Source organism: Brucella tritici, assembly GCF_902825325.1.
Classification (GTDB): Bacteria; Pseudomonadota; Alphaproteobacteria; order Rhizobiales; family Rhizobiaceae; genus Brucella.
In genome coordinates this window covers 1-57,671 of record NZ_CADEAR010000010.1, presented here as the reverse complement: position 1 = coordinate 57,671, position 57,671 = coordinate 1, and the positions used below count along the sequence as shown (strand labels likewise).

Sequence of the window (57,671 nt, the reverse complement as noted above, 5' to 3'; positions counted from 1 at the left end):
GGAGCGCCACCGGATGACAGATCGCATGCCGACCGCCGAAGCGATGCAACGCATGCGGAAGCTGCTCGTGGAAAAGAATTTCGGCCCGCAGGATAAGATCCCGCCCGAGCGTGTTTTGTCGGCGGCGCTCGGCTGCAGCCGCGAAACGACGCGCAAGGTGCTACGGCAGCTTGAGATCGAAGGCGTGGTGTGGCGTCATCAGGGCAAGGGCACCTTCATGGGCCCGCCCGCCTCGACCATCGAACGGCCCCTGGACCGGATCATCGAATCCACATCCGCTCAGGACCTTATGGATGCAAGGCTGGTCTATGAGCCCGCCCTTGCCGCAGCCGCGGCCCAATATGCCACGCAAGATAATCTCGCCTCCTTGCGCAAGCTTGCGCTGGCGACGGGTACGGCTCGTGACTGGCGGGAATATGAACGTTTGGATGATGCCTTTCACAAGGCAGTCGCGCGCTCGAGCGGTAATGCGCTGCTTGCCGCGATCTTCAGTTCGCTCGCCTCTGTCCGGGGACGCTCGACATGGCAGCGCAGACATGATGCGATCTTTCGGGAGGCCCGTAAACGCGAATACGCGACAGAGCAAAGCGCGATGCATCTGGCAATCGTCGATGCAATCGAGGCACGGCAAAGCGACCGTGCCCACCAGGCCATGCGCGCGCATCTGGAAGCAATCCGCACGCTGGCCCTTACATCCAGCTGATAAGAGCTACCCGCCGCCGGTGATCGATGGCGACGGGTTTGAAAAACGGCATACGCCTGATTAGAGACTGATCACCAGACGGTGCGAAACGTTTTTCACGACCGTATAATGATGCAACCCTTCGGCTCCGCCTTCGCGGCCAAGTCCGCTATCCTTGACGCCGCCGAACGGGGTTTCGGCTACAGAAGCTTCGAGCGTATTGATCGAGACGTTTCCAGCTTCCAGCCCCGTCATCAGACGATCCACATTTTCCGCCGAACTGGCAAAGCCATATGCCGCCAGACCGAACGGAAGCGAATTTGCCTTTTCAATGGCCGCATCGAGAGACGCAACCGGATTGATGAGTGCCAGCGGACCAAAGGGCTCCTCCGACATAACACGGGCATCGTCCGGCAATTCCGCCAGAGCCGTCGGTGGGAAGAAATAGCCATTATTCTTCAGGCGACGACCACCGAAAAGCAGTTTCGCGCCTTTCGCCTCGGCATCGCTGACCAGTTCTTCCAGCGCCGTGACGCGACGATCATTGGCAACGGGACCCATCTGGACCCCTTCATCCATGCCATTACCGACGCGGATCGACTGGGCCGTTTCGATGAAAGCCGCAGTGAAACGTTCATAATGGCTTTCATGAACGAAGAAGCGTGTCGGCGAAGTGCATACCTGGCCGGAATTGCGGTATTTGCGGCGCGCCGAGGTGATACCCGCGACGACCGGATCGGCATCCTCGCAAACGATGACGGGAGCGTGCCCGCCAAGTTCCATCAGAGCCGGTTTCATATGGCGCGCAGCAATCTCTGTCAGATGTTTGCCGACGGCAGTTGATCCGGTGAATGCAATCGCCCGAATTTCGGGGCGCGGAATCAGGAACTGCGAAATATCGGCAGGAACGCCGAAAACCAGATTGAGTACACCGGTAGGCAGGCCCGCATCTTCAAACGCGCGCGCAATATGCGTCACCGCCGTCGGCGTTTCCTCGGAAGCTTTCAGGATAATGGAGCAACCGGCGGCCAGAGCGCCTGCAATCTTGCGTGCTGGCTGGCTCATCGGGAAATTCCACGGTGCAAATGCTGCGACCGGACCGATAGGCTCATGCACGACGATATAGCGAATGCCGGGCGCGCTCGGAATGACGCGGCCATAGAAACGAATGCACTCGCCAGCATCCCATTCGAAGAATTCGCAACCGCGAATAACCTCAAGCCGGGCTTCAGTGATCGGCTTACCGTTTTCCAGCGTAATCGCCCGTGCGATCTCTTCCTGGCGCTCGCGCATGAGCGCCGACGCTTTCATGATGATCGCGGCACGGTTCGCCGGCGAAGTATTGCGCCAGATCTGATAACCGTCCCACGCCGCCTGAAGTGCCGCCTCGAGATCTCCACGTTCCGCGACCGCAACCTGCCCGATTTCAGTCTCGTCCGCAGGGTTGATAATTGGAAGCGTATTGGCGGTTTTACGCCATTCACCGCCTATGAAAAGCTGCACATCGGATTTTTGCATCAGAAAGCCTCTGCAATCTAGAAATTCGGGTCACGCCCAGATCATCGTTACAGTCAGAATGAGATGTTTTAATTCATGCGACAATTCATCTTAAAACTATATATCCATGAGGATAATCGCATGAATTAATGTGTATGGAGGCAATTTTGCCCATGTCAGATCGTCAGCCGCGTATCGAAACGCGGCTGCGGAATTTCTTTTGGAAGCCGATTAGAACGCGTTTCGAAGTGATTGGATCAGATCGGCGCTCTAATCATTTGTTTTGAACCGCGCATCTTTTCCGAAAACCGTTTCACACTTTTCGGGATGCGCTTGAACCGATGTTGCGAATACCGGCGAGAAGAGCCTGCGACATCTCGGTTTCGGGCGAGCACCAGTCCATCAGAATATTGTAATGGTTCCGGTTGGCGACCTCGATGATCTTCGCCTCTCCGCCTGCCGCAGCCCAGCCTTCGGCATAGGCTCGCGACTGACGCTTGAAGCCGTCTGCCTCGTGCTCTGCCCATGCCACAGTAATCGGACAGCCCCGCACGGGAATGTGACGGATCGGGCTAAGTTCATCGACATCGGCAGGACCGAGGCTCAACCACTCCTGTGGGAAAGTTGCCGCCAGGGGCGCAAGCTCAAAAAGCCCGCTGACCGGCATGGCGAACTTCACAATATCCCGAGGCACTCCGAAATCATCATGCCAGCCTTCCGCGACAAGCGCTCCGGCAAGATGACCACCCGCCGAACTCCCCCCAACCGATATCCGGTCCGGGTCAAGACCATATTCCCGTCCATGACGCCAGACGAAGGCAAGTGCCGCGCGCACCTCCCGCGTAATTTCCGCAAGGGAGACTTCCGGCGCCAGACGATAATCGACTGTGACGGTCGCAATGCCTTCGGCTGCGAGCATTTCCGCCATCATGGCAGAATCATCCTTTGACAAAGCGCGCCAGTAACCGCCGTGAATAAACACGAAAACCGGACATGGTTCATTCGTGGACGACGGACCGAAAATATCGATCCGTTGTCCGCTTTCTTCGTCATAGACCACGTCGAAGTGCCGACCCCAATCGGCCCGCGGCGCAACACTTGCCGCGCGATAGCGTGCCATTTCGGCAGCAAAGGCTTCCGGCGAAACGGTGGCCTTGGCATTATAGTCTCGATCCAGGCGAGCCGGATCGAAACCTGCTTCTTCAACCAAATGCATCATGCGTTGAACACGCTAATAACGTTTGCCACATTCACAGGCTGTTCAAGCGTTGGGAAATGGGTCGTACCGGGCAGTTTCTTGGGCTGGAACCATGGATTGCGTGCTGCGAAATCCACCTGCGCCTGCGTATATTCCGGTTCGAATGGCTGCGAATAGATATGGGTGATCGGACGGTTTTCGGCCATGGCCGCCATGCGTTGCATTGGGCTGCCCCATTTGCGATAGGCTTTGCCGATCTCCCGCCCCGAACGCGCCCACATTTCATAGGAATAACCCGCCATCTCGTTGTTCACGTGATTGACGATATCGGCGTTCTTCGTATCGCCGATCCAGTAGTCGAAGAAGCCCTCACGGCCATTTTCCCAGACCTGCCGGTCTTGAATACCGTCGATCAGCTCAAAGAAGGTTTCGTTCGGCTGGTTCATGATCCAGTCGATTACGACTGATTTGGGCACGCGGCTGGAACCCAGCCGATCGGTGACCTCGATATTGGCCCAGCCGCCATGGGACGTCGAAACGGGAAGAAAGGTCTCGAGCTCCAGAGCGTTGACGAAAGCGACGAGATCATCGGCTTGCTGGTTGATGTCGAAATCACCGTCATGTTCGCGATGGTCGCCATGCCCGCGCCAGTCGAAGCGGATAACGCGATGATCTTTCGCCAGTTCCGGCACCAATGTCTTGAACAGGCGGTGATCCTGGCACCATCCAGAAAGCAGCACGATCGCAGGACCGCTTCCGGTTTCATCCCAGGAAAAAACATTATTGCCAATTTTCATCGTTTTCATAAAAATCTCCATCATCCGGTGTTTCAGGCTGCGCCTGTTGGAATATGCAAAGCGGTCTTCATGCGTTCCGCACCAAGCTGAGCGCATTTCCCGGTAATTTTCAGCACTTGCGAGCGCACGTCGTCGGGCCAGTAATTCATGTCGCCAAGCCGCTCCGCAGTGTCCTGCGTATGTTCGGTCATCGGACGCTCACGCGCTTCCCAAGCGGCCAGCGCTTTGCTCACATCCGTATGTTCGTCCAGCGCAACAGCCAGCCCCAGCGCGTTCATTAAGGCGCAACCGCCACCCTGTCCGAGATAAGGTGGCATCGCATGGGCACCATCGCCGAGGATTGCCACCCGGCCCTTGCTCCATGATTTCAGCTTCAGGACTTCGAATGCATCCCACCGCCCGGCATCGCCGAAACGAGCGATCAAAGATGCAAGATGCGGGAAACTTTCGGTCCAGAGCGCGGTATCGACCGGTATGCGATAAGCCATCTCGTCTTCGACCGCTGCGCAGAGCGCAATATAGAGATCGGTCTCGCTGGCCGGCGTATAAAGGATGCGGCGCGAGCCTGAGAAATGCTCGATATAGCGCGGCAAATCTTCAACGGGAGCGTCTGCGCTCTCACGCTTTATCATCATGCGCACCGCGCCGTAGCCGAGCGGCTTGCGGTACAACATGAGATCAAGCGAATCCCTGACCTTCGAATTGATGCCATCCGCCCCGATGACCAGATCGGCGGCAAGTCGTTTACCATCGGCCAGCAGCAATTCGCCTTCGGGCGTTGCACCGACAGCTTCCGCACCAGTGACGACTTCAACTCCGGCACGACGCGCAGCATTGAGCAATGCCGTCAGCAATGTCTCGCGCAGGATCGTGATAAGGCGCGCTGGTCCGTTGCCATTGATTGGAATCTCTTCCATCGTTTCATTGCGGTGATCGCGCGTATGGAATTCCGGTCCCTCATGAGCGCCGATCACGGCCTCGTCATAGGCGCCCAAGGCCTTGAGTACATGCAGGCCATTGCTCCAGATATAAATCCCGGCGCCGAAAGTGCGCAGATTGGGCGAGCGCTCATGTACCCTGACACTCCACCCGCGCTGCGCGAGCGCTGTAGCAGAAGCCAGTCCCGCAATGCCCGCGCCAGCGATCTCCGCGTGACGTTTCGTCATTCCAATTCTCCTCAACCCATTTCGAGGAGAGATTTCCAAGTCCTGCCGACAAAGGAAAGTGAATTCTGACCGCGACAGATATGAGGAAATAGAATATCTGTGGGCTGGCATATCCGTGAGGAGGCGATATGGCATTGCTCACCAATCATCTGACGATCCGGTATATCCGCATCATCGATGCGATCGAGGAGGAGCGCAGCATCGCGCGCGCTGCCGACCGGTTGAACGTTACCCAATCCGCAGTCACCAAGGCGTTGCAGGAAATCGAAGCCCTGACCGGATTGCGGCTTTTCACACGCACCAACAGGGGAGTCGTCCCGACCCACGCGGGCATGCAACTGACCACTGACGCCAGGCGTCTCCTTGCCCATCTTTTGGTGGCAGAACAAAATCTTGCCGATCTGCGCGATGGCACTGGCGGGCGACTGGCCATCGGAACCTTGCTTTCTGCATCAGCCGATCTGCTTCCAAGAGCCATTGCCAAAGTCCGGCGCGACAATCGCCGCATCGTAGTCAAGGTCGTAACGGGAACGGATGACGTCCTGATGCCAGCATTGCGGGCGGGGGAGCTCGACATGGTGATAGGCCGTCTTTCCGAGCGGCACGAGCCGGTCAATCTCGTGCAGGAAGTCCTGATTCCGGATAACGCCGTTGTCGTGGTGCGCCGCGACCATCCATTGACGCTGCGCCCCGCGCTTTGTCTCCATGATCTAATCGAATGGGACTGGATTTTGCCGCCAAAGGAAACCAATCTCCGCCTTCAGATCGACCGCGCCTTTCGCGAAGAGGGCGTTCCACCACCTGCGCAATCCGTTGAATCCGTCTCGCCGCTCATCAACAAGGGACTGCTTTTGCAGGCAGACTATATCTGCGTCATGCCCGCGCAAGTGGCCCGGATTGAAGAAGCCTCCGGCCAGCTTGCCATTCTGCCTGTGCAGCTCGGCGCGACGTCGGGCTTTCTGGGGATCACCACGCTTCCCGAAAGCAACCGTTCGGCCACGGCAGACCTCTTCATTCAAGTGCTTCGGGAAATTGCCCGGGAGAACTGAAAGCAGACTCCCTCTCCCCCTCAACACACCGTTCTGATATTCCTAAGCCTCATAGCAGTGCGAAGAGTGTTCAGTTTACGGGCTTCAAGTTTCAGCATGAAATGACCGTCAAGACCTCCTGTCAGAAACTGCGCGTTCAAGTGCGGGGCAGAGAAAAGGTCGTGAAGGGCAATCAAGAGAGGAACTTTCATGCTCAAGCTTTCACTGCTTGGTGCTTCGGCACTTTGTCTATCCTTGGCCGGAACAATCTCGGCCTTTGCCAAGGAACCCGTCACCATCGGCATGATCACGACCCTTTCGGGCCCGGCCGGCTATCTCGGGCAGGATATTCGTGACGGATTCCAGCTCGCAATCGATCAGAACGGCGGCGAACTGGGAGGAAAACCGGTAGCGCTCAAGGTCGAGGATGACGGTCTCAAGCCGGGCAATGCCAAGCAGATTGCCGAAGGCATGCTATCCGAACAGGGCGTAAAGCTCTTTACCGGCATGGTCTTCGCCAATGTCGCCGGTGCGGCTCTGCCTGATATTCTCGATGAAGGCGGCATCTATATCAGCCCCAACACCGCCTCTGCCGAATTTGCAGGCAAGGAATGCCATCCGAACTATTTCGTCAGCTCCTGGCAGGATGACGGCCAGGGTGAAAGTGCTGGCGCACTGGCACAGTCGATGAATTATAACTCGGCCTTCCTGATCGCACCGAATTATCAGGCCGGGCGCGAGACGATGGATGCGTTCAAGCGCTTCTACAAGGGCAAGATCGTCGGCGAAGTTTATACCCAGATGGATCAGACCGATTTTGCTGCGGAAATCGCGCAGATCCGCGCTGCGAAGCCTTCCATGGTGTATGAATTTGAGCCCGGCGGCATGGGCATTGCGTTTCTGCAGCAATATCAGCAGTCAGGCCTGCTGAAAGAAATCCCGATGGTCGTTCATCCGGCATCGCTCGATCAGGTCATCGTCAATGTGGTCGGAAAGGCAGCCGACGGCGTACGGGTAACCAGTCACTGGAACGACGATTTCGACAATCCGGAAAACAAGAAATTCGTTGCCGCCTGGAAAGCGAAATTCGGGGATCGCCCGATCACCTATTATGCCGCACAAGGCTATGATGCCGCACTGATGATGGGTGCAGGTCTTGCTGGCGTCTCGGGTGACGACATCGATACCAAGGCTTTCCGCAAGGCATTGCTTTCCGCGCAAATTCCTTCCGTGCGCGGGGAATTCAAACTCGGAACGAACCAGCATCCCGTCCAGGATTGGTATGCGCTCGGCGTGGCTGAAGATTCCAACGGCAAGCCCTACCTGAAGACGGAGAAGAAAGTCCTGACCGCGCATAGCGATATCTATGCCGCACAATGCAAGATGGATGCGGAATAGGATGTCCGCATAATAGAAAAGCCCGCCAGATGGCGGGCTTTTCTTGTTAAAACCTGGAGCATTTCCGGTTTTTCATGAACCATTGGAAATGCTCTATTTTTTGTTTTTACGTATCAGATAATCGTTGTGGCGACACGGTTCTCGATCGCGCGCACGAGGTTGAGCGCGGTCATTTCGGACGATTTCGGGTTAGTCGCCAGCGGCCCATTCTCAAAACGCAGGTGCATCCTGCCGAAATCGCCTTCAGCGATGATCTCATGCATGTTGAGGCGCGCCGCCGGATCTGCAACCAGTGTAACACGCGTGCGATCGAGACCAATTCCTGCGAGCGAAGTAATGACCGCGACATTGGCATTTTGCGGAAAGGCATCCGCTGCCTTGCGGGCCGTATCCGTAAAGAAGACCGTGGCCTCGCTGATTTCGTCAAGCGGCACCATTTGGGCGGCCCGCGTGCCCGCCCATGCTTTTGCAGGCTTGATGATACGATGCTCGACGCTTGCAATCGAAAGCCGGCTTGCAGCCGACAGCGCGTCGATGCCACCCAGCGCGCCGGGTGGAATAATCAGTCTCGCACCGCTGGCCGCAGCAGCATCCTTCAGCCTTTGAAAGATCGCGTCTTCTACGAAAGCCGATGTCGATGAAACCGCGAAATCCATTCCGGCGGAAAGCGCCGCCTCGCCCCAAGGCAAGACGCTGGGACGACCTGCCGCCTCCACCACAAGGCTCGCGCCGGTGGCTGCAAGCTCGGCAGGATCTTCGATGAGCATAGCACCAGCAGGCAGTCCGTCACGGGATGCCGACCTGTCGCGTACCGCCACAGCGCCGATCCTTACGGCACTTTTTCGCTCAGCAAGAAGTTCTGCGACCCGCTTGCCGATAGCACCCCATCCAACGAGGATGATTGTCTCAGATGCCGACATAGGCATGCACCTGGTCACGGTCACGTTCCAGATCAGCACTCGTCCCGCGCCAGACCGTTCGGCCTTTCTCGACAATATAATGACGATCCGCCAACTTCTTCAAAACCGCAATATTCTTGTCGATCAGGAGGATCGACTGGCCCATTTCACGCAATTGCATGATGCAATGCCAGATTTCCGTGCGGATGACAGGTGCAAGACCTTCCGTCGCTTCATCGAGGATCAGAAGATGCGGGTTCGTCATCAATGCACGCCCGATGGCCAGCATCTGTTGTTCGCCGCCTGAAAGCGTGCCCGCCGTCTGATCCGCACGCTCCTGCATACGCGGGAAAAGCGCATATATCTTGCCGAGATCCCACGGCGACTGCCGCTTGCAGCGGTTCGACGCGGTTGCGACCAGATTTTCCCGCACGGTCAATGTCGGGAAAATCTGCCGTCCTTCCGGCACGAGGCCGACACCCAGACGCGCGACTTTTTCCGGGCTGTAGCTGGTCGTGTCGCGACCTGCGATCTGGACCTGCCCCCCTTTGGGAGCGAGGAGACCCATCAATGTGCGTATGGTCGTGGTCTTGCCCATGCCGTTGCGGCCCATGAGCGTGACCAGTTCCCCCTCATTCACTTCCAGCGAGACGTCGAACAATACCTGTGAATGGCCATAAGCAGCCTGAAGTCCGTCGATTTTCAGCACAGTTCCTCCTCCCCGCCGAGATAGGCTTCCCGCACAGCTTCGCTCGCCCGTATGTCTTCCACCGTACCCGTCAGAATGACACGGCCATAGACCAGCACCGATATGCGGTCAGCGAGCGCAAACACCGCCTCCATGTCGTGCTCGACAAGCAGCATTGAAACCTTGCCGCGCAGCCCCTGCAAAAGCTCGATCATTTCCTGGCTTTCGACATGGCCGAGACCAGCCATCGGCTCATCGAGGAGCAGAAGCTTCGGCTTTCCGGCCAGCGCCATCAGCAGTTCCAGCTGCTTGCGCCCACCGCTCGACAGATCGCCTGCAAGCTTCTCCGGGTGATTGGCCAGACGGCTCCCGGCAAGGATTGCATCAACCTCATGCCAGATGGCGCTGCGGCCTTTCAGGCTGTCGAGAATCCGGAAATTGTGCCCCTCGCGCGCCTGCACCGCCATGGCGATATTCTGGCGTACACTCATATCGTTCAGGAGCGTCGATATCTGGAATGTGCGTCCCAATCCACGCCCGACACGCGTGGCCGCTGGCAGTTTGGTGATATCTTCGCCCATCAGGCTGATCGTTCCCGATGTGGGCGTCAATTCACCGCAAAGCTGGTTGATGAGTGTGGACTTGCCCGCTCCGTTCGGTCCGATCAGGGCATGGATATGCCCTTCCGTGACGTCGAGTGTCACATGATCCGTCGCGACCAGACCGGCAAAGCGCTTCACCAGATCGCGGACCTGCAATATCGCAGTCATGCGGGCACCTCCACCTTGCGGTCTTTGCGAAACGGACGGCAAAGCGCACGCCAGCCGCCGACAATGCCGCCCTTGGTTCCCAAAACCACGACGAGCAGAATGATGCCCATGGCGAGCTGCCAATGCTCGGTCCAGGAGGCGAGATAGGTCTGGAGGATCAGGAATGCAGCCGCGCCCCAGATAGGCCCAAAGAAAGTGCCGACACCACCCAGAATGACCATCACCATCAACTCTCCCGACTTGGTCCAGTGCAGCGTATCCGGGCTCGCAAACCGCATGAAAATAGTGAGAAGCGCGCCCGCCAGACCAGCGCCCATTCCGGCGAGGACGAAGCCATAGAGCTTGTAGCGATAGGTTTCGATTCCCATGGCCGTCATGCGCCGCTCGCTCTGGCGAATGCCGGAAAGCACCGCGCCATAGGACGAATGCACGACCCGCCAGAGGAAAGCGAAATACAGGATCATCGAGACGAGAATGACATAATACATCGTCGTCTTGTCACGCAGGCTGAGGCCGAAAAGATCATTGGCTCGACGCACGATGATACCGTCTTCGCCACCATAAGTTTTGAGCGAAACGAAGAGGAAGAAGAGCATCTGCGCGAAGGCGAGCGTAATCATGATGAACTGCACACCGGAAGTGCGCAATGCCAATGCTCCGATCACCAAAGCGGCAAGACCTGCCACCAGCATTGCCGCCGGAACGGTGATCAGAAACTGGTCAGAACCCGGAATGAAGCCGAAAAGCATAGTCTCTTCGGCATGGTGAAAATAAAGGATGCCCACGACATAGGAGCCGATGCCGAAGAAGGCAGCATGACCGAAGGAAACCATCCCGCCATAGCCGAGGATCAGATTGAGGCTGGCCGCGGCGATAGCATAGATCATGATCCGGGCGACAAGGCTCGACGCAGCCGTTTGCCCCAGCGCTTCGGCACCAAAGGGGAAAAGTGCGAGCACAACACAACCAAGAAGAACGAACAAAAAGCGATATGACATGAATCAGGCTCCTACCGGAAAGAGGCCTCTCGGGCGGAACAGAAGAACGATAGCCATCAGCAGATAGATACCCATGGAGGCGATACCCACGCCTAGTGCGTCAGCCTCGGCTCCCGCCATGAAATGGCGCAGTATGGTAGGCAGAAAGGCACGCAAGCAGGTATCGATGATGCCAAGTGAAATTCCAGCGATGAAGGCCCCCTTGATCGAACCGACGCCGCCGATAACCACGACCACGAAGGTGGCAAGCAAAATCTGCTCGCCCATTCCGACCTGCACGGCAAGGATCGGCCCGGTCATGAAACCCGCAAGACCCGCAAAGGCTGCACCAAGTGCAAACACCAGCGTATAAAGCAAACGGATATCGATACCGAGTGCGCGCACCATATCGCGATTGGTCGACCCGGCCCGGACCAGCATGCCGATACGGGTGCGGTTGATGAGCAGATAGAGACCACCGGCAACCAGCAGACCGGCCACAATGATGAGCAGCCGGAACGGCGGATAGCTCAGGCCTGAAAACAGCTCGATCGGCTGCGCGAGCGATGCGGGCAACTGCGTGAAAATCGGCTGGCGGCCAAAGATCAGCACGGTCAGTTCGTTGAAAATCAGAATGAGCGAGAAAGTCGCAAGCACCTGATCCAGATGATCCCGCTGATAGAGCTTTCGCATGATGCCAAGCTCGATCACGATACCGGCAATCGTCGCGGCCAGAATTGCTGCGGGCAGACCGAGCCAGAAATTTCCCGTCTGCACGGCCACCCATGTGCCGATGAAAGCGCCTATCATGTAGAGCGAGCCGTGAGCGAGGTTGATGACGCCCATGATCCCGAAGATCAGCGTCAGCCCTGCTGCCAGAAGGAACAACATGACGCCGTAGAGAAGGCCATTCAAAAGTTGCTCGAAGATGAGTGTCATTGGAGGAAACGACCTTCATAAGAAATGAAAAGAAGCGTGGCGCGCACTTTCGCGCGCGCCGGACGGTTTTGCTGTCAGAGCTTGCACTCTGCAGCGTAGGAATCACCGTAATTCTCGATCAGCTTCTTCTTGATCTTGGTGGTCGGATTGCCATCCTCGCCCTTGACGATGTCGAGGAGATACCAGTCCTGCAACGGATGCTGGTTCGGCCCGAAGGCAAAATTACCGCGTACCGACTGGAAATCAGCTTTCCGCAGCGCTTCGCGCACCGCATCTATATCATCGACGCCACCGGTCTGCTTCAAGGCAGAAGCAATCAGGCGGGCCACATCGTAGCCCTGCGTACCGTAATAGGTCAGAGGGCGGTCAGGATAGGCGGCTTTCCACTTTGCCACGAGTTCCTTGCTTGCGGCATTGTCCATATCCGGGCTCCAGTGGCTGGTGGCCATAAGCCCGACCGAAGCGTCACCCAGCGATTTCAGGATCACTGCATCGCTGGAGGGTTCGGAAAGAACCATCGGAATCTTGCCGAGAAGACCAGCCTGCTGATACTGGCGCAGGAACGCAATGCCCATGCCGCCGGGATGCGACTGGAAAACTACATCGGGATTGGCAGCGCGTATCTGCGCCATCTCTGCGGAGTAGTCGGTCTGATCGAGCTGCGTGTAGATTTCGCCGACAATTTCGCCCTTGAATCGGCGTTTGAAGCCAGCCAGCGCATCCTTGCCCGCCTGATAGTTCGGCGCAAGAATGAAAGCACGCTTGTAGCCTTCCTGTTCCGCAGCAATGCCCGATGCCTCATGGAGCGAGTCATTTTGCCAGGAAACCACGAAATAATTGGCATCGCAGCCTTTGCCCGCCATGTTCGACGGTCCTGCATTGGCGCTGATATAGAGGCTGTCATTGTCGATGATATCCGGCACTGCTGCACCGGCGACATTCGAGAAGATGATGCCGGTAAACAGCTTGACGCCGTCTTCCGACATGAACCGCTCGGCGATCTGTCGTCCGTTTCCGGGCTTGGCCGCATCATCCTCGACCTTCAGTTCGACCGGCACACCACCGAGTTTGCCGCCTTCTGCATCAATGGCAAGCTTCATGCCATCGCGCACGTCCTGGCCTAGATAGCCTCCCGGGCCCGACAAGGTCGTTATCACACCGATCTTGACCGGTTCGGCAGCAGCACCTGTCGTCAACCCCGCCAACAGGCCGATCATTAGGAGTTTCGTTCTCATTTCATTTCCCCTTGTCTTTTCATGCGTGGACGCCCGGCAGTTACGCCGGGCGTGCCTCATCAGAGCGCAACCCAGCCCTCAGGCGGGTTCTTGCCGGGATGAATAGTCTTGCAATGCGGGCAGGTCCGCAGCTTCTCGTCGTTGTAGAAAGCGGCGTAAAGCGGCGGCAGATCCTCGACGATGGACTCCAGATCTACTTCGGCGCGATGAACGAGGCTGCTGCATTCGAAGCAGTACCATTCGACGGCGTCGAGCAAACCTTCGGGCCGCGCCGGTTCGATCACCAGCCCGATGGAGCCTTCCTGCGGGCGCTGCGGTGAATGACGGATATGCGCCGGCAGAAGGAAGATATCGCCTTCGCGGATCGGCACATCGTAAAACTCGCCCGTCGACGTATCATGCAGCTTCAGCAGCATGTCGCCCTTGAGCTGGTAGAAGAACTCCTCCACCGGATCGTCGTGATAATCGGTGCGCTTGTTCGGACCACCGACGACCGTAACCATCAGGTTGGCATCCTTGAACACGAGCTGATTGCCGACAGGCGGCTTCAGCAGGTGCTTGTGTTCATCGATCCATTTTTGAAAATTGAAAGCGCTTAGTTTTGTCATTCTTGTTCCCCTTTTCGGTTCGATCAGGATAGTTTGAGGCCGCAGCTATCAAAGGCCTCGCGGATTGCCCGTTTTTCGGCATCGGTCAGTTCAAGCATCGGCGCACGAACAGGTCCACCAACCTGACCGAGCAGCTCCTGCCAGTATTTTTGATGCGAAGTGGGTTTTTCAGCCGGTCGCGTCGACTTGAAGGCATGGCGGACAGGCTCGAGGCTTTGCCAGACGGCGCGTGCTTCAGCTTCTTTGCCCGCAAAGGCCAGATCGGTATAATCGCGCATGCGGCGATCAACCTTGGTCTGCAATGTGTAGGGCGGCGAAGAGCAGAGATAAAGCTGCCAGCCGAGCTCGAGAATATTGTCCAGCCACTCGTCTTCCGATGCGGTCGAGACCAGAATGCGGTCGCCCGCCAGTTCGGTGAGCTTGCGATACATGTCGCGCGGGACCGAATACTTGATCGCGACGACCGTTTCGATATCGGCCAGACGATTGCAGAGCTCCGGGCTCATCAGATAGCCGCTATCGGGATGGGACCACAGCGCAAGGCCGATATCCACTTTCGAGGCAATCGTTTCATAGTAGCGCAGCAGCGTTTCGTCCTGTGCACGCAGGAAATGCAGAACAGGCGCATGGACGACGATATAGTCAGCACCACTGGCCTGCGCGTGCTTGGCCAGATCGATAACCACATCCATGTTCTGGTCCGAGCAGGACATGATCGTCTGCGCCTTGTCACCTACTGCCGAGACAGCCAGATCGAACATGCGCTTGCGCTCGTCAACCGACATGGAGAAGAATTCGCCCTGCTTTCCCGCGACGAAAAGTCCGTCAATGCCCAGGTCGTTGATCCAGTGGTCGACATTCTTGCGAAAGCCGCCTTCATCGATCGATCCGTCCTCGTTGAAAGGTGTGTTTGCCGCGGCCCAGATACCGCGCATTGTAGCGCGTGAGTGGGCCTTGGCGTTCTGGCGGTCATACTTCATCGGAATCCTCGCTTCGGGGGCGGGTCACTCCAAACCCGCGTCTTCCTGATCGAGCCTGACTTTCTTTCATTCGAGAAGTCTTGTAAGTAGAATATATTCATAAACAAAAACTCATAAGTGATCCGATGCGCCCCACCCTCCGCCAGATCGAATGCTTTCAGGCCGTGGTCGAACTGGGAAATTTTTCCCGCGCCGCCGAACGTGTCAGGACAACCCAGGCCAATCTTTCCCATACGATCCGCGACCTGGAGACGGTGCTGGATGCACGGCTTTTCGACCGGACGACACGACGCGTCAGCCTGACCGATGCAGGACGCGCCTTTGCCGAGGGTGCGCTTGCCGGTCTTGCAGAGATTGATCGTGCCGCCGAAGTTGTGCGCGATCTGGGGAAGTTGCGGCGCGGCCAAGTCAGTATCGCCGCCCCGCCATTGCTGTGCACGACAGTGCTTCCACATCTGGTTCGCCGCGTAGCGGACGAGCATCCCAACCTTGTCATCAAGATCGAGGATGTCGGGCCTGAAGTCGTCATCGAACAGGTTCGCAACGGGCGTTGCGACCTCGGTGTCGGCACTTTTTCCGGGGAAGATTCGGACGTCGAAAGCCAGACGGCACTGCGCGATCAGTTGATGATTTTCGTATCACCCCATCACGATTTTGCGGGATATAAACAGGTCGCCTGGTCCGAACTCGATAATCAGCCCATCATCACGCTCACACAGAAAAGCAACATCCGGCTTTTGACCGAAATTGGCTTCGAACAGGCGAAATTGTCGCTTCGCCCTCATATGGAGGTCAATCAAGTCCATACGGTGCTATCGTTGATTGAAGCCGACGCAGGTATCGCTGTCCTGCCCGCCTATGCTTTCACCGCATTGCGCGGTCGTGGCATCGTGGCCCGCCCCCTGACAGACCCGGCCATCGTGCGTGAGGTTCGCCTCATCACGCCCCGCGACCGTGAACAATCTGCGGCCACGGTCGCCGTGCGTTCGATCTTGCGAAACCTGCTGCGCCAGATGATCCCTGAAATTCCCGGGACCGGCAGCGCCGGTTAATCCCTTTCCAGGCATGCCGCCCGAACCTTTTGAGCTTGCTTCGCGAGCCTTTGCGCGCTCATATAAAATTGCACCGCTGTTTAGAATCATCTCGAAAAGTCGATACTGAACAACACACCGCCGAAGGTCGGTCGCGTCGCCAGCAAGGGAATGCAGCCTCATGAATACTTACGGAAAACTATTTTCAGCCGCGCTGGTCGCGGCTGCGCTCAACAGCACGGCAGTTGGACAGGTCTTTGCGAAGACATTGATCTATTGCTCCGAGGCATCTCCTGAAATGTTCGATGCAGCGCAGACGACATCTGGCGCCGTATATGACGCGTCGGCGCGCAATGTTTCCAATGGACTTATCAAGATCAAGCGCGGCTCGACGGAGCTGGAACCCGGCCTTGCGGAAAGCTGGGACGTTTCTGCCGACGGCAAGGAATACACGTTTCATCTGCGAAAGGGCGTGAAGTTTCACACCACAAGTTTTTTCACTCCGACGCGTGAATTCAATGCGGACGATGTGATCTTCACGTTCGACCGTCAGGGGAACAAGGACAATCCCTACTACAATCAGGGCGCATGGCCGCAATTCGGGGCCTATTCCTTCCCTTCGCTGATCGAGAAAATCGAAAAGATTGACGATCACACGGTCAAGTTTGTGCTGGCGCATCCCGAAGCGACCTTTATCTCGACACTGTCGCTGACATTCGCCGTCATTCAGTCCAAGGAATATGCCGACAAGCTTGTCGCGGAAGGCCGTATTACGGAGTTCAGCCAGCAGCCAGTCGGAACCGGCCCTTATCAGTTTGTCGCCTATCAGAAGGATAGCGCCATCCGCTATCAGGCCAATCCCGACTACTGGGCAGGCAAGCAGAAGATCGACAATCTCATCTTTGCGATCACACCGGATGCGGCAGTGCGCTACCAGAAGCTGAAGTCGGGCGAGTGCCATGTCATCGCCGCTCCCAACCCTGCCGATATTGCGGAGATGAAGAAGGACCCGGCTGTTGAAATGCTGCACAAGGAAGGTTTGAATCTGTCCTTCCTTGCCTATAACACCCAACAGAAGCCGTTTGACGACGTACGTGTCCGCAAGGCGCTGAACATGGCGGTCAACAAGGCCGCGATCATCGATGCGGTCTATCTCGGCTCGGCAGTCGTTTCGGTCAATCCGCTGCCGCCGAGTGTCTGGGGCTACAACAAGAACGTCAAGGATGATCCTTATGACCCCGAACAGTCGCGCAAGCTGCTTGATGAAGCGGGCGTCAAAGACCTGAAGATGAAAATCTGGGCGATGCCCGTGCAGCGGCCCTATATGCCGAACGCGCGCCGCGCAGCCGAACTTATGCAGTCCGACTTCGCCAAGGTGGGCGTAACGGCGGAAATCGTCACCTATGACTGGGGTGAATATCTCAAGCGTTCGCTGGAAAAGGATCGCGACGGCGCCGTCATGCTTGGCTGGACCGGTGGCATCGCCGATCCCGACAATTTCCTTGCAGCCCTTCTGAGCTGTCAGGCCATCGGCAGCGCAAACCGCGCAAACTGGTGCAATCAGGATTTCGAGAAGCTCATTCAGGCAGCCAAGCTGACGACCGATCAGGCAGAACGCACCAAGCTCTATGAGCAGGCGCAGGTCGTCTTCAAGGAACAGGCCCCCTGGCTGACAATCGCCCATCAGATCGTCGAACAGCCGATCAGCAAGAAAGTCAAAGACTTCCGCATCGATCCCTTTGGCGGCTATCTTTTCGAAGACGTCGACATCGAGGAATAAGTCTTTTCCTGCGCCAGTTTGATAACTGGCGATAAATTCCGGGTGGCGGGCCTAAACGCCCGCTATTCTTCTTTCGTGCTCAGATGAAATCCGAGCCAAGTTGACCAATAGAGCATTTTCAATTTAAGCGAATTGCTGAAAATGCTCTATCTATTTGTTTTTACGCATTATCCGACGCAAAACCGCTTCGCACTTTTGCTGGAAATGCTCTAGCCGAGAAAACAAGATGGATATCGTAGACCGCTTTCTAGCCTATACCCGCATCAACACAACCGCTGTGCCGAATGCAGGCAAACTCCCGTCGAGCGAAGGGCAAACCGATCTCGCAAAGTTGCTCGCCAGCGAAATGCGCGCCATGGGCATGGAAGTCGAAGAGCGTGACCACTCGATCGTTGTTGGCACATTGCCTGCCAATGTTTCGAATGCCGATCAGCAGTTCCCGACGATTGCATGGGTCGCCCATCTCGATACGTCCAGCGAATATACAACCGACACCCGCGCCCATGTGGTCGATTATCAGGGTGGGGATATCCTGCTCAATGAAGCGACTGGCGCCGTCATGCGACTAGCCGAATTTCCCGAGCTGGAACGTTATGTCGGAGACAGGATCATCGTGACGGACGGCACCAGCCTGCTCGGCGCCGATAACAAGTCCGCCATCGCCGAGATCATGCATGCCATGCAGGTCCTGACTACTCACCCCGAAATCGAGCACGGCACAGTCAAGGTGGTCTTTGTTCCCGATGAGGAAATCGGGTTGCTTGGAGCCAAGGCGCTCGACGTCGCGTCACTGAAAGCCGATTTCGCCTATACGCTCGATTGCTGTGCGGTTGGCGAGATCGTGTATGAGAACTGGAACGCCGGTGAATTCCGCCTCACCTTCAAGGGCCAGCCAGCCCATCCGATGTCGGCCAAGGGCAAATTGCGCAATGCCATTCTCTATGCTCAGCAATTCATTGCAATGATGCCGGGCGGCGAACGCCCGGAATATACGGAAGGCACTGAAGGCTATTATTGGGCCAAGGGCATTCAGGGGACCGTTGCCGAGACAAGCCTCATTATCGATATCCGGGATTTCACGAAGGACGGTTACGAAACACGTCGTGCGTTCATCGAGAACCTCGCCGCAAGTTTCAACCAGCTCCATGGCGACGGCACAGTTCATGTAGACTACAAGGCTGTCTATAGGAACGCCGCCGAAAGCCTGCAGGGCGAAAATCGCTACCCGGTCGTGCTTGCCCTTCAGGCCATGAAGGCAATAGGCGTGACACCGACACCGCTGCCGATGCGTGGCGGTTATGACGGTGCGGTGCTGTCCGAAAAAGGTCTGCCGTGCCCCAACCTGTTCTGCGGCGCGCATAACTTCCACTCGATTTACGAGTTTCTGCCGGTCGGTTCGCTCAACAAGGCATCGGAAATGGTGATCGAAATATTGAAGACTGCACGGATAACCGACAGAAGCGCTGGTTGATCAGCCTCAATAGCGAGGAGACGTGACGTCATCTCGTCTCCTCGCTTCTATGCCCTCAGCTACCGCCGAAGTGGTTCAGTTTTAGTACCCTATTGCAGCACCAGCGACGGCACGGCTGTCTATGGCGCCATAATAGCGGTTGTCGCCGCCCTTTTCGATGGCTGCCATATCCTTGCCGCCGACAAGAATGCCTGCCGCCTCACCCCAGACCGGCCAGTCAGCGTCTTCTCCAACCGTATAGCCCATGCCGGTGAGCAACCGGATCGTATCCGGCGAAAGCGCGTTCGCTTCCGTATAGACCCGGTCGGGCAGCCACTGGTGATGGATGCGCGGGGCGTCAATCGCTTCCTGAATGTCCATACCGTGATCGATCACATTCATGATTGCCTCAAGCGTGATCGTGATGATGCGCGAACCGCCGGGACTGCCGATGACCATGAATGGCTTGCCATCCTTCGACACAATGGTCGGACTCATCGAGGACAGCGGTGACTTGCGCGGTTCGATGGCATTTGCTTCGCCTTGTATGAGACCGTAGAGATTGGCCACGCCCGGCTTGATGGTGAAGTCGTCCATCTCGTTGTTGAGGAGAATGCCGGTGCCTTCGGCCACTTTGGCCGTGCCGAACGATCCATTCAGCGTATAGGTCACGGCGACCGCATTGCCGTCCTTGTCCACGATGGAATAATGCGTGGTTTCGTTGGACTCCTTGAATTCGGCCGGTTTCAGCGCCTCGCTGACACCGGCGCGATAAGGATCGATACGACTGCGGATTTCTGCGGCATAGGCCTTGCTGGTGAGCTTCTCGATTGGATTGTCGACGAAATCAGGGTCGCCCAACGCCGTGTTGCGATCCACATAGGCGTGGCGCATCGCTTCCACCATCAAACGCGTGGTTTCTGCCGAGCCGTAGCCCAGATAGGAAATCGGATAGCCCTCAAGCACGTTCAGGATTTCGCAGATGATCAGTCCACCGGAAGAAGGCGGCGGCGATGAGACGATGTCATAGCCGCGATAGCTGCACTTGACCGGTTCCAGCTCACGGACCTTGTATTGCTCGAAATCGGCCTTGGCAAGAATGCCGCCATTTTCCTTGCTCGATTTGACGATCAGATCGGCAATATCGCCCTGGTAGAAAGCCGACGTGCCCTTTTCCGAAATGGCCGAAAGCGATTTCGCCAGATCCGGCTGAACAAGCTTCTCGCCCAAGCCAAGCGGCTTGCCGTCTTTCAGGAAGATTTTCGCCGCTGCCGGGTCTTTCGCCAGTCTTTCATTGCCATCAGCAAAGGAGAGAATATCGCCCAGCTCCAGCGTGAAGCCGTCCTTGGCAAGTTTCAGTGCCGGGTCGATCAACTCCTCGCGCTTGCGGGTGCCATATTTTTCGCGTGCTTCCTCAAGGCCAGCCACCGTGCCTGGCACGCCAATGGCGAGATAGGTTTCAGTACTGGCGCCTTCGACGGGTTTTCCATCCTTGTCCAGATACATGGTCTTGGTGGCGGCGAGCGGCGCGCGCTCGCGAAAATCAAGAAAAGTGCTCTTTCCGTCCTTGAAGCGGATCGTCATGAAGCCGCCCCCGCCGAGATTACCGGCCGTCGGATAGACAACCGCCAGCGCGTAGCCGACGGCGACAGCCGCATCGACGGCATTGCCGCCGTTCTTCAGCACATCGATACCGACCTGCGAGGCAAGATGCTGGGCCGTAACCACCATGCCATTCTGGCCTTCTGCTGGCGCTGGTGATGCCGCGTAGGCCGAAGGCAGATGGCCCGCAACGGCAATGACAGCGGCAAGGGAAAGCGATTTCAGTCTGTAATGCTGCCTGTAATGCTGCATATCTTTCCTCCCATGTGTTCTCCCGAATGGGAGTCCGACAACAACGTCCGCAATATCTTGCGCAAAAGCAAGCGGGAGAAATTCTATCCAGCCGAGCTTGCGGATAGAGTGCAGAGAGATGATAATGCGCAGTATTCGGTTCAGATGCTGCCAGAATTGCAGCCGAACCCGAAGCCCTCGCCAGCTCCTTCCGGCCCACTCTGGCCATTTGGGCAATATCACAATTCCATTTCAGACGATGCGATCTCACCTTGCAGGAGAAATCCATGACCTATGCTCAATGCGCATGCGGAAAACTGACGGTAACGCCTCATGAGCCACCACAATTGACGGCCCTGTGCCATTGCTTCGCCTGCCAGCGAAGGACGGGCTCGCCTTTCAGTGCGAATGCTTTTTATTCGATAGACTGTGTTGAAATTTCAGGCACATCGGCAGAATTCGTGCGGACAGCCGAGAGCGGTCGCAAGGTCCGGATGCATTTCTGTCCAAGTTGCGGCTCAACCGTTTATTGGCTGCCCGAAGCTGCTCCATCCGTGATCGGCGTAGCGGTCGGTTCCTTTGCCGATCCGGCTTTTGCCCCGCCCACCCTGTCTGTGTTCGAGCAATCGAAGCACGAATGGGTCTCCCTCGACGGCGTGATGGCACACTTTCCACGCCTGCCGGATGCACTCTAACGTAGAATATCCGAGAGGCGTTTCTGTTCTTTTTCGACGCGCTCAAGATTGAGCCCCGCCAGAAGATCGAGAATATGGGTCTTCATCAAGGCTGCGGCATCGTCGGCTCTGTGCTCTTCGATGGCATCGACCAGCGCATGATGCGCGTCGCTCTGGCAGGTCGTCTCGCGCCGTTCCCAATAGAGCGAAATGATGAGCGAGGAACGCGGCAGCAGATCGCCGACGAAACCCGCCAGGATCGAGTGCCCCGAAATCTCGGCCAGATGCGTGTGAAAAAGCGCCGACAGCATGATCGCCTCGCTGTCACGCCCGGCATGAAGCGCCGCATGCTCGTCGTGGAGATGCTGGCGCAGTTGCTTGACCTGCTCGAGCTTGATGACCTTCGCTGCAAGAGCCGCCACCTGCGGCTCGATCAGCAACCGCGCCTCGAACACTTCGCGCGCTTCCTCGCGTGACGGCTCGGCCACAAAGGCACCGCGATTGGGCTCCAACCGCACAAGCCTGTCATGGGCCAGCGCCTGCAGGGCAGAGCGCACGAAGGCGCGGCTGACGGAATAGATCGTCGCCAGCTCGTCCTCCGGCAGCTTGGTGCCCGGAAGCAGACGATGGCTTACAACCGCTTCGCGCAAGCCATTATAGACCGGAAGCCAGCGCGCATTTCCGCCGTTTTGGTCTGTCGTGTTGGTCGCAGCCAGGTTCATCGTCATCCAATATAAGTTGTTCAAAGGGTGAATGCGATCAGGCGATACAGCATCCGCAAATCCGCTATTTATTCTCTTACATATCGAACACAGGTCCCGCGAGTGTCAACAATGTCGCGAATTCTGATGTACAAACCCGATTGAAATCACCCGAACATCAGTTTTTCTGCCCAATACTCGCGTGAATAGTCAGTTTCGGGGCGAAAAGGGTTCAAAAATACCTTGAAAGCCCTTCATTCGCGGTGGCTGATAACCTCCCAGTTTGGACGTCCGCAAGCCGAGCCCTACAAGGCTTTCGCACAGCTTCACCGCACAGGTGACGCCGTCGATGACCGGCAATCCGTGCTCCCTTGAAAGGGAAGCGGCAAGGTCGGCCATGCCCGCACAACCAAGCACGATGGCTTCGGCATGGTCTTCCCGGATCGCCTTCGCGATCTCGTTCGACACCTTGTTACGTGCGTCCGATCCCGGAATTTCGAGGTCCAACACGGCCACATCGCTGGCCCTAACACGGGCGCAGCGTGATATGAGGCCATAGCGGGAGAGGTTATGCTCGATGGCCGGCACCGAACGCGACAATGTGGTGACAACGCTGAACTTTCCGGCAATCAGGCTTGCCATGTGAAAGGCCGCCTCTCCGATACCGATCACCGGCATGGTTCCGGCACAGCGTGCAGCGTCAAGGCCGGTATCGTCGAAACAGGCAATGACGCAGGCGTCGGCGGTCGGGCGCTTCTGCATTTCCCCGATCATACCGGGAATGGCAAAAACCTCATCGAAATATCCTTCGATACTCGGCGGACCGTCGGCGGGATTGCTTGCGATGATTGTCGTGCCGGCACCTGCCACGCTGCGCGCGGCCTCGCCGATCTTGTGCGTCATCGATGCAGTTGTATTGGGGTTGATGACAAGTATTTCCATTTTCCTCGAACCATCGAAATATTTGTTTTCGTTCTGGATGGTCCAGAGCGTCTTTCGGACACTCTGCCTAATCATTCACCGGACACTGGCGTCAAATCTCGCCGCCCAGATAGAGTTTCTTGACCCGATCGTCTGTCGCCAGTTCTGCCGAATTGCCGGACAGGACGATCTTGCCGGTCGTCAGTGCATAGGCGCGCTGCGAGATGCGAAGCGCCATGCGCGAATTCTGCTCGACCAGAAGAACGCTGACCTTTTCGTCGCGATTGATGGCAACGATAGAGCGGGCGATGTCCTGCACCAGCTTGGGCGCGACCCCGAGAGACGGCTCGTCCAGCAGCAGGAGCTTCGGCTTGGCCATGAGCGCGCGCCCGATGACCAGCATCTGCTGCTCGCCGCCGCTCATCGTGCCCGCGGCCTGCGAATAGCGCTCCTTCAGGCGCGGAAACCGCCCCAGAACCATCTCCAGCGTGTTGGCAATGTCCGCCTTGCTTGAGCGGGTGAACGCTCCCATCATGAGATTGTCGCGCACGCTCATATAGGGAAAGACGCGACGGCCTTCCGGCACCATGGCAATCCCCATCCTGACGATCTCATCTGACCGGGTGCCATCGATCCTGCGACCCTCATAGTGGATCTCACCCTTGCGGATCTTTTTCAGTCCTGTGATTGCCCGCAGGATCGAAGATTTTCCTGCACCATTGGCGCCGATCAGCGCAACCGTCTCCCCTTCCTGAACGCTCAGGGAAACACCTTTCAGCGCATAGACGTGATCGTAATAGAGTTCGGCATCGGAAACTTTGAGAAGCTCTGCCATGGTCAGTATCCAATCGTTTCGTCTTCTGCGCCGAGATAGGCTTCGATCACCTTCTCGTTCTCCTGGATTTGCTTCGGCGTTCCTTCCGCGATCTTCTGCCCGAAATTGATGACGACGATCCGGTCGGAAATATTCATCACTGCCGGCATGTCGTGTTCCACCAACAGCACCGTGACACCCCGGTCACGGACCGCGCGCACCATTTCCACCGCCTTGACGGTTTCGTCGTGGTTCATCCCGGCAAAGGGTTCGTCCAGAAGCAGGATCTTCGGTTCCGTCGCCAGACCAATGGCAATGCCAAGCGCCCGGAGATGGCCGTGTGGCAGATTCTGCGCAACTTCATCCCGCTGCTTCCACAGGCCCAGAAACTGCAGGATTTCATCGGCGGAACGCCCGAATTCTTCCTGATCCCGACGGGCAAGGCTTGAACCCACATAACAACCGAGAAAACTCGCCTTGGCGCGCAGATGGTGACCGACGATCACGTTGTCGCGCACCGTCATGCCCTTGAAGATCGTGGTTTCCTGAAAGGTGCGCACCACGCCCTTTCGTGCCACGATATGCGGCGCCAGACCCGATATGCGCTCGCCCTTGAAGCGGACCTCGCCAGTCGTGGGATTGAGGAATGAGGCGATCAGCTTGAACAGCGTGGACTTGCCCGCGCCGTTCGGCCCGATGACCGACAGGATTTCCTTTTCACGCACCGAGAAGGAGACATCGTTGACCGCCACCAGACCGCCGAAACGTTTGGTCAGGTTCTTGACTTCCAGAAGATTGCTCATGATCCCGCTCCCTTCTTTCCGGTCAGTCTGAGGCTGAGAATGCCATTGGGCAGGAACAGCATCAGGATGATGAGAACACTCGAGAAGATGAGCAGCTGGAACTTGCCGGTCTGGAACAGGAAGTCCCAGCCGAAATAGAGAACGAAGGTTCCGATGATCGGGCCGAACACATAGCCAAGTCCGCCCAGGAAGCAGTTGAGCATGAAATTGACCGAGTCCGTGACGGTGAAGCTCGACGGGTAGATCGACTGCGAGATCGCAACGAACATCGCGCCGCCAAGTCCGCCGAGAAACGACGAGATCGCATAGGCCAGCACACGCAGATTGGTGATGTTGACGCCAATCGACGAAGCAAGCTCCTCATTCTGTTGCAACGACTGGCAAAGACCGCCGATGCGCGAATTGATGAGGCGATAAAGTCCGGCAAAGCACAGCACCATCAGCACGATGGAGACGAAATAGAAGGCTGCGCGTGGGTTCTGCAAGGTTGCGAAATCCGGCAGGATGGTCAGGCCGAACAGCGATATGCCGCCCGGCATCGGGATGCTGACCATGCCCTTGGCACCATTGGTAATAGGCAGCGCCATTGCCAGAAGGCGGGCAACTTCCGTCAGAACCAGCGTGACCATGGCGAAATAGACGCCACGAAGCCGCAGGATGGGCAGGCCTATCAGGATGCTGGCGAAAGCGCAGAACAGCCCGGCAAGCGGCAGCGTCAGCCAGAAGGAGACGCCATATTTCACCATCAGAATTGCTGAGACATACCCACCCATGAGGGCATAGGCGCCCTGACCGATATTGATGCGACCGATATAGAAGGTGAGCCATACCCCGCCGCTGACGATGGAGAGAAGCGCCACAGAAGTCAGCGTGTAGTAGAGGTCGTGTCGTCCGGTTGCCTCGATCAGGACCGGAATACCGATGAAGATCAGGGCCAGAAATGCAGCAACGCCGATAAGCTTTGTTGTCTTTGTCATGATTGCCCCCTCAACCCCACGGTTTGCCCATGAGTCCGTTCGGACGGATGCTCAGGAACACCATCAACGCGGCGAAGATGACGAGATAGGTGATATCGCCATAGGAGCGCAGTACCGTCAGGCCGACGGATTCCATCATGCCGAGGATGAAGCCACCGGCAATCGCGCCGCTGACGACGCCTGCACCGCCAATCATCACCATCATGAAAGCCTTGATGGAAATCGCGCCGCCAATGCCGGAATTGACGCCGGTAATGGCGACCAGCAATCCACCGACCAGACCCGCAAGCATTGCTCCCAGCGCGAAGCCTATCATGGAATAACGGTCGACATTCACGCCCATCAACTGCGCGGCCACGCGGTCCTGGGCGAGCGCGCGCATGGCACGACCTGGTTTTGTGTATTGCATGAAAAGAACGAAAGCTGCGATGAAAACCACGGCAAGCACACCGATCAGAATGCGGTCATAGGGCATAATCAGCCAGTCGGACACGAAGACGCCGTTGACGATCTTCGGCACGCCGCGCTGCTTTTCACCGAACAGAAGCAGGATTACCGCGTCGAGGAAAAAGGCGACGGCGGCGGCAAGCAGCATCGTGCTTTCATCACGCAGACTGCGCTTGATGACCGGCCGGAAAAGAAATTTTTCGATCAGCGCGCCGACGATCATCAATGTGATGGCGGAGGCCAGAAGAGCGACAACAAACGGCAGGCCGAGTTGCCCGTAAACCGTATAGGTGACGAAACCGCCCAGCACATACATCTGGCCGTGGGCGAAATTGAGGACGTTCATGAGTGCGAAGATCAGCGTCAGACCCAACGCGATCAATGCATATTGCGCACCCAGATATAGCCCATTGGCTATTACTTGTTCCATGGAGGCAGACTCCCTCGTGCGAAGCATCGGACCCGCTTTCAACAGGCCCAAAACTCCGTGACAGTTCATGACGATTGGGAGGCCCGAAGCAGAAGTACCCCCTCTTCTGCTTCGGGTTGTTCAGGTCGATTTGTTAATCGACCTGACCGACGAAAAGCGTTTCGAACTTGCCGTCCTTGTATTCCGTCACGACCATCGGAATGCCGATCTGCCGCTTCTGCGTGAAAGACGAGGTGCCAACGTAAGTCAGCTTGGAACCGTCGCCATCACCCTTGACGAAAGGATTGGGCGCGGAGAACGTGTCCATGGTCTTCTTGAATTCCTCGACATTATCGACCGCCGCCGGATTGGCCTTCAGCGTTTCCACGATATATTCAAGCGCATAGACCTTGGTGTTGGACTCGTCATTATACTCGCCGTAAGCCTTGGTATAGCGGTCGACGAATTCCTTCATCGCGTCGGATGCGATTTCCGGCGTGGAAGCGCCGCCAACCGAGATGAAGCCATTGGCGAGTTCGCCCGCGCCTTCTTCCAGAACCTTGGCATCCTGTGCGGTTTCGGTGGAAATGAAACCCTGATAGCCAAGCTCACGCGCAGCGCGGATGAGCAGCGGCGCATTACCAGGCGCAACGCCCGAGAGAACCAGCAGGTCCGGCTTCTGCATGACGATCGGCGTCAGGACCGGCGTGAAGTCACGCGTATCGTTCTGATAGGCATCATTGGTCGAGACGACTTCGAGACCGAGCGCCTTGGCGGCTTCAATACCGCTATCGCGCTGGCTCAGGGGATCGGATTCATTGGCAGCCACGAAGGCAACCGTCTTGATGCCCTTGTTTTCCTTCAGATACTTATAAATCGCCGGGCCGGACTGGTAATTGGCGATCATGCCAAGAACAGCGTTGGATGCTGGCGGCGTATAGAGTTCCTTCGGGAAGGAATAAGGAAAATAGATGATGCCCTTGGCTTCCGCGACAGGGCGAACAGCGGCGGCACCGTCATCGACATTCGGGCCAACCACATAATGGACGCCTTCCTGCGCCATCTTTTCCATACCGGCGATGGCGCGCTTCGGGTCTTTCTGGTCATCGAAGGTGACGATTTTGATCTTGTAGATATCATCGCCGATCTTCACGCCGCCCTGCTCGTTGAGCCAATCAGCACGAACCTGCATCGAACGGACATTGGATGTGCCCCAGGCCGCCGCAGGACCGCTGGTGACACCGACGAAACCGATCTTCAGCTCCTTGTCCGCAGCCTGGGAGGCCGATGCGGACATGAGCGCAAATATAGAAACGGCGCCTAGCGCCGCAGTCTTAACAACTGCGCGTCTATTGATCATTTTAGTTCCCCTTACTTAGCTTTATCTTTCCCTCATTTGGCGGGGAAAGAATATATTGAGCTAAACACGCAACCGAAATATTGTCAACAATCCGAATATTTTTAATAAACGATCTGAAAGCGACGCGTCATCAATTCCCGAAGCTTCGGAATAGAAAAAGGTGCGCCGGAGACCAACGCACCTTTTGAAATGACAGGCTGAAAACCGGTTTAAACCCTTGCCTGCAATTGCGCAAAATGGGCAAGCATCCGGTCGGGGGCAGCCTTGATGCCACTGAAAAGCTCAAAAGCGCCGACCGCCTGAAACACGGCCATACCACCCCCGTCGAGCACGCGGCATCCGCGCTCCCTGGCAAGTTGTACCAGCGCTGTCTGTAGAGGGAAATAAACAATGTCGGAAACCCAGAGGTGCGGCTGCACCAGTTGAGGCGCAAGCGGCAGACCCGGATGCGCATCCATTCCCGTCGGCGTTGCATGGACCAGCCCGGACGCGCCTGCCAGTGTTTCCGCCAGATCAGCCCCGGCAATGAAACTGCATTGCGGCTGCACCGAGACAAGCTTGCCGATTACCGCGTCGACCTTTGCGGCATCGAGGTCGAAGATATGGACCTCGCGCGCGCCCATTTCCGCCAGCGCATAGGCAACGGCGACACCTGCCCCGCCTGCCCCAAGCAGCACGACACGTTCCAATGATGCGCCCGGCAGACCTCGGCGAAACCCTTCCGCATAGCCCCACCAGTCGGTGTTGTGACCGATGCGCCTGCCATCGGAAAACACCACCGTGTTGATCGATTGCAGGGCCAAGGCATGGGGCGAAAGTTCATCGACCAGCGCCACCGCAGCCTGCTTGCAGGGATGCGTGATATTGAGCCCGGCAAATCCCGCAGCTTCGGCATCCTCGACAAGTACCGGCAGATCACGTGCCGAACGTCCGTTTTCGGCGATGTCGATAATATCGTAGCGATAGGCCAGCCCTGCGGCCTCACCTTCCCGCATATGCATAGCAGGCGAGAGCGAACGCTGAATATTTGCGCCGATCAGACCCACATGCACACGACGCTTGGTCACTTCACTTCTCAATTCTTATTCTCCGCAGGATCGGACCACGCCGACCCTCGTTATTCAGGGCTTTTCAAAAGGGCGATGATCGTGTCGCTGATCAGGCGGCGATGCCGCGCCTTCACGTCGGACGCCATCAGGTCGGTGCCGAAGATCGCGCCGAACGTATGTCTGTTGGACACACGAAAAAAGCACTGCGCGCTAATCAGCATATGGAGGTCCAGCGCAGAAATGCGCCGTTGAAAGACGCCCTGTTCACGACCGCGCTCAAGGATTTTCTCGATCGTTTCCAGAATGGTTACATTCTGGCGCGACAGAACATCGGAGCGCTCCATATGTTCGGCACGGTGAATATTTTCCACCGCAACGAGCCGCACGAAATCCGGATTGGCATCGTCATGGTCGAAAGTGCTTTCCACCAGGCTGCGCATGGCGGATTCCGGGTCCTGATCGTCAAGAGACAGCGAGCTTTCAAGCGTGCGTATCTTGCCGTAGGCCCGTTCCAGCACGGCGAGATACAGCCCGTCCTTGCTACCGAAATAATAGTAGATCATGCGCTTGGACGTGCGGGTCTGCGCCGCGATTTCATCCACGCGCGCGCCGGAAAACCCCGATGCCACGAACTCCCGCGCCGCAATATCGAGAATGTTCTCGCGCGTTGCGTCGGGATCGTTCTTGCGCGGCTGCGCCTTGGCGAGTGCCTTTGCCATAGTCCTCCCCTTCAGCGTTCAGAGTGCAGCAGCACTTTTCGGCATGCCCGCCGGGCGCATGTAGCGTCGCAGCGCCGCAATGCGGAAGATCGCATTGGCTGCCCCATATCCCTTGTAGCCTCGCCTTTGCACGACTTCGAAAAAGAAGCCCTGATCGTCGGTGGGGCTATAAAGCTGGAAATATTCCCCGCTCTCGTCGCGATCATAAAGCACGTTTGCGGCCTTGAGCCGGTCGGTGAATTCTGGATCGAGACCGAGACGCGCTTCCAGATCGTCATAATAATTCGGTGAGATTTCCAGCGTGTGGAAGCCGTTGTCGCGCAAGGCCGCAGCCGTCGCAGAGATATCGTCCGTCGCAAAAGCCAAATGCTGGATGCCCGACCCGAAGGTTTCAGCAATGAAGCGACCAGCCAGCGTGCGGCGGTTTTCCGCGCCGTTGAGCGTGATGCGCAGCGTTCCCTCGTCGTTTTCCACCACCTGACTGCGCACGACACCGCCCGGATCGACGATATCGACCATGGGCGACTTCCGCGATTCCGTGAGCGAGGTATAAAAGAGCAGCCAGGTCAGAAGCTCATCGAACTTCATCGTCTGGGCAACGTGATCGATATGGGTGAGGCCGACACTGACACCCGTTTCATTGCCTGCAACCGGCTCGAACTCGATATCGAAGATACGGCCGAGATCGGTCTTCTCATCGAGGAAATAGACCAGCCCGCCGCCAACGCCACGAATGGCAGGCATACCGATTTCACCCGGATCGAGCGGTTGCTCAAAACTTTCCGCGCCCATGGCAAGCGCGCGGGCATGGGCTTCAGCCGCATCGTCAACGACCAGCCCCATGGCATAGGCAGCAGTGCCATGAACGGCATAGGCCGAGCTGGCAAAGCCGCGCGTATCCGTATTGATGACGAGGTTGATGTCGCCCTGCCGGTAGAGCGCCACATCTTTCGTGTGATGCTTGCCTGCAAGCTTGAAGCCCAGTGCACCAACGGCGGAAACCAGCCTTTCGGCATCATCGGCATGGGTAGCAAACTCGACAAAGCCGACGCGATGCACCTTTGCGCGGGGCGGCATGGCGGCAACCGTCAGCTTGTTGTCCGGCTCGACCCGGCGAACCTGATCGCCAAGATAGACCAGCGAACGGCGTCCGTCGGCGGCGATGGTGGCCGGCGATCCGCCACGGAACTGGTCGTTGAAGATTTCAAGCGAGAAATAGCCGTCATAGCCGGTCGCAGCCACCGCGCGCATGAAATCCAGCACCGGCAGGTCGCCCTCGCCCGGCATGTTGCGATAATGGCGGCTCCAGTAAAGCAGATCCATGTCGATCAGCGGCGCATCGGCCATCTGGATGATGAAAAGCTTGTCCTTTGGAATGGAGCGGATCGAATTCACGTCGATCTTGCGTGCCAGCGTATGAAAACTGTCGAGGATGAGGCCGACATTGGGATGATCGGCACGGCGCACGATCTCCCACGCATCGCGGTGGTCGCTGATATTGCGTCCCCAGGCGAGCGCTTCATAACCGACGCGCAGATTGCGCCGCGCCGCCCTTTCGCCAAGCTCGCGAAAATCGTCCGCGGCGCGGTCGATACCGCCAATGGCGGCTGGCGACACGTTGGAACAGACCAGAACGAGATCGGTGCCCAGCTCCTGCATGAGGTCGAACTTGCGTTCCGCCCGATCGAAAGTGCGGCTGCGCAAAGGCTCCGGCATACCTTCAAAATCACGGAATGGCTGGAAAAGCGTGATCTCCAGGCCAAGGTCGCGCACCATCTGGCCCACCTGACGCGGGCTTTCGTCAAAGGTGAGAAAATCGTTCTCGAAAATCTCCACCCCGTCGAAACCGGCCTTGGCGATGGCCCCCAGTTTCTGCTGGAGATCGCCACTTATGGAGACGGTTGCTATCGAAGTCTTCATGTCACGCTCCTGTCTCCGGCCAGACCGGAGTTTTCCGCTCAGAACCGGGCAGACCTGCCCGGAACCATCTTGTTTCGTATCGGCCCGGATATAGAGCCATACCGGCTTAATTCCCGCCGCGCACCTTCTTCAATTCGGCAAAGAGTTCATCGACCGTTTCCGCACCGATTTCGGCAGTAAACTTTTCGATGATCGGCTTTACCGCATCGCGCAGGCGCGCGGTTTCTTCCGGCGTCAGTTCAGTAACCTGCATTCCGGTCTTCTTGATCTCGTCTAGCGCCGTCGCGTCCTGCTCACGCGAAACCTTGCGCTGATAGTCGCGCGCCTCGACGGCTGCCTGTTCGATCACTGCCTTTTCCTCGTCGTTGAGGCGGTCCCAGAACTTTTTGCTGATCATGACGATCTGCGGATTGTACTGGTGGCGGGTCAGCGTCAGATATTTCTGCACTTCATAAAATTTGGCATTGATAATGTTGGCGTTGGGATTTTCCTGCCCGTCGACCGTGCCGGTTTCAAGCGCCGTATAAAGTTCGGTATAGGGCAGCGGCACCGCATTGGCACCGAGCGCATTGAACAGGGCAACGGGAACCGGCGATTGCAAGGTGCGGATCTTCAGCCCGGCAATATCCTCCAGTTTCGCAACCGGATGGCGATTATTGGTCAGATTGCGGAAGCCGAGCTCCCAATAGGCAAGCCCTACCAGCCCCGTATCGGGCAGGCGCTTCATCAGATTGGTGCCGAAAGGCCCATCCATGACCTTGTCGGCTTCCTCGCCGCTATTGAACAGGAACGGCAGATCGACCGCTTCGAATGCCTTGACGGTGCTGGACAGGATGCCCGCATTCATCACCGTCATTTCCACGACGCCGCCCTGCAAGCCGGAAAGCGTCTGCGGGTCGCTGCCCAGAACACCGCCGGGGAACAGTTTCACATTGATCTGCCCGCCGCTCTTTTCCTTCACCAGCTCGGCAAATTTCTCCATGCCTGTGACCTGCGGGTGGCCCTTGCTGTTGGCGGCAGCAAACTTGATCGTCTGCGAACGGATTTCAGCCATGGCCGTGGTGGTCATCAGGGCCAGGGGCAGCACCATTCCCAGCGCCATCGTCTTCAATATTTTCTTCATGTCTTCCTCCCACTCAAAAATTCTGTCTTTGTCTTTACGCATGTCTCGATCCCGAAACCGGTTTCCACTTTCGGGAGACATGCTCCAATTTAATGGAACCAGCCCATTGGCACCGTCACCAATTGCGGGAACAGCACCATCAGGAAAAGCACCACCAGCTGCGCGATCAGGAACGGCATCACGCCCGTCATCACTTTTTCGAACGGCAGGCGCGCGACGCCGCACACCACATTCAGCACCGTGCCGACGGGCGGGGTGATGAGGCCGATGGAATTGTTGATGATGAACAGCACGCCGAAATAGACCGGATCGATTCCCGCCTCCTTGATGATCGGCATCAACACCGGCGTCAGGATCAGGATTGTCGGGGTCATGTCCATTGCCATGCCGACAAGAACAACCATGAGCATGATGGCAAGCAGCAGCAGCGTCTGGTTATCCATCAAAGGACGCACCAGTTCAGCCAGTTCACCCGGCACATCGGCAACCGTAATCATCCAGGCCGAAACGCTGGCGCTCGCAACGAGGAACATCACCACAGCCGTTGTCTTCGCCGCGTCCACCATGGCCGGATAGAGCCGCGAAAGCGGTAATTCCCGATAGATCACGGTTGCCACGAACAGCGAATAGACGGCGGCAACCACGCCCGCTTCCGTTGGCGTGAACACACCGAAGCGAAGGCCGACAATGATAATGACCGGCAGCATCAAGGCCCAGATACTGTCGAGGAAAGCCCGCATCCGTGCACCGGGTTCGGCCTTCTTCGGCAGTTGGAACTGTTCGCGACGCGCAAGGATGAACCATGTCACGCACAGCGCGACGGCAATCATCAGGCCGGGAAAAATACCTGCCAGAAACAGCTTGGTGATCGAAACGCCGCCGACCACGCCAAACAGGATGAAACCGATGGATGGCGGGATGATCGGGGCGATGATCGATGCGGAGGCGATCAGCCCGGCAGCACGGCCCGGCTCGTGTCCGGCATTGCGCATCATCGGAAACAGCAATGCGCCGAGCGCCGCCGCATCGGCGACCGCCGAACCCGAAAGGCTTGCAATCACACAGGCCGCAAAGATCGCGACGAAACCGAGACCGCCGCGCACATGCCCCACCATGACCAGCGCCAGATTGACGATGCGACGCGACAGGCCGCCCGCATTCATGATTTCCCCGGCAAGCAGGAAAAAGGGAACGGCCATCAGCGGAAAACTGTCGGCACCGTTCAGCACGTTCTGCGCCACGATCTGGGCGTCGAACAAATCCATATACATCATCAGTGCCGCACCACTGATGATGAGCGCAAAGGCAACCGGGACGCCAAGCGCCATTGGAACCAGAAGAGCGGCAAGAAAAATGAGCAAAGTCATGATCGGTGCCCCTATTTACGGTCTTCATCGGTCGAGACGGGCGTGACATGCTCCTCGCTGTCCGTCACGAAATGCGTTTTGGCGACGTCGATTCGCCCGGTTGCGATACCGAAACCGTTCCACGCGATGATCAGGAGTGCAGGGACGGCAAAGGCCAGTCCTGCGCCGTAAAACCAGCCCATCGACATACCCGTCGCCGGAGCCAGCGTCGGAATATTGATAAGCGTCTGCGTCCAGCTTCCCGAAAGAACGAGCCATGTCGCGCCAAACATCATGATATGGCCAGCGACCAGCGCGATGCGCGCGCCTGCGGGCGACAGGCGGCGCACCAGAGAATCCACGCCCAGATGCGCATGGTCGCGCATGGCGACCACCGCGCCAAGAAAGGTGAGCCAGATAAAGAAGATGCGCGACAGTTCTTCTGAAACAGTTATGCCCTGATTGAAGGCGTAGCGCAGTACCACATTGCCGAACACAAGCACGACCATGCAGCCAAGAAGGCAGGCAATGGCGAACCGTGCCGCGGTAAAATAAAAATCGACTAAAGCTTTCACGTTCCTCCTCCAGGCCTCCTCCAGGCCTCATCCAGACGCATCGCTTGCAGACTGCTGCCCCTTTTCGGGTTTCGGGTGAAAGCGACGCGGCATCACCGGCAGGATGCGCCGTGCATCCGAGGTGAAACTTCGCTTTCCCCACAGTCCTTGACCGATTCCGGGCCGACCATCGCAATGAAAGGTGCGTCAGAAAACCATTCCGGCTCCCCGCTTTGCCTCATCGCGAGCTGCAATCCAATCCTCCTCAGTCCATCCCACTTCAGAACTGAATCGCATCGGTCGGCTGCGCCATTCCTTTAAAATGTACTAACTGGTTAGGAAGTCAATCGCTTCTGTTCAAACAGGCGCATGAAAGGCTTTCATTCCATGAATGTCAGGAATGTTCCATCTGGTTCAAAATAGCAGATTTCTGTACTGAGCGCAGGCTATTGGAGAAAATCAGCCGCCGTTCACCAGCGCCAGAATGAGCTGCTGGACATTGCCGCCATTGCCCATCTCTATCCTGTCGAAGGCGCGGCCCTGAGCACGCTGGACGTCCACCATATCGGTGATTTCCTTGATCAGCACCTTGCGGATTTTCTGGCATTTCGGGTCGTTTGGAACCGACAGGCCAACAGTCCGGCGCACGATCTCGCGTGTCATGTCCTTGGCATGGTCGCCATGCACAAGCTCGTGCTTGCGGATGCCTTCGAAGAAAGTCTCCCAATGTTCCTTCACCGGGGAGGCAAGTTTCTGCGAGGGCTTCGGCAGCGTATAGGTGATCTTCAGCTTCGGCGTGGCCGACAGGATCGTGCAGGCATTGTTGGAACGGTCGAACTGCCGGTCCCAGGTTAAAACATAGCTGGTATGGGCGATGACGCGGGTTTTGCCACCGCCGATCTTCGGGCCACGCTCACCGATGGATTCATAAAGTTCGGGACCGGTTTTCCCGGCAATTGCGTAGGTCTTTATTTCCTCGACGGGTTTCCAGTTGTCTTCTGCAAGTGCAGGTGCCGCCACCAGAATCCCAAGGAATGCGAATGCTGCCGCTTTTTTCACGCTTGCCCCGATCCATCGATTTGCCCGGATGATTTGCGGGCAAGCTACAATATCAGCGGACGATGCGTAAGCGGCTTTCCGGCAAAAAGCCCGCCCCGGTTTCCCAAGGCGGGCTTTTTTCAGAACGGGTCGCCGATCTTACTTTTCGATGGTGCGGTTCCAGCGGCTGTTGAGCTGCTGGCGACCTTCATTGACTGCATCCCAGTCGAGCGTGTTGGCGGTCTTCATGTAACCGTTGAAAGCGTCGAGCTTGGCCTGCGCATCCGGCGAACCGGCCTTTGCCTTCTGGTTCGACGGGATAACGTTGCCATGGTCGAGCGCCTTGCTCTGCGCATCGGCGGAAAGCAGATAGTGAGCGAGCTTCTGGCTCAGTTCCGGTTCACTGTTGCCTGCCAGCACGCATTCGGTCACGGCGAGAACGACGGAACCTTCCTTCGGCTGCGCATATTCCACCGGAATGCCCTTGTCCTTCAGGTTGTTTACACCGGTTGGGGTCAGTGGGAAGATCGCAGCTTCGCCGGTCTGGACCATTTCCGAAATCTTGGCCGAAGACGGGATGAACTCCAGAACGTTCTTGCCGATCATGTCGGGGAACTTCTCGAAGCCCGGCTCAAGGTTCTTGTCGTCACCACCTTGAATGCGGTTGAACATCAGGAAGGCATGGAGACCGAAAGTCGAGGCGGAAGCCGACTGGAACACAACGGCGTTCGCATATTTTTCGTCGGCAAAGTCCATCCACGAGGTCGGAGCAGCCCAACCCTTTTCGTCGAAAAGCTTCTTGTTATAGGCAATACCGGTCATGCCCATATCGACACCGATGGCCATGTCATCCTTGAGACGTGCGGCCGGCTGAATGTCGGCCAGAACCGGATCGTCAGAGATTTTCTGGCACAGGCCGCCATTGATCGCGCGCACCATGACACCGTCGTCGAGCAGCATGACATGCATCTGCGGATTGTCTTTCTGCGCGGTTGCCTTGGCCAGAATATCTGCCGAAGTGCCCGGCACGACAACGACCTTGACGTCGTTGGCCTTTTCGAATTCCGGCAGGACGTGCTCGGTATAGGCCTTCTCCATGTTGCCGCCATTCATGCCGATATAGAGCGTCTTGGTTTCAGCCGATGCGGCGGAAGCAAAAGCTGCCGACAGACCGAGCGCCAATAGAGCGGTTTTGGTGATGTATTTCATGCTACTCCCCTTTGTGGTTTGAGTTCATATCGAACCGGTCGATGCGGAAGGCGTCGATCGGCGTTTCCGTCTCGCCACGCACGGCAAGATCGCAAAGAATGGCGCCAACAGCCGGACCGGTCTGAAAACCGGCACCGCAGAATCCGAAGGCGTGATAAAGATTTTTGACACGGCTGCTTGGCCCGATTACCGGATTATCATCCGGCATCTCAGCTTCTGTTCCTGACCAGAAGCGGATCACCTGTGCATGTTGGAGATGCGGAAACAGTTCGATTGCACGCAGCATCACCGAGGAAGCCGCATTGACCGAAGGCCGCGAAAAATCCGGGTTTTCAAGCGGCGTGCCGCGCCCGCCACCCATCACATAATTGCCGCGCGTGACCTGGCGGCCATAGAATCCGCCGCCTTCTTCGCCAAGGCTCATGGGCAGGCGGAACGGCATCGGCTCGGTCACAACCATCGACGGATAGATGCGCTGGAGCGGCACCGGCTCGCCGAACGAGGCCGCAAACTGATCCGACCAGGCACCGGCGCAATTGAACAGCAGACGCGAACGGATTTCGACGCCATCACCGGCCAGAATGGCAAAACCGTCGCCGGTTTCACGCGCTTCGATGACCGGCGTGTTTTCCAGTACGGTGGCACCCGCAGCCAGTGCGGCGCGGGCAAAAGCAGGCGAAACCAGACGCGGATTGGCATTGCCATCTTCCGCACAAAGCGAGGCACCCGCGACATCGCCCGGAAGCCATGGGAAGCGTTCCCGCACCGCGTTGCCGCCGATCAGCTCGACATCGAGCCCGAGCGGTTGCACCAGGGCAGCATAGGCTTCAAGCTTGGCGAAATGCGCTTCCGTGCGGGCAAGTTTCAAATGTCCACTGCGGATATATTCTCCATCGATGCCGATCAGTTCCGGCAGACGCGCCCATAATTCATGCGAACGCTGTGCCAGCGGCAGCTGTTCTGGCGCGCGACCCTGCCTGCGAACGCCGCCGTAATTGACGCCGCTTGCCTGTGCTCCGCAAAAGCCCTTGTCGAGCAGGATGACCGACAATCCGGCCTGACGCATGAAAAGCGCAGCCGATCCGCCAACAATCCCGCCGCCAATAATCACCGCATCCGCCTGAAGATGTCTTGTCATGACGAAGCGCCTTCCTTGAACGGAGCGCCAAAGCCGAGCGGGATCGGCTTGACCGGTGCCTGAGCGCGGATGCGCCCTGCTTCGGCAGGCGTCTTGTCCTGCATCGAGGCCAGAAGTTCTGCGGCGGCAGCGGTACACATGCGCCCCTGGCAACGACCCATGCCTACGCGGGTCAACGCCTTGAGCCGGTTGATCTCACGTGTATCGCCTTGGCTTATAACTGCCTTGGCATCACGCACCGCGATTTCTTCGCAACGGCAAAGCGTGACATCGCCAGCAATCGTGTCGAACCAGTCGCGCGGGAACGGGAAAGCTTTTTCGACGATCAGGCGCTCGCGATAGATATGATCGAGTTTTGCGAGAAGGCGGCGTTCCGTGTCTTGGTCAAACGGCAGGCCCCTGTCGCGCAGCAAGGCAATCGCGGCCAATGACCCTCGAATTTCCGCAGCATCCGCACCGGCAATGCCTGCACCGTCACCCGCCACATAAACACCTTCGCGGCTTGAACGGCCAAGCCTGTCTGCCGCAGGAAGCCATGCACGGTCACGTTCTTCAAAGCGGAATTCGCAACCGGCGAGATCGGCAAGCTGGGTTTCAGGGCGCAGCGCAAAACCATAGGCCAGCGCATCGCACTGAGCCTCGCGAACACGCTTGCCAGTGCGATAGCGAATGGCTTCGACATGGCCCTCGCCCAAAACCTCATCCGGACGCACATTATAATGGATCGGCACGCCACCAAGCTTGAGACGCAGGCCATAATAAGCGCCGAGCGCCACAATGCGCGGCGCATAAAGCGCCAGATGCGCCAGATGGAATTTTGAAGCGAAAGGCGCCGTATCCAGCACCGCCGCAACCTTGGCACCGGCATGATGATATTGCCAGGCCACCAGATAGAGCAGCGGCCCCGACCCCATGAACACCACGCGTTCGCCAACCGTGCAGCCTTGTGCCTTGAGCGCCGTCTGCGACGCACCAAGCGTATAGACACCGGGCTTCGTCCAGCCCTTGAACGGCAAAACCCGGTCGGTCGCGCCGGTCGCCAGAATGAGATGGCTATAGGGCAGCTGGCTATGCTCGCCCTTGGTCAGGAGATCGAGACGATCACCGTCACTCCGCGTAATATTCCAGACGAGCGTTTCCGGGCGATAATCAATTGCGCCGCGCAACGTGTCGAAGGTCTTGTGCAGCGCTTCGGCCTTGTGCGCTTCCGACCCATAACGGCTGCGATAGCTGCGTCCGTCATCGAGCGGCGGGCGGCGATAAATCTGGCCGCCGGAACGAAAACCTTCATCGAGAATGATCGGCTTGAGACCGGCCTTGACCAGCGTTTCGGCGGCGCGAACGCCCGCAGGACCAGCGCCGACAATAACCGGATTGAGCGCCGCATTCATAGTGCAGGCTCCGTCACAAACGCCATGCCGTCTTCCAGAAGCGTGGTGCAGGCGCGAAGCTTGTGGCCTTCAACCGTCATCACATGACAATCCTGACACGCGCCGATCAGGCAGAAGCCCGCACGCGGTTCCCCGGTAAATTCGGTATGACGCAGCTTTCCCTGCACGGAGAGAATGGCGGTCAGCACGGTGTCGCCACGGCGTCCCTCAAAAGAAACGCCATCAAGCGAGAAGCTGATCGGCTGTTCGGTCAGCCGATACCGTCTGCGGAACTGCGCCGCCGAAGGAAAAATCGGAATCGTCATGGTCTGCCCGTTCAGCCCTTGCCCACCAGCAGCCGGTCGAGGCCGAACATGCGATCAATGATAATCATGGTCACGGTGGCGACGAGGATCATCAGGGCCGAAACCGCCGCCATCATCGGATCGATGGATTCGCTGGCATACATATACATGCGGACCGGAAGCGTGACCGTGGATGGCGAGGTGACGAAGATCGACATGGTGAGTTCGTCGAACGAATTGATGAAGGCAAGCAGCCAGCCGCCCGACAGACCCGGCAAAAGCAATGGCAGGGTGATGCGGCGGAACACGGTCCATTCACCCGCACCGAGCGTGCGCGCCGCGTTTTCCGCATTGCGATCCATGCTGCCAAGCGAAGCGAGGATGAGGCGCAGCGCATAGGGCGTGACGACAATCGAATGTGCAGCCACCAGCCAGACGAAAGAGCCCGTGAAGCCCATCAGCGAGAACAGGCGCAGGAACGCCACACCCAGAACCAGATGCGGAATGATGAGCGGCGACAGGAAAAGCGCGTTCAGCGCATCACGACCACGGAAATTATACTGCGCAATCGCCAGCCCCGACGGCACGGCCAGAAGCGTCGAAATCGTTGCCGAGAAGAAGGCAAGCTGCACGCTGTTATAGAACGAGGTCATGAAATCGTTGTGGGCGAACACAGCGGTGAACCAGCGCAGCGACAGACCCGCATTTGGGCCGCTCCACGGCATGGTCAAGGTGTTTTCCGGCGTGAAAGCCACCAGACACACCACAACCATCGGCGCCAGCATGAAGATGACGATCAGCGTGTGGAAGAAAAGGGCAAAAGGACCGTTCTTGACCATGGCTTTATCCCAGCTTCTTCTTGGCCTGCCCTTCGAGCAGACGATTATAGGCAATCATGATGACGAGATTGGCGACCAGAACGATGATGGCGATGGCAGCACCCAGCGGCCAGTTCAGCTCGATCAGGAATTCGTCATAGACCACGGTTGCCGCCATCTTGAGACGACGTCCGCCAAGCAGGCCCGGAATGGCAAAGGAGCTGGCCGAAAGCGCAAACACGATGAGGCTGCCCGACAGGATGCCAAGGACTGCCTGCGGAAATACCACGCGGCGAAGCGCTGTCAGGCGTGAAGCACCGAGCGTCAGCGCTGCGGCTTCGACCGACGGATCGAGTTTCTGCAGCACAGTCCAGACCGGGATCACCATGAATGGCAGCATGATATGCACCAGACCGATGACGATGGCCGTTTCGCTGTAAAGGATTTGCGTGGTCGGCAGGCCGACCAGGTCGAGTGCGCTGTTCACAAGGCCATTGCGACCCAGCAACATGCTCCAGCCGAATGTACGGACCACGACCGAAACCAGAAGCGGCCCGATGATGACCAGCAGGAAGATCGAGCGCCATGGCTTGCGCATATTGGACAGAATATAGGCTTCCGGTACTCCGACCAGCACCGTGATGACGGTTGTGATCAGTGCCAGCTTCAGCGTGCGCCAAAAGATCGAGAGGTAATAGGGGTCTTTCAGAACCTGGATATAATTGGCAAGCGAGTAGACGTTCTCGATGCCCTTGTCATAGCTGTAGCTGTTGAATGAGAGCAGCACAGTAAGGCCGAGCGGCAGCAGCACCAGCGCAAAGAACAAAAGCGTCGACGGCCCAACCAGAAAAAGCGGGGTCAGATCGCGCTGCCCCTTGGGCGCGGCGGATGTATCCTGTGAGGTGACGGCCGACATGCTCAGTTCACCCCTGCGGTGAGGATGCGGCAATCTTCATGGTTCCAGCTAAGGCCAACCGATGTGCCTTCCGATGGCGGCGGGTTGCCGAGATTGGGGAGCGCCACCGAAAGCTGACCTGCTGGTGTCGTCACGCCGAGCAACCATTGCGCACCCATGAAATAGCGGGTCGAAACTTCACCAGTGATATGCCCCTCGCTCGCTGCAACGAGCTGTACCTTTTCAGGACGGATAAAGACGGAAAGCTCGCCGGAAACCTTTTTGCCATTTGCGGGAAAGCGGATCGCGGTTTCAGCCAGCGCGATCATATCGCCTTCGGCGCGCGCCTTCAGGAAGTTCGACTTGCCGACAAAGTTGGAAATGAAGTGGTTATGCGGATGCTCATAGAGCTTGTAGGGCGCATCGACCTGCGTGATGACACCCTTTTCCATGACCACGATGCGGTCGCTGATCGAAAGCGCTTCGGCCTGGTCATGCGTCACCATGATGGTGGTGATACCGACGGTGCGTTGGATGCGGCGCAGCTCGAACTGCATTTCTTCACGCAGCTGCGCATCGAGATTGGAGAGCGGCTCATCGAGCAGCAGAACCGGCGGATTGATAACCAGCGCACGGGCAATCGCCACACGCTGGCGCTGACCGCCCGACATCTCGCGCGGATAGCGGTCGGCAAGCGGACCCAGATGAACCAGCTCCAGCACGTCGCGCACACGCTTTTCGCGCTCAGCCTTCGGCACATTACGCATTTCGAGGCCGAAGCTAACATTCTGCGCCACAGTCATATGCGGAAACAGCGCGTAGCTCTGGAAGACGACGCCCAATTCGCGCTTGGCTGGTGCAAGGCGCGTAATTTCGCGGCCATCAAGCGTGATCGTGCCTGCCGTTGGCGGCACCAGACCGGCGATCATCTGCAAGGTTGTGGTCTTGCCACATCCAGAAGGGCCGAGAAGCGAAATGAACTCGCCCTTTTCAATCGTCAGATTGAAATTGTCGACAGCCGCGAACTTGCCGTAGTGGCGGGAAATTCCGGAAAGGGTCAAAAAGCTCATTGCATCTCCCTCTCGGCATGACTTCCGCAGAATTGTGCGGGGGAGCGGAAGCGCCGTGATGTTGTCTCGCGTCGCCTCTTCGATAGGGCTGGCTGGCGGGAGCGGCTTGATCGCGCTTTGAAGCGCTGATCCGACTTGTCCGTTTGAACGCATGACTGTCCAGCCGCTTACGCAGCCGCAGCGTTCCCTTTGATTACAAGCAAAACCGCCGATCCGCGTGCGGGCACTTTTCCAATGCCTTGCCGGACCTTCCCATTGGCGACGGTTTTAGATGGCGGAAAAATCCGTATGAATGCAAATTATAATTTTCAAATCCGGAAGAAATTATATATTTCTTTCATAATGCAGAATTTGGAAGCAATTTTATGGATGATATATCTGAGAATCCGAAATCCGGCGCCGCGCTTAACTCAAGTCTGGTGAAGGCCATCCATATTTTGAAAGGTCTGGCCGCCAGCACGGATGACGGTGTGCGGCTCATCGATCTGGCGCGGGACCTCGAACTCAGCCAGCCGTCGGCGCATCGCCTGCTGAAGACGCTGATTGCGGAAAACCTCGTTGAGCAGCTTCCCGACAAGAAAGCCTATCGTCTGTCGCTGGAGTTTTTTGCAATGGCTGCACAGGCACGCCAGCGCGACGGCATATTGAGCATTGCCCGCCCGTCACTGCTGCGGCTTTCGACCACGTTCAACGATACGGTTTTCCTGCTGGTGCGCAGCAATTTCGATGCGGTCTGCCTCGACCGGGTGGAAGGGCCGTTTCCGATCCGCTCTTATACCGGCGATATCGGCGGCAAGGTCCCACTTGGCATTGGTCAGGGCAGCCTCGCAATCCTTTCATTCCTGCCGGAAGAGGAGCGCGAGGCAATCATCCGCTTCAACATGCCCCGCATTCTGGACAAGGCCACCATCGACGAGGTCGATCTGCGTATCATGATCGAGGAAGTGCGAAACACAGGTGCCGCGACCTTCAACTTCAACATGATCGATGGCATGGCGGGTCTCGGCGTGCCTGTCCTCAACCGCGACGGTGAAGCTGTGGCGGCACTCAGCATCGGCACGCTTGCCGCGCGCCTCACCGAAAAGCGTCAGGAGACGGTGACAGAACTTCTGCGCAAGGAAGCGGCGATCATCTCGCAAAAGCTCAATCCGTTCGATCCGACGCTGCGGCACCCTAATCAGGCTTTGTTGAAATAAACGAAAGCTTTAGCTCCATTCGGCGCAACAGACTTGCTTTGTCCACAGCGGGTAAAAAGTTTGGCGATTGACTCACACACGCCGTCAGCGTTTGATCGCCGTCAGTATGGGGGTTCTGTGGGCGGAGGCAAATTATCCAAAGCAGAAAATCCATCTCTATAACGCTACAGTATTGGAGTTCTGTTGTGATCAAATCCACCAGACGGGGAATAATCCACCTTGCCTTTGCCCTTGCCGCATCGACGGCGATGGGCACGTTCGCCACCACGGCGGCACAGGCCCAGGACAAGATCCTGCTCATCATCAATGGCGCGCTTGGCGACAAGTCGTTCTTCGACAGTGCCGCCAAGGGCATGAAGATGATCAAGGACAAGTATGGCGACGACGTCGAGACCAAGATTCTCGAAATCGGCGACGATCCGACCAAATGGGAACCGGTGTTCCTCGATGCGTCGGAACAGGACTGGGACCTCATCATCGGTGGCACCTACCAGATGTCGGAAACTGTCGGTTCGGTTGCCCAGCAATATCCCGACAAGAAATACATCCTCTATGATGCGAGCGTGCCTTATGAAGAAGGCGGCTACGACAATGTCTATTCCATCCAGTACAAGCAGAACGAAGGTTCCTATCTCGGCGGCATGCTGGCGGCTTCGCTCCTGAAGGAAGGCAAGCTCGGCGATACCGGCAAAAATCTCGGCTTCCTCGGCGGCATGGACATTCCGGTCATCAACGACTTCCTCGTCGGCTACATTGCCGGTGCGCAGTCCGTGATGCCTGATGCCAAGATCGCCATTTCCTATGCCGGTTCCTTCATGGATGCCGCGAAGGGCAAGGAACTCGGTCTCGCGCAGTATCGTTCCGACGTGTCGCTCGGCTTCGTCGTCGCTTCGCAGACGGGCCTCGGTCAGCTTTCGGCTGCCAAGGAAACCGGCAAATATGTGCTCGGCGTCGATTCCGATCAGGAAGCGATCTTCAAGGACAGCGATCCGGCGATTGCCAAGCAGGTCGTCAGCTCCGTTCTGAAGAATGTCGATGTCAGCCTCCTGCAGGCCTATGAACGCTTCAAGGCTGGAGACCTGCCATTCGGCAAGGCGGAAGCACTCGGCCTCAAGGAAGGCGCTGTCGGCATCGTGCAGGACGGCAACATGGCTTCCATGGCCACGCAGGAAATGAAGGACGCCATCAAGAATGCTTCCGACGAGATTTCCGAAGGCAAGATCACGGTTCCGACCGCATTCGGCATGAGCACCGAGGATCTCAACGCGATCCGCAACAAGGTTCGTCCCTGATCGTGGAAAATCCAGCTGAAAATATTGAAGGCGGCGATGCTATCGTCGCCTTCCGCCCAATCGTCGCCTTCCGCGATGTGAGCAAGGTCTATCCGAACGGCACGCAGGCGCTTCGCGACGTATCGTTCTCGATCCGCGCAGGCTCCATCCACGCCATTTGCGGCGAGAACGGTGCGGGCAAATCCACGCTCATGAAAATCCTGTTCGGTATCGAAAATGCCACGGCAGGCGAAATCATCGTCGATGGACAGCACATTGCGTCCTGGTCGCCGGAAGATGCCGCAGCACAAGGCATCGGCATGGTGCACCAGCATTTCTCGCTCGTGCCGACGCTGACGGTCACCGAAAATATCATTCTCGGCCATGAGCCGGTGAAAGCCGGGCTGATCGACCGCGCGGGGGCGCGCAAAATGGTCGAAGCGCTGATGCAGCAATATGATCTGCACGCCGATCCCGAAGCGATCACGGGCGCGCTTTCCGTCGCCGCCCAGCAGAAGGTCGAAATCCTGAAAGCGCTGGCGCGCCGCACGAGGCTCCTGATCCTCGACGAGCCGACCGCCGTTCTCTCTCCGCCGGAGATCGAGGAACTCATGCGCAAGCTGAAGTCGCTGCGCGATGAAGGCATTACCATCCTCTTCATTTCCCACAAGCTGAACGAAGTGCGTGAACTGGCCGAAAGCGTGACCGTATTGCGCGCCGGTGCTGTTGCAGGCACGGAAAAGCTTTCCGACGTGCCGGATGACGCCATCATGCAGATGGTCATGGGCCATGCGGTCGACATTCCGCAACGCGCCCACAAGCATGGCGCGATGAAAACCGTTCTCGACATGAAGGGTGTCACGACGAAAGCAGCCGATCCGGCAGACCGCATCAAGGATGTGAACCTGACCGTCGGCGCAGGCGAAATCGTCGGTGTCGCCGGTGTCGATGGCAGCGGCCAGCGCGGCCTCGTATCGGTGCTTTCCGGTCTTGCTGAAGCGGCCAGCGGCACGATCAGCCTCAACGGTGAGGATATGCTGCGCGCTGACACGGCAAGCTGGCGCAGACAAGGTCTTGGCTATCTGCCAGCCGACCGCTTTTCGCAAGGCGGCGCACCCGGCCTGTCTCTTGCCGAAAACGCGATAGCCGGAACGGGATCGATTACCGCCGACAAGCAGATTTTTTGGGGACCATTCCTGCGCTGGAGCGCGATCAAGGCCCGTGTCAGCGGAATGATAAAGCAATATTCGGTGCGTGCAGGCGCAATCACCGAACGGCTCGATTCCCTTTCCGGCGGCAATGCGCAAAAGCTCATCGCCGCGCGCGAACTTGCCACCAATCCGAAATTCCTGATCGCCGACCAGCCAACACGCGGCATCGACGTCTCGGCGGCAGCCTTCCTGCACCGCCGCATCGACGAAGTGGCGCAGGGTGGCTGCGCCGTGCTGCTCGTCAGCGCCGATCTCGACGAACTGCTGCGCCTGAGCGATCGCATCGTCGTTCTCTTCAACGGACGCATCGTTGCCGTTCTGGAAAACGGACCAGACATAACACCGGCTGTGCTTGGACCTTATATGCTGGGGACACGAGCATGATCCCAAAAAGTGTAACGCGGTTTTTGGATGAGATCATGCTCAAGCAGAGAGTTGCAGCGTAATGCGCAGACTGATTTCCTATCTCATTCCATTCTTCCTGACCGTTCTGGTCATCGCCGTCATCATGGCCGTGCTTCTGGTGCCACTGGCGCTGATGCAGGATAATCCGGCAGGCGTTCTCAAGACGTTTTTCCTCGGACCATTCGGCAGCATTCGCCATATGGGCAATGTGGTGGAAGCGGCGACGCCCATCATGCTGACCGGCCTTGCGATCACTATTCTTTTCCGCTCCGGCCTGTTCAATCTCGGTGCGGAAAGTGGCTTCTTCCTCGGCGCGCTCGGCGCGGTGGCGGGTGCCGTTCTGCTCCCGTCGCTCGGCTGGTTCTCGCTTCCGGTTGCCATTCTGTGCGGCGCGGTTGCTGGCAGTTTCGCCTGCACGATCCCGGCAGCGTTGCGGCTGCGTTTCGGCGCATCGGAAATGGTGACATCGCTCGTTTTGAACTATGCCTTCCTGTTTCTCGGCCTGTTCGTCCTCAACTATATCATCCGCGATCCGGCTGCGGGCGGGATGATGTCGCTCAAGATTCCGCCGGATGCAAAGCTTGACCGGCTGTTGGCCGGCACGCGTCTCAACAGCGGTTCAATCATCGCCATTCTGGCCTGTATCGCTGGCGGCATCTGGCTTTACTGGACGCGCTCAGGTCTCAATATCCGTATCGCAGGTTCCAGTCCGGGCTTTGCCAATCATCTCGGCCTGCCGCTGAAACGCATCATCATGCGTGCCCAGATTGTCGGCGGATTGGTGGCAGGCATGGCCGGTGCGCTGGAAGTGCTCGGCCTTCATGCCCGCTTTGCCTGGCTCGATCTGCCCGGCTATGGCTGGACCGGCCTCGTCGTCGCCATCCTGGCGCGCGAAAATCCGTTCCTGCTTATTCCCTCGGCTCTCTTCCTCGGCTTCGTGCAGATCGGCGGCGATCTACTGGCGCGCAACATGAACATCCCGACCGAAGTGGTGGGGCTTGTAACCGCCGCCATCATGGTAGGCGCGACGGCAAGCGTCATTCACAATCATCCGACCGTATTGCGGCTGATCCGCAACCTTCGCAATCGCGAAGGAGAACAAGCGGTAGTGCAGGCCGGAGTACAACCATGAGCATGGTTCTCGCACAAATTCTCGATCCATCCTTCATCGGCACCATTTTGCGCGTGGCCACACCATTGCTGCTTGCAGCGCTTGGCGTGATGATTTCCGACCGCGCAGGGGTCCTCAATATCGGCATGGAAGGCATGATGCTGTCGGCAGCACTCATTGCCGTTCTGGCGAGCGCTGCCACCGGAAGCCCGGCTGTCGGCCTGCTGGCCGCGCTCATCACAGGTGCGGCGCTCGGCTGGCTGATGTCGCTTTCGGTCAACCGGCTGGGCACCGATCTCATCATGACCGGCATCGCGCTCAACATCGCCGCTGCGGCAGCAACAACGCTCGGGCTTTTTCTTGCAACGGGCGACAAGGGCATGTCCGGCGCCCTCAAAAGCGGCGCGCTGCCAAGCCTGCCGGTGCCCTTCATCGGCAATATTCACATATTGACCTTCGTAGCCCTTCTCGCCGTCCCCGCGGTCAGCCTTCTGATGATGCGCACGCGCTTCGGCCTGCATCTGCGCGCCACCGGCGTCGATCCGAAATCGGCACGTGCCGCCGGTATCCATACGGGCCGGGTGCAGATGATGGCGCTTGTCCTGTCCGGTCTCTTCGGCGGCGCAGCCGGTGCCTATCTGTCGCTCGGCTATGTCACCTGGTTTGCCCAGAACATGACCGCCGGTCGCGGTTTCATCGCCATTGCGGCGGAAGTCATGGGACAGGGCACAGCATGGGGCACGCTTGTGGCGAGCCTGGTTCTTGCGGCGGCGGAATCTTTCGCCATCACGCTTCAAAGCCTCGGATTGCCGTTCGAACTGATGCAGATGATCCCTTATCTCGTCCCGGTCGTCGTGCTGACGATCCACGCAGCGCGCCGTCAGCGGCGCGCAAAGCAACTGAAAAACTCCTGAAATGCATGATCAGAATACTGACCAGAATACTGAAATGAGAGTGAAATGAAGGCTTGGGAACTGACCCGTGATCTGCTGCGCGATACGAAACCGGTGGTGCGCACGGCGGAAGAACAGACTTGGGATGCAAGTGCCGTCATGAAGGCGCAGGATGACCTCATGGCGATGTTCTGGAAAAGCAATGTGCCGGGATCGGCAGCGCCTGAATGCCTGATGGCCGGTGCGCTGCAATCGCTGGAAAACAAGGGCTTTGTTCTTGCCCCTTATGAAGAACTTCTTCGCGATGGGCTGACGGCACTTGAACGCGGTGACTTTGAGACGCTCTATCGCATCGACATGCGCCTGCGTGTCTTGATGCACGCCGCACGGCCTGATCCGGATCATCCGTCACAAAAGACGGTGCGTTACGGGTCGTGGGACGAATTCGACGCTACAGTTCAATGGCCTGACGATGTGCTCTATGCCGTCCAGTCCGATGATTTCCGTGACCGCACCGCAGCCGCCTGGATGGCACAGCTTGTCGGAGCTGCGGCCGGTACGGCGCTCGAAGGCTATACGGCGGAAAATATCATGGAGGTTTTCGGCCCGATCCGCGATTATGTGCGCGAGCCCAACACCTATAATGACGACATCACCTTCGAGATCGCCTTTCTGGAGGCCTTCAGCGACAAGGGTTCTGCTGTGACCAGCGCCGACATTGCCGAGCGCTGGACCTCGCTGATCCCGCTTGGCTGGTCGGCAGAGGCAATCGCGCTTTCCAACATGCGGCGCGGCCTCACCGCCCCTGAAACCGGCACGTCCGACAATCCGTTCGATGAATGGATCGGTGCACAGATGCGCGGCGTCATCTGCGGCATGGTCGTGCCAGGCCGCGCCCGCGAGGCCGCCCGCCTCGCCTATATGGACGCGGAAATCTCCCATGCCGGAAACGGTATTCTGGGCGAAGTTTTCAACGCTGTCATGGCAGCGCGCGCCTTTGCTGTCAGCGACACACGCGAATTGCTGGTCTCGACGGCAGCGCTTTTCCCGACCGAAACCGAATATGGTGCGGTTCTGGCCTTCGCACTCGATGCCTGCCGTTCTGCCGACAACTGGCAGGACGCATGGGCGAAATGCGACGCGGAATATGCCGAATATAACTGGATTCACGTCTATCCGAATGCAGCGGCGCAAGTGATTGCCCTGTGGTTCGGCGAAAGCGATTTCGATCGAACGCTGGAAATTGTCTGCGGGATCGGCCACGACGTTGATTGCAATGCCGCGCAGATCCTTTGCGTCATCGCCATCCAGCGCGGCTCCGGCATCATCGCTGAACGGTGGTCGAAGCCGCTTCTGGCCGACGACATCGTCACCTACATGCGCCGCCCGGCGAAAATCTCCTTCGACGCGCTTGTCGACCAGACGGTCAGTGCAGCGCGCAACGCAGTTTAAATCTTTGTCACGCTTTTCCGAACGCAAAACCGCTTCACACTTTTGCTGGAAAAGCTTTAACGCAGAAAGCCCCTCATCATGGCCCGTAAAATCATTATCGATACCGATCCCGGTCAGGACGATGCCGTCGCCATTCTTCTGGCGCTCGCAAGCCCGGAACTCGACATTCTCGGCATCACCGCCGTTGCGGGCAACGGCCCGCTGGCGCGCACCGAAATCAATGCCCGCACCATCTGCGAAGTGGCGAAGAAGCCCGAAACCAAGGTTTTCGCAGGCTCCATCCGCCCTCTGGTACGCCCGCTCGTGACGGCTGAAAACGTCCATGGCAAGACCGGTCTCGACGGTTACGACCTACCCGCCCCGGACATGCCGCTTCAGGCGCAGCATGGCGTCGATTTCATTATCGAAACGCTGATGAAGGAAGAGCCCGGCACCGTCACGCTCTGCCCGCTCGGACCGCTCACCAACATCGCATCCGCCCTGATCCGCGAGCCGAAGATTGCTGAGCGCGTCAAGGAAATCGTGCTGATGGGTGGCGGCTATTTCGAGGGCGGCAACATCACGCCATCGGCGGAATTCAACATCTATGTCGATCCGCACGCCGCTGCGGTCGTGTTCAAATCCGGCATCAAGATCACCATGATGCCGCTTGATGTCACGCACAAAGTTCTGACCACCGAAAAGCGCATCGCCGCCATTCGCGGTATCGGCACCCATGTTGGCGAAGTCGTCGCGGCATGGCTCGAATTCTTCGAGCGTTATGACGAAGCCAAGTACGGCACCGATGGCGGCCCGCTGCACGACCCGAACGTCATCGCCTATCTCATCAAGCCGGAACTCTATTCCGGACGGGAATGCAATGTGGAAATCGAGATCAATTCGGAACTCACGATCGGCGAAACAGTCGTCGACTGGTGGGAAGTGACCGACCGCCCGAAGAACGCGCTTTTCATCAAGGATGTGGATGCAGACGGCTTCTTCAGCCTGCTGACCGAACGTCTCGCAACGCTCTAAATCACAAAATAGCCATAAAGAAGCCGCGAGCGCCTTATTCTCGCGGCTTCTTCGCCATATTTGACAAGCGGTTTTTGTGCAGTTTTCCGCTCAAAATGAGCGAAATTGGCACAAACAGCCCCGGATTTTCATTCTGCCTTATTTTGCAGAAGCGCTGCCACTTCAGCCGCAGTCGGTGCAGCCGCGCCAGCACCCGGTCTCGTGACCGCAATTGCACCCGCTGCCGAACCATACCGCACGCAATCATGCAAGGACTGGCCCTGCGAGAAGGCGACCGCGAAACCACCGTTGAAACTGTCACCGGCAGCAACCGTATCCACCACCTGAACCTTGAACGGCGCGAAGTGCTTCACCTCATCCGCCGTCACCAGCAATGCACCACGGCTTCCGAGCTTGACGATGACCGTCTTCGGCCCGCGCTCCAGAAGATTGCGCGCGGCAGCTTCCGCCGAAGCAAGATCGGTCGGTTCGATACCGGTAATTTCAGCAGCCTCAGTCTCGTTGGGAGAGATGATGTCGCTGAGCGCAATCAGGTCCGCCATGCGGCTTGCGTCGCCGACGGGCGCCGGATCAAGCAAAACACTGCCGCCTGCCGCACGCGCCGCCTTTGCCACGGCCAGATTGGCTTCATGGGGAACTTCGCGCTGCAACAATGTAATCTTCGCCTTGGCAATGTCTGCGGCATAGGCATCAATGTCGGCAGCCGACCAGCGCGCATTGGCACCAGCGCAAACAGCAATCGTGTTCTGTCCGGTTTCTTCAACCTGAATGATCGCGATGCCCGTATCGACGCCGTCAATCACGCGCACGCTTCCGGTGTTGAGGCCAAATTCCTGCATCTGCTTCAAGGCCAGTTCGCCGAAAGCATCGTTGCCGACAGCGCCGACGAAGCGAATGTCGCCGCCAAGCTTGGCGACCGCAACCGCCTGATTGGCACCCTTGCCACCCAGCCCAATACCATAGCCCGATGCATTCACGGTCTGCCCCGGACGCGGCAGCGCGGCCATCCGGGCACTGACATCCACATTCACACTGCCGAAAATAAAAATCTTCAACGGTTTTCTCCATCGTTTTGTCGCCGCACAATAGCCGCGCCGAAACAAAACTTCCACGCCGGGCTTCTCCCCATGCACAGAGAGAAAAAGCCGCGGATTTCTCCGCGGCTTCATCATAGGACCCATTCAGAAGGATCATTCAGCCTTCAGGAACTCCCCCACTTCCAGCAGGACGAATTCATTGTCATCGACCTTGTCGAGGAAACGGCCAGCCGAGAACGGCAGATTGTTGTCGTTGCCGACCACGATATGCGTGGCGTCCACCCGATCAACATTCTCGATGGTGAGGAACGGCATGTCGTAAATGCCTTCATGCCCGCCCTGGCGGCGCTTGTTTTCCGGGTCGGCAATGGCGAGCAGATCGATATAGCCGATCTTGCGCACTTCCTTGCCGACATTGCTGTCGTCGAAAGCGATCTTGTAGATGCGCTTGACCTTCGACGGCACATCGAAACAATCGGCCTGCGGCTTCTTCGGATTGGCGCAAGCCTTGTCCGCCGTGCCGACGCCATTGTCGCGCTCGATGACCAGCGCCGTGGTTTCATCCAGCATATTGAAGTCGCCGATGGCTTCGCCACCTTCCGCTAGCGGATAGAGCCAGGAACGGCCCGTCCACTTCTTGTCGGCGACATTGAACTCGATGACGCGCAAGCCAGTCTTGCCGCTTTCGGTCTTTTCCGGCGCACCATCGACAAACAAAGGGCCTTCCAGCAGGCCATAGAGCTTCGAGCCATCCTTCGACATGGCAAGCCCCTCGAAGCCGCCGGAGCGCTTCAGATTGTAAGACGGCAGTTTGAGGCTCGGATTGGCAGGCAAAGCGAGTTTCGGATTGTCCGGTGACACCACTTCCGTCTCGCCGACCAAAGTCGGGATGACGTCGGTCAGCTTGCCGTCCGTGTCGAATTTCAGTAGGAAGGGGCCGAATTCCTCGCCGATCCAGAAACCGTCCGCCACTGGCTGGATGGATTCCACGTCGAAGTCGGCGCCGGTCAGATAGCGCTTTTCCGCGCCTTCCATGACGATGGGGAACGGAGCCTTCCTGTCCGGATCGCTCAAGAATACGGTCTTGACGCGCTCCACGGTCCCCTTGTCCCAGTCGAACTTGACATTGTGCAGCATCAGCATGGCATCCGGCGAATTGAGCTTGGAGCCGAAACCATTGTCGGACAGCGACCAGAAGCTGCCGTCTTCCATGGTCTTGATGCCGGAAAAGCCCTGTACCGGCTGGCCGTCGAACGGCACTGAAAGGCCGGTCTTGCGCACGCCGTCCTTGCCTTCAACAGTGCCTATGCCTTCAGCGCGCTTGCGGTCGGCGGTGGTGAACTTGCCCGATGTCTTCAGATGTTCAGCCGCATCATCCGGCGCAGCGATGATCGTGTTGCCAGGCAGGATGGCATGAGCCTTCAGCGTGGCCGGAAAAGCTTTTTCTTCAGCGGAGGCTGGAAACGCCAATGCGACGGCACCGGCAAGCATGGTCGAGGCGACGAGACGCGATATCATGATAAGTCCCCGTTGGAATTCAAATACAGGAACGGAATTAGGCTGGCTTTGTATCGCTGGCTTGACGCTTCCATGAAGCTTTGACGAAGGCCCCCAGCTTTCACCGGGGGCCGCACGTAATTTATTTGTCTTACGCATGTCTTTACCCGAAACCGGTTTCCACTTCGGGAGACATGCTGTGTCAGACAGCGATCTTGCCGCCACCCTGATTGGTGATTGCCACCACGGCAGGCCGCACCGGCATATCGTCCTTGAAGTCCGGCCAGCGGGTGGACAGGTCCTCGTAATAGGACCGACGGCCATGACCGTCCCAATCCTCGCCGCCATCGCCCGGATGCTGTACAGCAACAAAAGCCGTCTCATCATCGGGTGCAAACAGCGGACCGCACATCTCTGCCCCCACTGGCACGCGGTAGAACAGTTTCGAGGTCGCGCGCGCATCGCCCTCGGTGTCAACTGCCCAAAGCCCGTCGGTGCGGCCTGTATCCTTGTTGCTGTTGCCATCGGTTGCGACCCAAAGCCGACCAGCGCTGTCGACGGCAGCGTTGTCCGGCATGCCAAACCAGCCATTGCGCGTCGTATCGGTGGAGAAGCTGGCACCAACTTCGGCCACACTTGGATCGCCGCATTTCAGCAGCACTTCCCACTTGCCCGTCGTGGCGGCAAAATCCTGCCCGTCTTCCTCGATCTCGATGATGTGGCCGAAGGCGTTCTTGGCGCGCGGATTGGCGGCATCCACCTGTTCGTCCTTGCGCTTGGTATTGTTGGTGAGCATGACATAGACGCGGCCATTGACCGGGTTCGGCTGCACGTCTTCCGGGCGGTCCATCTTGGTGGCGCCGAGAAGATCGCCCGCGCGGCGGGTCTCGATCAGCACGTCGGCCTGACTTTTGAAGCCGTTCTGCTCGGTCAGCGGCCCTTGGCCAAACACCAGCGGCATCCACTCCACCTTGCCATCCTCATGGAATTTGGCCACGTGAAGCGTGCCTTCATCCAGCAGGTTCATATTGGCAGCGCGATCATCCGGGTTGAATTTGCCCGCCGTCACGAACTTGTAGACATAGTCGAAGCGTTCGTCGTCACCCAGATAGAAGACCACACGCCCATCCTTGTTGACGATGGATTCCGCCCCTTCATGCTTGAAACGGCCAAGCGCGGTTCGCTTCTTCGGCACGGAGTTCGGATCGGACACATCGACCTCGACAATCCAGCCGAAGCGGTTCGGTTCGTTCGGTTCCTTGGAAACATCGAAACGGTCGTAGAAACGTCCCCATTCATAAGCGCCTTCCGGAATACCCATGCGTTTGTAATTGGCTGTCTCCGCATGACCTTCCGGCAATTCGCCGATGAAATAGCCATGGATGTTTTCCTCGGCCATGATGTAGGTGCCCCACGGCGTGACGCCGCCTGCGCAATTGTTGACAGTGCCGAAAACCTTGGTGCCGGATGGATCGGCATTGGTCTTGACGCGATCATGACCGGCCACGGGACCGCTCAGCGCCATCTCGGTATTGGAGGTGATGCGGCGGTTGTTTGCACCGTCGAGCACCGGCTGCCACTTGCCGCCCTGCTTACGGATTTCGACAATCGTGCCGCCATGGGCAGCCATTTCGATATCCACCTGTTCCTTCGAGAGCGGGGCCTGCTCCACCTTGCCACCGACGATCTTGACGAGACCAGGGAACATCAGGTGCGGATTGGTATATTCGTGATTGACCACGAGGAAGCCATGTTCGGGCGAACCCTCGATGGCGATATAGCCGACATAATCATTGTTGTAGCCGAACTGGCGCGCCTGCGCCTCGGCTGACTGTTTGGTCGGATCGAATTCCGGCGCATCGGCGAAAAGCCTGTCGCCCCAGCGCAAAAGCACATCAGCATCATAGCCTTCCGCGACATGATGATGAGCATCCACACCGGCCTCGACCTCCTTGAAGGAAAAGGCCGAACCGGATGCGGCGCGCGCATCACCAGCGCTCAGCAGCGCGAGCGGGCTGACCGTTGCCGCAATAGCCGAGACAGCGAGCGATCCGCGCAGAAAGCCACGGCGGGAAAAGCGGCGGCTGATTATTTCGCCCATGGTTGGGTTATCGGACGGATTGCGCGGGTCGGCATCTGCTTCTTCCAACTGGCTGGTCTTGAACAGACTTTGCTGGGAAAGATTCTCTGACATTGCTGGCTCCTATCGAACAGTGGAGTTGCAAATTAGAAGCACTTGATGACAGCCGGACGACATTGTCACTACACTTGCATTAGGTCTAGCCACTGCGGAAACCTGCCGGGAATTTTTTACCCGGTCCATAGAATAATTTTGCTGGCAAATGCGCTTTCCGATAAAACCACCCCGGTTTCTTCCATTGAGGGGTTGGCGATGACCGACATGACGGCCGCACGGCGCAATATTGTTATCTTGACGATTGCACAGGCATTGGGTGCTTCCAGCCCGCCCATCGTGATTTCGCTTGGCGGTCTGGTGGGCCAGAAACTGTCTTCCGATCCGGCGCTCGTTACGCTTCCCGTCAGCCTGTTCAATCTCGGCCTTGCGCTCGGCACGCTGCCTGCCGCTTTCTTCATGCGCCAATTCGGACGCCGCAATGCCTATATGCTGGGCGCGCTTGTCGGCGCCTCGGCAGGTGTGATCGCAGCCGCAGGTATTTTTGCCTCCTCGTTCGTCATCTTCTGTCTGGGCACGCTGACAGCCGGTTTCTACGCCGCCTATGTTCAGAGCTATCGTTTTGCGGCCACCGATGCGGCAACCGGCGACATGAAGGCGCGCGCCATCTCATGGGTCATGGTGGGTGGGCTCGTTGCGGCAATCGTCGGGCCACAGCTCGTCATCTGGACACGCGATACCATTCCGGGTGCGATGTTCGCAGGCAGTTTCCTCAGCCAGGCGGTTCTGGGGCTCCTCGCCCTCCCCGTCCTTTTCATGCTGCGCGCACCGAAAATCCGGAAAGATCCGAACGCTATCCATGATACAGGCCGCCCGCTTGGCGAAATTCTCCGTTCGCCGCGCTTCATTCTTTCGGTGGCTGCCGGTGTCTGTTCCTATGCCCTGATGACTTTCGTGATGACGGCTGCGCCCATCGCCATGGTCGGCCATGGCCATTCCGTTGATCATGCAGCCCTTGGCATCCAGTGGCATGTGCTCGCCATGTTCGCGCCAAGCTTCTTCACCGGAAAGCTCATCACCCGTTTCGGCAAGGAAAAGATAACCGCGCTCGGTCTGGTTTTGATCGCATTCTCCGCCATCATTGCATTGGGCGGCTTTGATGTCGGCCATTTCTGGGGGGCGCTGATCTTCCTCGGCATCGGCTGGAATTTCGGCTTTATCGGCGCGACCGCCATGGTGACCGACTGCCACACACCGGCGGAACGCGGCAAGGCACAGGGCGCCAATGATTTCATCATGTTCGGCACTGTGGCCTGCGCTTCGTTCTTTGCAGGCTCGCTGCTGCATTCTTCCGGCTGGGAAACCATCAACTGGCTGGTCTTCCCGATTGTCGCCCTTGTTCTGGTGCCGCTTATCCTGCGTCTGAAGCCGAAAGGGGCGGCCGCAGAAATCTGAAAGATCAGAAGCCCTGCTCTTTCATCCAGAGCCTGCCGCCTTCGGACACTGCGTCATAAACCGCACCACCGAGGGCGGCCCCGATATCCGTATGCAAGCCCGCATATGATGCCGCCTCTCCAGTCTGCCCATGTGGAGCTGAAACGGCGATGCAATCCGTTCCGGTGCCCGTTGCGGCTCTGCCGCCGACAGTGAGGCCAAGTTCGATAATGGCAGCGGTGCGGGCTTCGGCTGCAATCGACATCGCCTCTATATGGGCGGCGACCGACAAGGGCCTGTTGATGTGAACCAGAAGATTGATTGTGAGCGCGACGAACATCCCACCTTTTCTTTTGTGAATGATGCCGCGAGATAAGCTCCTTCATTGATAGGAGCGGAC

General features: G+C 57.8%; 53 protein-coding genes. 15 read left to right on the top strand and 38 right to left on the bottom strand.

Translation table 11 applies throughout. The features are described 5' to 3' along the window. Nucleotides 1-13 precede the first annotated feature (13 nt). Nucleotides 14-703 (top strand): FadR/GntR family transcriptional regulator, encoded by a 690-nt coding sequence (locus HWX93_RS15405; protein WP_176037861.1) that lies wholly within the window; start codon nucleotides 14-16, stop codon nucleotides 701-703. A gap of 60 nt (nucleotides 704-763) precedes the next feature. On the opposite strand, the gene HWX93_RS15400 is transcribed toward HWX93_RS15405, so the two are convergent. The 4 genes from HWX93_RS15400 to HWX93_RS15385 form a co-directional block, all read right to left on the bottom strand. Next, a complete protein-coding gene (locus HWX93_RS15400; RefSeq protein WP_176037860.1) occupies nucleotides 764-2,200 on the bottom strand; it encodes an NAD-dependent succinate-semialdehyde dehydrogenase in 1,437 nt (478 codons plus the stop codon). Nucleotides 2,201-2,492: 292 nt separating this feature from the next. Further along, a complete protein-coding gene (locus tag HWX93_RS15395; RefSeq protein ID WP_176037859.1) occupies nucleotides 2,493-3,398 on the bottom strand; it encodes an alpha/beta hydrolase in 906 nt (301 codons plus the stop codon). Continuing rightward, nucleotides 3,395-4,183, bottom strand: a complete 789-nt coding sequence (locus tag HWX93_RS15390) for an alpha/beta hydrolase (protein ID WP_176037858.1) — start codon at nucleotides 4,181-4,183, stop codon at nucleotides 3,395-3,397. The genes HWX93_RS15395 and HWX93_RS15390 overlap by 4 nt, the downstream gene beginning before the upstream one ends. A gap of 23 nt (nucleotides 4,184-4,206) precedes the next feature. Further along, nucleotides 4,207-5,340 (bottom strand): FAD-dependent oxidoreductase, encoded by a 1,134-nt coding sequence (locus tag HWX93_RS15385; RefSeq protein ID WP_109988265.1) that lies wholly within the window; start codon nucleotides 5,338-5,340, stop codon nucleotides 4,207-4,209. A 128-nt stretch (nucleotides 5,341-5,468) separates the two neighbouring features. Here HWX93_RS15385 and HWX93_RS15380 point away from each other — a divergent pair, with 128 nt between their 5' ends. Continuing rightward, on the top strand, nucleotides 5,469-6,389 hold the full coding sequence (locus tag HWX93_RS15380; RefSeq protein WP_176037857.1) for a LysR substrate-binding domain-containing protein: 921 nt from the start codon (nucleotides 5,469-5,471) through the stop codon (nucleotides 6,387-6,389). Nucleotides 6,390-6,578: 189 nt separating this feature from the next. After that, nucleotides 6,579-7,766: an ABC transporter substrate-binding protein gene (locus HWX93_RS15375; RefSeq protein WP_176037856.1), complete on the top strand. Its 1,188-nt coding sequence runs from the start codon at nucleotides 6,579-6,581 to the stop codon at nucleotides 7,764-7,766. Between the two features lie 113 nt (nucleotides 7,767-7,879). Here the strand turns inward: HWX93_RS15375 and HWX93_RS15370 are convergent, their stop codons facing one another. From HWX93_RS15370 to HWX93_RS15335, 8 genes are all read right to left on the bottom strand, one after another. After that, nucleotides 7,880-8,686: an aspartate dehydrogenase gene (locus tag HWX93_RS15370; RefSeq protein ID WP_109988263.1), complete on the bottom strand. Its 807-nt coding sequence runs from the start codon at nucleotides 8,684-8,686 to the stop codon at nucleotides 7,880-7,882. After that, nucleotides 8,673-9,374 (bottom strand): ABC transporter ATP-binding protein, encoded by a 702-nt coding sequence (locus HWX93_RS15365; RefSeq protein ID WP_109988262.1) that lies wholly within the window; start codon nucleotides 9,372-9,374, stop codon nucleotides 8,673-8,675. The genes HWX93_RS15370 and HWX93_RS15365 overlap by 14 nt, the downstream gene beginning before the upstream one ends. After that, the gene (locus HWX93_RS15360; RefSeq protein WP_109988261.1) at nucleotides 9,368-10,123 is read right to left on the bottom strand and encodes an ABC transporter ATP-binding protein; all 756 of its coding nucleotides are present in this window, start codon (nucleotides 10,121-10,123) and stop codon (nucleotides 9,368-9,370) included. The genes HWX93_RS15365 and HWX93_RS15360 overlap by 7 nt, the downstream gene beginning before the upstream one ends. Next, nucleotides 10,120-11,121 carry a branched-chain amino acid ABC transporter permease gene (locus tag HWX93_RS15355; protein WP_109988260.1) on the bottom strand — a complete coding sequence of 334 codons (1,002 nt, stop codon included), beginning with the start codon at nucleotides 11,119-11,121 and terminating at the stop codon, nucleotides 10,120-10,122. Before HWX93_RS15355 ends, HWX93_RS15360 begins: the two co-directional genes overlap by 4 nt. A gap of 3 nt (nucleotides 11,122-11,124) precedes the next feature. After that, nucleotides 11,125-12,039 carry a branched-chain amino acid ABC transporter permease gene (locus HWX93_RS15350; protein ID WP_109988259.1) on the bottom strand — a complete coding sequence of 305 codons (915 nt, stop codon included), beginning with the start codon at nucleotides 12,037-12,039 and terminating at the stop codon, nucleotides 11,125-11,127. Between the two features lie 74 nt (nucleotides 12,040-12,113). Then, a complete protein-coding gene (locus HWX93_RS15345) occupies nucleotides 12,114-13,274 on the bottom strand; it encodes an ABC transporter substrate-binding protein (RefSeq protein WP_176037855.1) in 1,161 nt (386 codons plus the stop codon). Nucleotides 13,275-13,333: 59 nt separating this feature from the next. Continuing rightward, the gene (locus HWX93_RS15340) at nucleotides 13,334-13,882 is read right to left on the bottom strand and encodes a 3-hydroxyanthranilate 3,4-dioxygenase (protein ID WP_109988257.1); all 549 of its coding nucleotides are present in this window, start codon (nucleotides 13,880-13,882) and stop codon (nucleotides 13,334-13,336) included. A gap of 23 nt (nucleotides 13,883-13,905) precedes the next feature. Beyond that, the gene (locus tag HWX93_RS15335; RefSeq protein WP_176037854.1) at nucleotides 13,906-14,862 is read right to left on the bottom strand and encodes a dihydrodipicolinate synthase family protein; all 957 of its coding nucleotides are present in this window, start codon (nucleotides 14,860-14,862) and stop codon (nucleotides 13,906-13,908) included. 125 nt (nucleotides 14,863-14,987) lie between these two features. Here HWX93_RS15335 and HWX93_RS15330 point away from each other — a divergent pair, with 125 nt between their 5' ends. From HWX93_RS15330 to pepT, 3 genes are all read left to right on the top strand, one after another. Then, a complete protein-coding gene (locus HWX93_RS15330; RefSeq protein ID WP_176037853.1) occupies nucleotides 14,988-15,914 on the top strand; it encodes a LysR family transcriptional regulator in 927 nt (308 codons plus the stop codon). Nucleotides 15,915-16,074: 160 nt separating this feature from the next. Then, on the top strand, nucleotides 16,075-17,673 hold the full coding sequence (locus HWX93_RS15325) for an ABC transporter substrate-binding protein (RefSeq protein ID WP_109988254.1): 1,599 nt from the start codon (nucleotides 16,075-16,077) through the stop codon (nucleotides 17,671-17,673). Between the two features lie 226 nt (nucleotides 17,674-17,899). Next, complete coding sequence (pepT, locus tag HWX93_RS15320; protein WP_176037852.1) at nucleotides 17,900-19,144, top strand: peptidase T; 1,245 nt, start codon at nucleotides 17,900-17,902, stop codon at nucleotides 19,142-19,144. 81 nt (nucleotides 19,145-19,225) lie between these two features. Here the strand turns inward: pepT and ggt are convergent, their stop codons facing one another. Next, nucleotides 19,226-20,977, bottom strand: a complete 1,752-nt coding sequence (gene ggt / locus HWX93_RS15315) for a gamma-glutamyltransferase (protein ID WP_176037851.1) — start codon at nucleotides 20,975-20,977, stop codon at nucleotides 19,226-19,228. 266 nt (nucleotides 20,978-21,243) lie between these two features. Here ggt and HWX93_RS15310 point away from each other — a divergent pair, with 266 nt between their 5' ends. Further along, a complete protein-coding gene (locus HWX93_RS15310) occupies nucleotides 21,244-21,651 on the top strand; it encodes a GFA family protein (protein ID WP_176037850.1) in 408 nt (135 codons plus the stop codon). On the opposite strand, the gene HWX93_RS15305 is transcribed toward HWX93_RS15310, so the two are convergent. The 21 genes from HWX93_RS15305 to HWX93_RS15205 form a co-directional block, all read right to left on the bottom strand. Next, on the bottom strand, nucleotides 21,648-22,352 hold the full coding sequence (locus HWX93_RS15305; RefSeq protein ID WP_176037943.1) for a GntR family transcriptional regulator: 705 nt from the start codon (nucleotides 22,350-22,352) through the stop codon (nucleotides 21,648-21,650). The genes HWX93_RS15310 and HWX93_RS15305 overlap by 4 nt on opposite strands. Nucleotides 22,353-22,541: 189 nt before the next feature. Next, a complete protein-coding gene (locus HWX93_RS15300) occupies nucleotides 22,542-23,273 on the bottom strand; it encodes an aspartate/glutamate racemase family protein (RefSeq protein WP_109988327.1) in 732 nt (243 codons plus the stop codon). 91 nt (nucleotides 23,274-23,364) lie between these two features. After that, the gene (locus HWX93_RS15295) at nucleotides 23,365-24,087 is read right to left on the bottom strand and encodes an ABC transporter ATP-binding protein (protein ID WP_176037849.1); all 723 of its coding nucleotides are present in this window, start codon (nucleotides 24,085-24,087) and stop codon (nucleotides 23,365-23,367) included. A gap of 2 nt (nucleotides 24,088-24,089) precedes the next feature. Then, nucleotides 24,090-24,869: an ABC transporter ATP-binding protein gene (locus HWX93_RS15290; protein WP_176037848.1), complete on the bottom strand. Its 780-nt coding sequence runs from the start codon at nucleotides 24,867-24,869 to the stop codon at nucleotides 24,090-24,092. Then, nucleotides 24,866-25,846, bottom strand: a complete 981-nt coding sequence (locus HWX93_RS15285) for a branched-chain amino acid ABC transporter permease (RefSeq protein WP_176037847.1) — start codon at nucleotides 25,844-25,846, stop codon at nucleotides 24,866-24,868. The genes HWX93_RS15290 and HWX93_RS15285 overlap by 4 nt, the downstream gene beginning before the upstream one ends. A gap of 10 nt (nucleotides 25,847-25,856) precedes the next feature. Further along, a complete protein-coding gene (locus tag HWX93_RS15280; RefSeq protein WP_109988326.1) occupies nucleotides 25,857-26,723 on the bottom strand; it encodes a branched-chain amino acid ABC transporter permease in 867 nt (288 codons plus the stop codon). A 133-nt stretch (nucleotides 26,724-26,856) separates the two neighbouring features. Beyond that, nucleotides 26,857-28,062: an ABC transporter substrate-binding protein gene (locus HWX93_RS15275; RefSeq protein WP_176037846.1), complete on the bottom strand. Its 1,206-nt coding sequence runs from the start codon at nucleotides 28,060-28,062 to the stop codon at nucleotides 26,857-26,859. A 209-nt stretch (nucleotides 28,063-28,271) separates the two neighbouring features. Beyond that, complete coding sequence (locus tag HWX93_RS15270) at nucleotides 28,272-29,129, bottom strand: shikimate dehydrogenase (RefSeq protein ID WP_419190990.1); 858 nt, start codon at nucleotides 29,127-29,129, stop codon at nucleotides 28,272-28,274. Nucleotides 29,130-29,179: 50 nt separating this feature from the next. Further along, nucleotides 29,180-29,830, bottom strand: a complete 651-nt coding sequence (locus HWX93_RS15265; protein ID WP_151557472.1) for a TetR/AcrR family transcriptional regulator — start codon at nucleotides 29,828-29,830, stop codon at nucleotides 29,180-29,182. Between the two features lie 18 nt (nucleotides 29,831-29,848). Further along, the gene (locus HWX93_RS15260) at nucleotides 29,849-31,750 is read right to left on the bottom strand and encodes a bifunctional sugar phosphate isomerase/epimerase/4-hydroxyphenylpyruvate dioxygenase family protein (RefSeq protein WP_176037844.1); all 1,902 of its coding nucleotides are present in this window, start codon (nucleotides 31,748-31,750) and stop codon (nucleotides 29,849-29,851) included. Nucleotides 31,751-31,856: 106 nt separating this feature from the next. After that, nucleotides 31,857-32,873: a TRAP transporter substrate-binding protein gene (locus HWX93_RS15255; protein ID WP_176037843.1), complete on the bottom strand. Its 1,017-nt coding sequence runs from the start codon at nucleotides 32,871-32,873 to the stop codon at nucleotides 31,857-31,859. A gap of 89 nt (nucleotides 32,874-32,962) precedes the next feature. After that, nucleotides 32,963-34,240 (bottom strand): TRAP transporter large permease subunit, encoded by a 1,278-nt coding sequence (locus HWX93_RS15250; RefSeq protein WP_176037842.1) that lies wholly within the window; start codon nucleotides 34,238-34,240, stop codon nucleotides 32,963-32,965. 11 nt (nucleotides 34,241-34,251) lie between these two features. Next, entirely contained in the window at nucleotides 34,252-34,794 is a 543-nt protein-coding gene (locus tag HWX93_RS15245; RefSeq protein ID WP_176037841.1) for a TRAP transporter small permease, read from the bottom strand. A gap of 438 nt (nucleotides 34,795-35,232) precedes the next feature. Continuing rightward, nucleotides 35,233-35,832, bottom strand: coding sequence for a DUF922 domain-containing Zn-dependent protease (locus tag HWX93_RS15240; protein ID WP_109988241.1), 600 nt, complete (start codon nucleotides 35,830-35,832; stop codon nucleotides 35,233-35,235). Between the two features lie 138 nt (nucleotides 35,833-35,970). After that, the gene (locus HWX93_RS15235; protein WP_109988240.1) at nucleotides 35,971-37,020 is read right to left on the bottom strand and encodes an ABC transporter substrate-binding protein; all 1,050 of its coding nucleotides are present in this window, start codon (nucleotides 37,018-37,020) and stop codon (nucleotides 35,971-35,973) included. Between the two features lies 1 nt (nucleotide 37,021). Continuing rightward, entirely contained in the window at nucleotides 37,022-38,158 is a 1,137-nt protein-coding gene (locus tag HWX93_RS15230) for an NAD(P)/FAD-dependent oxidoreductase (RefSeq protein ID WP_176037840.1), read from the bottom strand. Beyond that, on the bottom strand, nucleotides 38,155-39,549 hold the full coding sequence (locus HWX93_RS15225; protein ID WP_176037839.1) for an NAD(P)/FAD-dependent oxidoreductase: 1,395 nt from the start codon (nucleotides 39,547-39,549) through the stop codon (nucleotides 38,155-38,157). The genes HWX93_RS15230 and HWX93_RS15225 overlap by 4 nt, the downstream gene beginning before the upstream one ends. Then, nucleotides 39,546-39,854, bottom strand: coding sequence for a (2Fe-2S)-binding protein (locus HWX93_RS15220; protein ID WP_176037838.1), 309 nt, complete (start codon nucleotides 39,852-39,854; stop codon nucleotides 39,546-39,548). Before HWX93_RS15220 ends, HWX93_RS15225 begins: the two co-directional genes overlap by 4 nt. An 11-nt stretch (nucleotides 39,855-39,865) precedes the next feature. Further along, a complete protein-coding gene (locus HWX93_RS15215) occupies nucleotides 39,866-40,672 on the bottom strand; it encodes an ABC transporter permease (protein ID WP_109988236.1) in 807 nt (268 codons plus the stop codon). 4 nt (nucleotides 40,673-40,676) lie between these two features. Then, nucleotides 40,677-41,567 (bottom strand): ABC transporter permease, encoded by an 891-nt coding sequence (locus HWX93_RS15210; protein ID WP_176037837.1) that lies wholly within the window; start codon nucleotides 41,565-41,567, stop codon nucleotides 40,677-40,679. 2 nt (nucleotides 41,568-41,569) lie between these two features. Continuing rightward, nucleotides 41,570-42,616, bottom strand: coding sequence for an ABC transporter ATP-binding protein (locus tag HWX93_RS15205; RefSeq protein WP_176037836.1), 1,047 nt, complete (start codon nucleotides 42,614-42,616; stop codon nucleotides 41,570-41,572). Between the two features lie 365 nt (nucleotides 42,617-42,981). On the opposite strand from HWX93_RS15205, the gene HWX93_RS15200 reads away from it, so the two are divergent. From HWX93_RS15200 to HWX93_RS15170, 7 genes are all read left to right on the top strand, one after another. After that, nucleotides 42,982-43,812 carry an IclR family transcriptional regulator gene (locus HWX93_RS15200; RefSeq protein WP_109988233.1) on the top strand — a complete coding sequence of 277 codons (831 nt, stop codon included), beginning with the start codon at nucleotides 42,982-42,984 and terminating at the stop codon, nucleotides 43,810-43,812. A gap of 185 nt (nucleotides 43,813-43,997) precedes the next feature. Continuing rightward, entirely contained in the window at nucleotides 43,998-45,104 is a 1,107-nt protein-coding gene (locus HWX93_RS15195) for a BMP family ABC transporter substrate-binding protein (protein WP_176037835.1), read from the top strand. A gap of 2 nt (nucleotides 45,105-45,106) precedes the next feature. Then, nucleotides 45,107-46,678 carry an ABC transporter ATP-binding protein gene (locus HWX93_RS15190; protein WP_176037834.1) on the top strand — a complete coding sequence of 524 codons (1,572 nt, stop codon included), beginning with the start codon at nucleotides 45,107-45,109 and terminating at the stop codon, nucleotides 46,676-46,678. A gap of 61 nt (nucleotides 46,679-46,739) precedes the next feature. Then, a complete protein-coding gene (locus HWX93_RS15185) occupies nucleotides 46,740-47,831 on the top strand; it encodes an ABC transporter permease (protein ID WP_176037833.1) in 1,092 nt (363 codons plus the stop codon). Then, nucleotides 47,828-48,724 (top strand): ABC transporter permease, encoded by an 897-nt coding sequence (locus HWX93_RS15180; protein ID WP_176037832.1) that lies wholly within the window; start codon nucleotides 47,828-47,830, stop codon nucleotides 48,722-48,724. Before HWX93_RS15185 ends, HWX93_RS15180 begins: the two co-directional genes overlap by 4 nt. Before the next feature lie 45 nt (nucleotides 48,725-48,769). After that, entirely contained in the window at nucleotides 48,770-50,155 is a 1,386-nt protein-coding gene (locus tag HWX93_RS15175) for an ADP-ribosylglycohydrolase family protein (protein WP_176037831.1), read from the top strand. Between the two features lie 78 nt (nucleotides 50,156-50,233). Next, on the top strand, nucleotides 50,234-51,169 hold the full coding sequence (locus HWX93_RS15170) for a nucleoside hydrolase (RefSeq protein WP_176037830.1): 936 nt from the start codon (nucleotides 50,234-50,236) through the stop codon (nucleotides 51,167-51,169). Nucleotides 51,170-51,297: 128 nt separating this feature from the next. Here the strand turns inward: HWX93_RS15170 and rbsK are convergent, their stop codons facing one another. The 3 genes from rbsK to HWX93_RS15155 form a co-directional block, all read right to left on the bottom strand. Continuing rightward, nucleotides 51,298-52,176, bottom strand: a complete 879-nt coding sequence (gene rbsK, locus HWX93_RS15165) for a ribokinase (protein WP_235969120.1) — start codon at nucleotides 52,174-52,176, stop codon at nucleotides 51,298-51,300. 183 nt (nucleotides 52,177-52,359) lie between these two features. Further along, nucleotides 52,360-53,724 (bottom strand): esterase-like activity of phytase family protein, encoded by a 1,365-nt coding sequence (locus HWX93_RS15160; RefSeq protein WP_176037828.1) that lies wholly within the window; start codon nucleotides 53,722-53,724, stop codon nucleotides 52,360-52,362. 181 nt (nucleotides 53,725-53,905) lie between these two features. Beyond that, nucleotides 53,906-55,897 (bottom strand): PhoX family protein, encoded by a 1,992-nt coding sequence (locus HWX93_RS15155; protein ID WP_176037827.1) that lies wholly within the window; start codon nucleotides 55,895-55,897, stop codon nucleotides 53,906-53,908. Nucleotides 55,898-56,095: 198 nt separating this feature from the next. Here HWX93_RS15155 and HWX93_RS15150 point away from each other — a divergent pair, with 198 nt between their 5' ends. Beyond that, the gene (locus HWX93_RS15150; protein ID WP_176037826.1) at nucleotides 56,096-57,292 is read left to right on the top strand and encodes an MFS transporter; all 1,197 of its coding nucleotides are present in this window, start codon (nucleotides 56,096-56,098) and stop codon (nucleotides 57,290-57,292) included. Nucleotides 57,293-57,296: 4 nt separating this feature from the next. On the opposite strand, the gene HWX93_RS15145 is transcribed toward HWX93_RS15150, so the two are convergent. Further along, entirely contained in the window at nucleotides 57,297-57,611 is a 315-nt protein-coding gene (locus HWX93_RS15145; RefSeq protein WP_235969119.1) for an adenosylcobinamide amidohydrolase, read from the bottom strand. Between the last annotated feature and the right edge of the window lie 60 nt (nucleotides 57,612-57,671).

Coding starts and splice junctions, on each gene's coding strand:
- HWX93_RS15405 (WP_176037861.1), top strand. CDS start 14: ATGACAGATCGCATGCCGACCGCCGAAGCGATGCAACGCATGCGGAAG.
- HWX93_RS15400 (WP_176037860.1), bottom strand. CDS start 2,200: ATGCAAAAATCCGATGTGCAGCTTTTCATAGGCGGTGAATGGCGTAAA.
- HWX93_RS15395 (WP_176037859.1), bottom strand. CDS start 3,398: ATGATGCATTTGGTTGAAGAAGCAGGTTTCGATCCGGCTCGCCTGGAT.
- HWX93_RS15390 (WP_176037858.1), bottom strand. CDS start 4,183: ATGAAAACGATGAAAATTGGCAATAATGTTTTTTCCTGGGATGAAACC.
- HWX93_RS15385 (WP_109988265.1), bottom strand. CDS start 5,340: ATGACGAAACGTCACGCGGAGATCGCTGGCGCGGGCATTGCGGGACTG.
- HWX93_RS15380 (WP_176037857.1), top strand. CDS start 5,469: ATGGCATTGCTCACCAATCATCTGACGATCCGGTATATCCGCATCATC.
- HWX93_RS15375 (WP_176037856.1), top strand. CDS start 6,579: ATGCTCAAGCTTTCACTGCTTGGTGCTTCGGCACTTTGTCTATCCTTG.
- HWX93_RS15370 (WP_109988263.1), bottom strand. CDS start 8,686: ATGTCGGCATCTGAGACAATCATCCTCGTTGGATGGGGTGCTATCGGC.
- HWX93_RS15360 (WP_109988261.1), bottom strand. CDS start 10,123: ATGACTGCGATATTGCAGGTCCGCGATCTGGTGAAGCGCTTTGCCGGT.
- HWX93_RS15355 (WP_109988260.1), bottom strand. CDS start 11,121: ATGTCATATCGCTTTTTGTTCGTTCTTCTTGGTTGTGTTGTGCTCGCA.
- HWX93_RS15350 (WP_109988259.1), bottom strand. CDS start 12,039: ATGACACTCATCTTCGAGCAACTTTTGAATGGCCTTCTCTACGGCGTC.
- HWX93_RS15345 (WP_176037855.1), bottom strand. CDS start 13,274: ATGAGAACGAAACTCCTAATGATCGGCCTGTTGGCGGGGTTGACGACA.
- HWX93_RS15340 (WP_109988257.1), bottom strand. CDS start 13,882: ATGACAAAACTAAGCGCTTTCAATTTTCAAAAATGGATCGATGAACAC.
- HWX93_RS15335 (WP_176037854.1), bottom strand. CDS start 14,862: ATGAAGTATGACCGCCAGAACGCCAAGGCCCACTCACGCGCTACAATG.
- HWX93_RS15330 (WP_176037853.1), top strand. CDS start 14,988: ATGCGCCCCACCCTCCGCCAGATCGAATGCTTTCAGGCCGTGGTCGAA.
- HWX93_RS15325 (WP_109988254.1), top strand. CDS start 16,075: ATGAATACTTACGGAAAACTATTTTCAGCCGCGCTGGTCGCGGCTGCG.
- pepT (WP_176037852.1), top strand. CDS start 17,900: ATGGATATCGTAGACCGCTTTCTAGCCTATACCCGCATCAACACAACC.
- ggt (WP_176037851.1), bottom strand. CDS start 20,977: ATGCAGCATTACAGGCAGCATTACAGACTGAAATCGCTTTCCCTTGCC.
- HWX93_RS15310 (WP_176037850.1), top strand. CDS start 21,244: ATGACCTATGCTCAATGCGCATGCGGAAAACTGACGGTAACGCCTCAT.
- HWX93_RS15305 (WP_176037943.1), bottom strand. CDS start 22,352: ATGAACCTGGCTGCGACCAACACGACAGACCAAAACGGCGGAAATGCG.
- HWX93_RS15300 (WP_109988327.1), bottom strand. CDS start 23,273: ATGGAAATACTTGTCATCAACCCCAATACAACTGCATCGATGACGCAC.
- HWX93_RS15295 (WP_176037849.1), bottom strand. CDS start 24,087: ATGGCAGAGCTTCTCAAAGTTTCCGATGCCGAACTCTATTACGATCAC.
- HWX93_RS15290 (WP_176037848.1), bottom strand. CDS start 24,869: ATGAGCAATCTTCTGGAAGTCAAGAACCTGACCAAACGTTTCGGCGGT.
- HWX93_RS15285 (WP_176037847.1), bottom strand. CDS start 25,846: ATGACAAAGACAACAAAGCTTATCGGCGTTGCTGCATTTCTGGCCCTG.
- HWX93_RS15280 (WP_109988326.1), bottom strand. CDS start 26,723: ATGGAACAAGTAATAGCCAATGGGCTATATCTGGGTGCGCAATATGCA.
- HWX93_RS15275 (WP_176037846.1), bottom strand. CDS start 28,062: ATGATCAATAGACGCGCAGTTGTTAAGACTGCGGCGCTAGGCGCCGTT.
- HWX93_RS15265 (WP_151557472.1), bottom strand. CDS start 29,830: ATGGCAAAGGCACTCGCCAAGGCGCAGCCGCGCAAGAACGATCCCGAC.
- HWX93_RS15260 (WP_176037844.1), bottom strand. CDS start 31,750: ATGAAGACTTCGATAGCAACCGTCTCCATAAGTGGCGATCTCCAGCAG.
- HWX93_RS15255 (WP_176037843.1), bottom strand. CDS start 32,873: ATGAAGAAAATATTGAAGACGATGGCGCTGGGAATGGTGCTGCCCCTG.
- HWX93_RS15250 (WP_176037842.1), bottom strand. CDS start 34,240: ATGACTTTGCTCATTTTTCTTGCCGCTCTTCTGGTTCCAATGGCGCTT.
- HWX93_RS15235 (WP_109988240.1), bottom strand. CDS start 37,020: ATGAAATACATCACCAAAACCGCTCTATTGGCGCTCGGTCTGTCGGCA.
- HWX93_RS15230 (WP_176037840.1), bottom strand. CDS start 38,158: ATGACAAGACATCTTCAGGCGGATGCGGTGATTATTGGCGGCGGGATT.
- HWX93_RS15225 (WP_176037839.1), bottom strand. CDS start 39,549: ATGAATGCGGCGCTCAATCCGGTTATTGTCGGCGCTGGTCCTGCGGGC.
- HWX93_RS15220 (WP_176037838.1), bottom strand. CDS start 39,854: ATGACGATTCCGATTTTTCCTTCGGCGGCGCAGTTCCGCAGACGGTAT.
- HWX93_RS15215 (WP_109988236.1), bottom strand. CDS start 40,672: ATGGTCAAGAACGGTCCTTTTGCCCTTTTCTTCCACACGCTGATCGTC.
- HWX93_RS15210 (WP_176037837.1), bottom strand. CDS start 41,567: ATGTCGGCCGTCACCTCACAGGATACATCCGCCGCGCCCAAGGGGCAG.
- HWX93_RS15205 (WP_176037836.1), bottom strand. CDS start 42,616: ATGAGCTTTTTGACCCTTTCCGGAATTTCCCGCCACTACGGCAAGTTC.
- HWX93_RS15200 (WP_109988233.1), top strand. CDS start 42,982: ATGGATGATATATCTGAGAATCCGAAATCCGGCGCCGCGCTTAACTCA.
- HWX93_RS15185 (WP_176037833.1), top strand. CDS start 46,740: ATGCGCAGACTGATTTCCTATCTCATTCCATTCTTCCTGACCGTTCTG.
- HWX93_RS15180 (WP_176037832.1), top strand. CDS start 47,828: ATGAGCATGGTTCTCGCACAAATTCTCGATCCATCCTTCATCGGCACC.
- HWX93_RS15175 (WP_176037831.1), top strand. CDS start 48,770: ATGAAGGCTTGGGAACTGACCCGTGATCTGCTGCGCGATACGAAACCG.
- HWX93_RS15170 (WP_176037830.1), top strand. CDS start 50,234: ATGGCCCGTAAAATCATTATCGATACCGATCCCGGTCAGGACGATGCC.
- rbsK (WP_235969120.1), bottom strand. CDS start 52,176: ATGGCCGCGCTGCCGCGTCCGGGGCAGACCGTGAATGCATCGGGCTAT.
- HWX93_RS15160 (WP_176037828.1), bottom strand. CDS start 53,724: ATGATATCGCGTCTCGTCGCCTCGACCATGCTTGCCGGTGCCGTCGCA.
- HWX93_RS15155 (WP_176037827.1), bottom strand. CDS start 55,897: ATGTCAGAGAATCTTTCCCAGCAAAGTCTGTTCAAGACCAGCCAGTTG.
- HWX93_RS15150 (WP_176037826.1), top strand. CDS start 56,096: ATGACCGACATGACGGCCGCACGGCGCAATATTGTTATCTTGACGATT.
- HWX93_RS15145 (WP_235969119.1), bottom strand. CDS start 57,611: ATGTTCGTCGCGCTCACAATCAATCTTCTGGTTCACATCAACAGGCCC.